Genomic DNA, 50,041 nt, shown 5'->3' with positions numbered 1-50,041 from the left:
TTCTTCGTCGCGTTCCACCGCGTCCTTAAGGAAGTCAGTGCCCGGTTTCATTCCAGCAAGGTAGAGGAAAACGCCATCAATATCCCATGTTTCTAGCTCTTTTTGATCGTTTTGGACAACGACTTTTTCCACGCTGTTTTCGCCAAGAATTTCTTTTACACGGTACTTTTTATAAATTTTTACGTTGTCTTTCGCCTCAAGTATGGAAAGGTCAGCCTGTCCTTTCACGGTACCTGTCGGAAGCAGGAAACGGACTTCTTTGCAGAATTTGGAGAGTGCTTCCGCTTCGTGTACGGCTTCTTCATTGTCTCCCGTGACGACAACCGTACGATCCTGGAAGAATGCGGCGTCACATGTAGAGCAGTAGCTCACCCCGCGGCCCGTAAATTCTTCTTCTCCTTTAATTTTGCTGGAAGGCGCTTTGGCTCCAACGGCAATAAATACACTTTTGGCTTTAATGGTTCCTTCAGGAACTTCCAATTTCTTGATTTCTGCGTCGGAAAAGTCTACAGACAATACGTTTGTGCGTACGAACGTAGCTCCGAAATCGTGTGCCTGTGCCTGCATGCGCTGAAGCAGTTCAAGGCCTGTTAGCTCTTCGCGTACGCCCGGATAGTTAGCGATTTTGTGGGTAATTGCCAGCGTGCCGGCGGCTGGTGCCTTGTCAATGACAAGAGTCTTCAGGCGGCCGCGCGCCGCGTATACCGCTGCGGAAGCCCCGGCAGGACCACCGCCGATTGTAACAAAATCATATACTTCATCAAGAATTTTTTGATCAACAGCTTGAAAAATGTCGCCTGTTTTTTCTTGCGGTTTTGCTTCTGCATTGTTTTGTGCAGCTGGTTCGGCTTTTGGTACTTCCGTCTCTTCCGGCAGGTTTAGCAATTTTTTCATTTTTGCTTCCTGGAAACCGAGCACCAGTTTACCATTGATGTAAGTAGCTGGTGTTCCAAAAATCTTTTTTTGCTGCAATTCTTCGAAGTATTTGTAGTTCTCCGATACATTTCTTTCTTCAAAGGGCACGCCCCATGCGGTCAATTGTTCCTTGACTTTTTTGCAATACGGGCACCCTTGACTCGTATATACAATTACGTGATTTTCCATTTTAATCGCCTCCTGAATTCTCTCTGTCTTACTTTACACAAATTACGCAGTCATTAATCAATGGCAGTTATTTATTTCTTTTGATTATTAATTTATAATGGTTTTAAATAATTATTTATCTTTATTATACGAATGGTTTTTGGTGATGTCAACCATTTGATGCGAAATAAAAAATGAGGCTAATGAATCAGCCTCATTTTCTCAGAGTTAAAATTTGTCTTCTTCGGATACCCCTTTTGGAACGCAATTAATAACCGCTTTTTCAAGCTCAGGATCTAAAATGAAGATATGCAAAGGATAAAACGAAAAGGGAACTTTTTCGTACGCGTATAGTTTCTTTACATATTCTCTCGTCTCGTTAAACAGTTTATCTGTATCGATGCCAAGCTTGCCGCTCCATGTTTCTTTTGATTTGGCCAGCGCTGCTTCAAACAGGCGGATAGCTCCCTCGACGTTTCCATTGCGGAAATGATGAAGTCCCACCGCTACTTGCAACAGTGCTTGAAGCAGGCGGTTCCGCCCTTCATTCAGCCATAATTCTTCCATCACTTCATGGCATTCATAATAATCTTGTTCGACATTAAAATAATATAGATATTCAATATATAAACGATGATACACAACGCCCGCTCCTTTTCCTTAGAATCAGAGGGTTCATCGGTAAGCAAACTAAAAGTAATGCCGCTTAATGACCGATAAATAATCGAGACGCGGTCGGAAGCCCTCTGGAATCAAATAACCATGCTTTTGAATATAACTATACGGAATGGATTTGCGGCCACCGCAGGCAGCTTCCTCCCAGAAACGGATAATATGAGCGGCATCCAGCACATATGTCTCATCATGTAAGATGAAACGGATAATCGCAAAGGAAATGCCCTTTTGCTTCAGTACAAGTCGCATGTGATTAATTTGGTGGGCATGGAAGTTGTTGAGCGGAAGCGACGTTTTGTTGCGGGTCTCTTTCGCTTCGAAGTCGAGGTAGCGTCCTTCAAATACTCCGTTATAGTCCGTTGTCGAAGGTTGACGGAAATATGCTTCCCGGATAACGGCTGAAGAACGAGAAGGATAATCGACTTTTACGATTTGAACGGGTGTCGGCTTTTTGTGGACGGAAGCAATTTCATGTGCTACATAGTATGCATTGCTCTCATTAACATCCTCCTCAAGCGACATGCCGCGGCCCGCTGCTGATGTTTGCTTATCTTGGATAAGCGTGAGAAAATCTTCCGCTCTCATGCGGTTAGGAAGTTCGGCATCGGAATGTTGCAGAGCGGGGAATTTTCCGTTTGGATAGCGAATGTTCCGCAATGTGCTCCCTCCTTTTTCATCTATTGTATAATAACAGAAAGAAGAAAAAAGTTATACCTGTGGGCAAGTCAAGAGCTAAAGAAAAGGAGAAGGGATACGCATTTGTTTGCCGAACCGCTTGCAGCGTTTTTGAGAGGAACAGACATATAAACGAAGGAGGATATGATGAACGACCTGTTAGAATTGATCATGACAAGACGGACGATCGGAAAAGTAAAAGATGATCCGGTGCCGCGCGAAGATATTGAGAAAATTCTCGAAGCCGGCAATTGGGCACCCAGTCATTTCAATACACAGCCATGGAAATATTTTGTAATAACTGGAAACGGAAGAAAAAGGCTAGGCGAGGCGTACGCAAAAATCGCTTTATTAGAAAAAGGGGAGGGGCTCACGGATGCAGAAACGAAGGCATTGTATGAAAAAAGCATGAATAAGGCGTTCCGTGCGCCACTTGTCATCGCAGTAGCCTGCTTGCCGCATGAAGAGGAGTACGTGGTGGAAGCGGAAGAGTTCGCGGCGGTTGCGGCCAGCATCCAAAACATGCTTTTGGCTGCTCACGCGCTTGGATACGGTGCGATTTGGCGAACAGGGGCGCCGAGTTACCATCCTGTTATGAAAGAATTATTTGGACTTGGGGCAAAAGATCGGCTAATGGGGCTCGTTTATATTGGCAGACCGGATATGGTGCGCGAATCCCGCCGCATTCCTGTCGAACAAAAGACTGAGTGGTGGAGCTAAGAAAGAGGGATAAGACCATCCCTCTTTTTTTGCTTTTTATGGCAGGCTAAAAGATTTTTTTGTGGTCACGTTCTTCTTTGAGGATTTCGACAGCCTCGCGGAAGCGTTGGGAATGAACGATTTCTCGCTCACGCAGGAAACTGAGCGAGTCTTTCAAATCCGGATCATCTGTCATGTTAATAAGCCATTGGTATGTGGCGCGCGCTTTTTCTTCGGCAGCAATATCTTCATACAAATCGGCAATCGGATCGCCTTTGGCCGCGATATATGTCACGGAAAACGGTACTCCAGCGGCGTTGTTATAAAATAGCGCTTTGTCATGGTTAGCATAGTGTTCACCTAAACCGTGTTTCTCCAACTCTTCCGGTGTTGCGTCCTTTGTCAGTTTATACACCATTGTCGCAATCATTTCTAGATGAGCCAGCTCCTCGGTTCCGATATCATTGAGCACGCCGATCACTTTATCCGGTACGGTGTAGCGTTGGTTCAAATACCGGAGTGCCGCCGCCAGTTCCCCGTCGGAGCCGCCGTATTGCTCGATTAAAAATTTGGCCATGCGAACATCACATTTGCTGACACGTACCGGATATTGCAGCTTCTTTTCATAAAACCACAAAGTAGAAAGCCTCCTTCGCGTATATTTTTAGATTTGCCAGGGCCAAGGAGATTTCCCCCATTTCCAGGGTGTTGGAGAATAGCTGTAACCAAAACTTGTAAGCGGCCCATATATTGATTCAAAATTTTTTTTCAGTTGCATACTTCTTTGTACGTATTCGTTATACTGGACGATAGCTGCCTGGTCATTTGGATGGGTATTAAGATAAAGATTTAGTTCTAAAATAACAAAATCAGTCTGTTGAATTTCAAGAAGAAGGTCATAGTATTTCTCATCCACTTGCTTCATTCATCTGTCCCTCCCCGGCCGTATTTATCTTTGTATGGACTTTGATAAGGCGCGTACAGTGCGGGCCACAGGGTACCAAGACGTAGGGCTTCGGCAGGGGGGACTTGAGGAAGACCATAAGGCTGAAAACCCATATAAAGCTGAGGCGGAGTTTCATATGTCCTTTTTATTATTGGAGGGCAGGGATCAAAGGGACTTACATACGTACGATATCTTTTGCGAAACGTATGCATGCGTGCGCGCTCCTTTCTTTCATATTCAATCTTTTTTATAAATATGGAGGTTGTTTTTCAATTAGTACAAATTGGATAAAAATGGGGCGATTTTCATTGTTCGACAAAATTCGTCTTTATTTATGTACAGAAATTGGTTCTTATATTGATTTTCCCTTGCCTTTTCAAAAAAGTATGGTATATAAAGAAACAGAGTAAAAAAAAGAATACCCCATACGCAAAAAATAATTGAGTTGGAGGAGAGTATGGAATACGCGATTATTGGTTTGCTTTTGTTGGGCATTGGGATTTTGGTTTATTCCTTCTATAAAGAGAAAGATCAGGCTGTGCAATTGGAAGAAAAAATGGAGAATCTCTCTATTCAGATTCTTAAAGAAATCCATCAGATACAAAGTACGCTTGTGCCGCAAGGAAACAACAAATTGGGGGAAAACCGCCGGTCAAAAGAAAGTTTAAAGGAGAAAAAAGAAGGTGCTTAAGCTTCAGGTAAACAAAAATAGTTTGCGCGGCTTCGCTGCGGGCGTTTTATTTTCGACGGCGGTACTGTCGTTTGTATATTATAGCGAATCGCCAGAGAAAGCAGCTTCGGTGCAGGCGGAAAACGTGGAACGAAAAGATCCGGCTACGCAGCCGATCAAGGCGATTGAAATGCCGAAAGCCGCAACTTCTATTCCTAAACAGACACAGCCTGAGCCAAAAGTATATACATACCGGCTGGTTATTGAGAAGGGCATGAGTCCAGAGAAGGTAGCGGAGATTCTTGAGAAGGCACATATTATTCCTGATAGGAAATTGCTGAATAAATATTTAAACGATACTGGTCTGATGGGTTTGGTACGTTATGGAACATATGACCTTAATAGCAACATGAAAATTCCGGAAATCGCAAAAATCATTACGACACCGAAAGCGGAATAAAAAAAGGGCGCGGATTGCACATGATGTTGTGCGATTCGCGCCTTTTTTATCGAACAGAAAAATTTCCTAAATATTTCGCTTATTATTTTGCAGTGTCGCGGCTGTTTTGCTTCGCGGCCGAAAAAGAACGAGAGAAAAAGCTTTGTGCATTTTGTCTAGCGAAAGGTGTAGCCGATTTCAAAGATGCGATGCCACGGAAGCTCAGCCTTTGCGATGCGCGGAGCGGGAGAAATAGCGACATATCGCCCGTTTTTTCGCGTGGCGAGAGAGAGGGTGGCGAGAAATTGATTGGTGCGCTTGGTCACGTTCTCCATTAACATCTTCTCTTCGAGAGGTGGCACTTTTTTGCTAGAGGAGTAGCGCAATGCGTATTCGTAACGTTTAATTGTATTGTAATAGTAATCTTCGGCGTAGCGGAGTGCAAGCCAACGTTCATGAGCTTCATTCCATGTTGGTTCATCGCGGATCATCTCCAGGTGCGCCACCAGCAGCCCGATGGTATTTCCACTTGTATTCCACGCCGCATAACTGTGAATTTTGCTGGAGAGCTTCTGTCGTAAATAATTTTCCATCCAACCTGTTTCAAGAAAGCTTGCGTAAGAGACATCAGCCACACCGCGCAAGTTGTTAGGATGTGCACGAATCCAGTTCTGCAGATTTTCTATTGGCTCTTCGTGCGAATGAACATAGAGAGAAAGAAGGGCGGGCTGTCCGGAAGCAGGGGACTTCGGCTGGACAAACGCGATTTTTTTCCGGATTACTTCTGCAAGCGGTTGTCCATCATACGCTTTGATCGTATTTTGTAATTGTTCGTGTGAAAATGTTACGTCATAACGTGAAGCAGAGCCGGACAATTCGTTTTTGTAACGGGCCAGCAGCAGTGCTGTAATATCATCTGCTCCAGGCATGATGTACACGTTTCGTATGTTTTGCTCTTTGCAGTACTGGAGAAGACGCATTTCATTAAATTTTGGAAGACCCATATCGCTTGTGTCATCCAGACCGATCACGACGCCGTCGACCAACCCTGCTTTCGCCCAATCCGCCATAGTATAAAGAACACGGGTGTTTTCGTTAAACAGTTTCAAATAATCTCTAACATATGAAAACGGGATGGTATTCTGCATTTGACGCAGAAAGTAGAGCATATAATTCCTGCCTTTGACCGTGTTAGCCATCATGTACTGTGCATACTTACGGCCGTATTGCGTAAGCTCCGTCGAATATTTGAAAGCGGGAGTGATGTACGAAGGCTTCTCCCTGGGAATAAGCCCAATAAGGTATATGGTTTTATATTTATATGCACTTAGAATGCTTTGTAACTCAGCCAGACGGTATGCATTTCGCACATAGCTTTCCGCATGCCGTCCTTCAATTAGACTCCCGTTTAGCCACTGCGGAACGCAGATAAAAACGGCATCAGCTGTGGGCAACTGCTGTATTAAAAACGACTTTATTTTTGCGTAATCGGACGGGCGTTCATAATGATCGAGGCCATCTTCAGGGTAAACGACAGACGCGCCGCCGATTTCGCTGAGCATTTTTATGTATTCAGTATTGACCGGACGGCTGTCAAGCGGGATAAGCACAATCTTTTTTCCGGCGAACGATCCACTTGCCGATACGGATGATGCGGAGCATGCGAGCAAAAAAAAGAACATCATTATCCAAACCCCAAAAAACTTCACTTCATCTCTCCTTGGTTTACAGAATTGACCATGCATACGTTTTAGTTATATTCATCACGCTATAAAAGGATTCACATGAATCCGACACAAGCATACGGGAGGGAAAAGCACATGTCGCAACGTTTGCAGGATATTATGACAAGGCAAGTTGCTACCGTTCAGCCGAACCAGACATTGGAAGAGGCGGCACGAATCATGAATGAATATAACGTTGGCGCTGTTCCTGTCGTTGAAAACGGTCAGTGTGTCGGTATGATCACCGACCGCGATATCGCCACTCGCGCATCCGCACACAATCGTGATAGTCAGACGAAAGTGCGCGACGTTATGACGCACAACATCATCACCGCACCCGCTGATATGGACGTTCATGAAGCGGCTGATTTGATGGCGAAAAATCAAATTCGCCGTCTCCCGGTTGTGGATCACAATCAACTGGTCGGCATCGTTTCCCTTGGCGACCTTGCCGTGCAAGACATTTATCAGAACGAAGCGGGCATGGCTCTCTCTGATATTTCCCAAAACTATCCTAACAGAGGATAACATGGGAAGGAAGGGCCGGGGAAAATTTTCTCGGCTCTTTTGCCATTTATTTTAGTAATCATGAAACTTTCTTCTACGCAAACTAAGCGTGGAGGTGAAACGCATGCACAAAGCATTCAAGCAAGTGATTATCATGTCTTTAGCACTTATGATGGCTGGATCGCTTGCGGCGTGCGGTCCGAGAAAAGATGGCACGACCAAAACGCAATCCGAAACGTACCGCCTCAATCAGTATCGTACCAACGGCACGGTCATGGATGATAATTTCGGCATTCGCCCGTACGGTACACAACAGTACAGTCTGCGTCCAGATATGGCGTATATGTACCCGAATGCCAGAGCAGGGCAATATAACATTTATGGGGCCCGTCCCCATAGTACCGTCGAACAAGATCAAAAAGCCGCCGAAAGAATGGCACAGCTTGCGGCCAATGTCCACGGTGTGACTCGCGCTACAGCGATTGTGTACGATCGCGATGCAGTGATCGGCGTTGAAGGAGCGACTGCATCCAATATGAAAATGTTGGAGCGCAGCGTTCATGAAGCGCTAAGGCGAGCTGAACCGGGATATACGATCCATGTTACCGCGGATAAAACGCTCACCCAGCGCATCCGCACGCTAAGCGCTAATATGGGAAACAAGGGGACGAATGCGATGCGTACGTTTGGACGGGACATTACTCAGTTAATCCGTGATATCGGCCGTTCTGTTACCGCGCCGTTTCGTTAAGTTAAATGGAAGAGAAAGGGAATGTCCGGATGGGTATTCTCTTTTTCTTTTGCGATGGGAGGAAACATGGTATCATAGTTAAATGTGGACAATGAGAAGAAAAACAGGCGCCAGAACTGCCGCCTGTTTTTCCTTTTGCATAAACATTACAAAACGGAGGCGTTTTCACATACATGGCAACAGCAAGACCAAGAAAAACGTTTGCAATTATTTCTCACCCGGACGCCGGGAAGACGACATTGACTGAAAAACTGCTTTATTTTGGTGGAGCCATTCATACGGCAGGCATGGTAAAAAGTCGTAAATCCAAACTACAAGCGACATCCGACTGGATGGAAATCGAAAAGCAGCGCGGAATTTCGGTAACCTCCAGCGTAATGCAGTTCTCCTATAATGGATATGCGGTTAACATTCTGGACACTCCAGGGCATCAGGACTTTAGCGAAGATACATACCGTACGTTGACGGCAGCTGATAGTGCGGTAATGTTAATTGATGCCGCCAAAGGAGTAGAACCACAGACCATTAAGTTGTTTGAAGTATGTCGGATGCGAAAAATTCCGATTTTTACTTTTATCAACAAAATGGATCGTGAATCGAAAGATCCGCTAGCTTTATTAGAGGAACTGGAAGAAGTGCTTGGCATCCGCTCCTGTCCGATGAACTGGCCAATTGGTTCTGGCATTGATTTTAAAGGAGTATATGATCGGGAGAGGCAGCAGGTGGAACTTTTTAAACATGGAGAAAAAGGACGCCATATTTTCCCCGTATTCCAGGAGGGAAAAAGTAATGAGAAAGTGAAGGAACTGTTGGGCGAAGAAAGATATATGAAGCTGAAAGAAGATATTGAGCTACTTGATATCGCGGGTGATCCGTTTGATCGTGAAAAAATTGACAATGGATTATTGACGCCTGTCTTTTTTGGGAGCGCGCTGACAAACTTCGGTGTAGAGTCGTTCCTTGAGTATTTCCTCAGGCTGGCTCCGGGACCGGCTCCCCGTATGAGCGATAAGGGCCTCATTTCTCCAGAGCACAACAAGTTTTCCGGATTCGTGTTTAAAATTCAGGCAAATATGAATCCTGCGCACCGTGATCGAATCGCTTTTTTGCGCATTGTTTCGGGCAAATTTATTCGAGGGATGACCGTACAACACGTGCGCACTGGAAAACGTATCAAGCTTTCTCAGCCTCAGCAATTTCTGGCACAGGAACGCAACATTGTGGAAGAAGCGTATCCAGGAGACATTATTGGCTTATTTGATCCAGGAACGTTTGGCATCGGCGATACGCTGGTAGAAGGAAATCAGACGTTTAGCTTTGCGGATATTCCACATTTTTCGCCTGAGATTTTTGCGAAGGTACGCGCCAAAGACACGATGAAATATAAGCAATTTCATAAAGGAATGCAGCAGCTTACGGAAGAAGGGGCTGTCCAATATTTCACGACGGCCGCTCCCGGCGCCGAAACGTTGATTCTCGGCGTGGTGGGCCAATTGCAGCTTGAAGTTTTTGAATACCGTATGCGCAACGAATATGGGGTAGATGTAGAGCTTCAGCCGCTAGGTTTTACACTTGCCCGCTGGGTGAAAGGGAACAAAAAAGAACATGAATTAAATCTCATCCAGTATGGAGGCAGTCTTGTTGTACGCGACCGGGAAGGAAGGCTGGTCGTGCTGTTGGAAAACGAATTCGCTGAACGCTGGGCGAAGGAGAAAAATCCGGATGTGGAGTTCGTCAGCACATCGTACGAATGATAAGGTAAGGAATCTAAAGGAATTTTCGGATAAACGGCTTGATGCTATCGATGCCGATGGCGAACCCAAGCCCATGGTTGTCCCGGATAATAAAGGCGTTCATGCCGATTGCTTCACCGTTCATATTAATGAGCGGGCCTCCGCTGTTTCCAGGATTGATCGCGGCGTCTGTTTGAATGATGTCTTCATACTTCCGGTCGGCGATTTGAACCGGCCGGTTTTTTGCGCTGATAATGCCGGTTGTAACTGTATTTTCCAGACCGAGTGGATTGCCGATGGAGATGACAAGTTCCCCGACCTGTGCTTCTGTGGAGGAACCAAGAGGAAGTACAGGTAGCGGATTGCGGGTTTGTATGTGAAGTAGCGCGAGATCGCGTTTCGGATTACTCCAAACGACGTTCGCCTTTTTCACTTCTCCTGAATAGAGCTTAACGTAAATTACGCGGGCGTTATGAATCACGTGCTCGCTCGTTAAAATATAACCGCGCGGATGAATGATAAAGCCGGTGCCGAAGCTGCGGCGCACTTCTTTTTCGTGAGGCTGTGAATTCGGAAATAAAAAATTATGAAGAATTTGTGTCATTTTTTTGTTGACCGCGTAGTCTTCCGTTGTAATGGAAATAATGGCAGGTTTTACTTTTTCAACGATTGGAACGAAAAAATTGGCGGGATGCATGTAGGAAGGTTTGCGGAATGTACGCGTTATATGCGTTACTTTTCTTTTCAATCTCTTTCCTCCTTCCTGCACTGGGGCGAAGAATCGGCCTCTAGGCAAGGATAGCTTCTTCTGCCAAGTATATGATTTGCCTTTGACCATTTGGGATAAGAGCGAATCTTTTTTCTCCATATAGTTTATGTTGCTTGTTGGACAGTGTGAAAGTATTTATTTTCTTATAATTCGTATAAAGCAGACGTTTCTGGTACATGCTAGAAAATACATACAGTGGAATACCAAGGAGGTCTGTAATGATGAATGAAATGCCTTTATCTATTTATACGGGACAAATTTTTAAACCTTTCGCCTGGAAAGCGAATTTTGACATGGAATTTTCTTCAGAATGTATGTACTGTGATTCCAATAAGAATCTTAAAGGGTATGTGGTAGAAGATGAAACAGGTGGTTCAGTACGGGTAGCGATTTGCCCGGTGTGTCAGAAAATAAATGCCAGATATTAAAGTGGGTTAAAAGTCGCCTTTCCTGAATACATATAAGGCAAACTGATAGTGTGTGTCGGGAAAGGGGAACGACAATGGAAAAGCAGTGTAACCGTTGCGGCCATGTAATGCATTTGTATTTGCGAAAGCTTGTCTATATGAACCATACGCAAATCGAACATGTGCCTATGTACTGGTGCTGCTATTGCGGGCACCACGAATTAGTTGAACAAATTAAAGAAGAGTTGAAGCAATGCTTACAGCGGCTGCACACCGAAAAAGGAACAAAGGCGATTTCGTTTGCTGAACATTCCATATTTACGCGCATGATGCTAAAGACCTGCGCGCAAAAACCTTGCTTTACCGTTGATGAATGGCTCGACCTATATCTTCTGGCCAAATCGCTGGGGGATAAGCAATGGCTCAGGCAGGTGCTTGTTTCTTTACGGGAAGTAGCGCGCTCGAAATGTGAATAAAGTTTTACAATTTATTAAAAAAACGGGTAGATAGAAGGATATTTATCCGTTTTTTTGGTAGACATTTCCCTAATCTTTTTATTACAATAGAAGTAAATAAATGTGGGAGGTACGCTTAAGATGGGTGGGCAACAAATTGCCATGTTCGGTTTGATTGCATCGATGGCCATTCCGCTCATTTTGTTATCCATGATGTTTATTGCCGCAAAGAGAAAGAAAAGCTCTTAAAGGCGTGAACATAGAGGAGCCCCCTGACGTTCGGCTGTCAGGGGGTTTTGATATCCGGGAACGTAAGCGTAGGAACGGGGTGTTTTTGCATCCATTTTTCTTTTTTCGTGATAAGATACTGCAACGCATCGCTCGGTTTTCCATAGAGCAATACAAGCAGTTTTTGCGAATGCAACAAATCATCGTGCGTTAATTTATAATAATCTTCCGCCGGGTAAGGCATGAGACCCGGGGTTAAGGCATAGTAAAAGTTGGAGTCGGGACGTACCCATTTTTCCTTGGTTGCCTTAATAGCGGCGAACAGCTTGGAGGCCGCCTGTTTTTTGGCCGGGTTTTGATCATATAAATATGCTTCCAGCAGATAATTCATGTTGGCAGCCAGATGGTTGAGCGACGTGTGCGTCCGCCTGCTGTTTTGAGCACCTACATAATCAGGAATAAAGCTGATCGTTTTATCGCCAGCTTTCTGACTATATTTGTCGATATAGCGCAGCATATAATGGTCCCACTTGCGCAAAGTTTCCCTAATATCCGGATCGGGTTTTTGCTGCACGTAGCGCAATAAAAACAGCGCATTGTCGGCGTTTCGACGGTTATCCATATAGGCGTAATCAATGTTATATTCGCGGCGGAGCCATTGTGAACGCGGATACGTGGGCCAGTAGCCCTCTTCGTTCTGTGATTGCACTGCCGTATAGGCTAGATGAGTGGCGATATCCATAAACAGGCTGCCCATCGCTGGATAAGATACGAAATCATTAGCGTGCAACCCTTCGCCATTAGCAGGGTTCCGGTAGAAGGCCATTTTCGAACTTGGTTCGTAGTTTTCCGGAATAATGGAGTATGCACCGTCTGCCCGCAGTTTTTTGTCATGTTCGAATTCGATTTCTAACGCTTTTTTGTACGCTTTTGGCTCATTCCAGTTAATTAGAGGATGGCCGGCGAGTATGCCCCAGGCAGTGCTCATGGAAGTGCTGTCTGCGGGTAAGGTGACTTTGTATTGCGTGTATCCGTTTTGCACCACCTGCACATCGGATGCATAATATGGGAGCTCTTCGTAGACAGTATAGCCGAGAGGACGGTATACTTCCGCTTTACCAATCCGGTAGAACAATTTTTGGCCGTCCACGTACGCGGCTTTAGATAATGAGTTGGGAAGTTCATCCCATCTTTGCCAGGCCGGGGGTTTACCGGGTGCGAACATATGCACGTATCTTGGTTCGTTTTCTTTGACAGTAATTTGAAGGAACGCTTTGTTCGCCTTAGGAGTAGCATGGTTTTCGGCGAAGTATAAAATATCTCCGTTTTTTATCTTGGCTATGGTCAACCGGAAGAAGCGTCCGTCTTTTTTGTAATCGTAACGCGTATAGATAGCATGTTCGTAACGTTTCTCGGTTGTTACTGGTTTAACGTCCTCCATCCAGCCACCTAAATTGATTTTATAATCGCTGAGCACGAAACTTTTAATCCGGTAGGAAAAATCAGCCGATATATTATTTGCGACAAGAACAAAGGAGCATAGGAGTACCGTTATAGTGCTGATCACCAATATACGCTTTGCATATCTCAAGCTGTATCCCTCCTTTCCAGACCACAGAGCGCATGGCAGCGATGAAGTATAAGAGGCCCATATCCTCACAGAGGAATGGACCTCTTATTTTTATTATACCTATAAAAGGATACAGATTAGAAATTTTGCATGGTAGCCCATACGTCTAGTTTTGTTTTTACACGTTTGATTACTTCATCCGTAAATTCGGTTGTTGTTGCACTTCCGCCTAGATCGGCCGTACGCACGCCTTGGCTTACGGCTTCAATGGTCGCTTCGTAAATTGCGCGGGAAGCTGCATATGCGTTTTGTTCATGGAAATATGTGAGCAGGGATGCGGAAGCAAGAATCATCGCCATCGGGTTCGCGATGTTTTTGCCTTGGAGAGCCGGAGCGGTACCGTGCGGTGCCTCTACCATTACGGCTTGTGTGTTGAAATTTTCGTCGAAACCGAGCAGGACGGATTCAGCGCCCGCGATAGAACCAAACATTTGCAACACCATATCGCTTAGGCAGTCGCCGTCGCGGTTCAAAGCCGGAATGACCATCGCGTCACCAGCGGAAGAAAGCAGCAACGCATATGTAGCGTCAATGAGTTGTGGTTCGTATTTTACATTTGGGTAGCGTTTGCTTACGGCATCCATTTCTTCTTTCAGCATGCCTTCATAGATCGGGCTTACCGTGTATTTTGGACCGCCGAATACTTTAGCGTTTGTTTTTTGTGCATGGCGGAACGCGAATTCAGCAACGGCACGGCACGTTTTGCGATCAATTTTTTCGGTGCGGTATGCGATTTCATCTAAGCCTTCACCTTCGCGCCATTCCTTTGCACCGTAAGCATCACCGACAGCCATGCGAACAACGGAAATTGGAGCGTAAGCGCCCGCTACCGGACGGATGCCAGGAATTCTGCGGCCTGTCCGCAGGATGACTTTCCCATCGATTTCGCGGCGGAGAATTGCGTTCGGGCTGCCTACAGAGCCCTTTTCTTCCGGCGTGATTGTGGCCGCCTTTAAGCCAAATCCTGTTCTTTTCATTGCGCGCGCTGCTTCGTGTACGACTTCGTTATTTGTTTTTATGCGATTTTCGAGGCTTAAATCGTATGTCTCAAAATCAATTTCAAAGCCGATAACATCAGGCTGAAGTACGCGCAACGCTTCTTCAAGCAGTTCTTGGCCAGTCTGGTCGCCTTGCATAACAACAACTGTTTTTTTCATGTCTGTACCACCTCTTCTGAAATCTTTCTCTTCCTCTTTTATTTAACAAACAACCTTACTTATTATGCATGATTTCATAAAATATCTCAATTATTATTGACAGGATTTGTATGAGGAATACAAAGAAATTTTGGAGAAACTAACGAATGCATAAAGTCTGACTTTTTGCCGGAGGTTAAGAAAATGGTACAGAAGATACGCATGGAACCGTTGACCGCCAACGAACTTGTACAACTCGAAGCGCGGATGAGCCAGGAAGAAATGATTTGTCAAACATATATGAATGCGGCTTCCAATGTGGTAAGCACGGACTTGAAAGAATTATGCGGCCAAATGGCCGCACGTCATCAAAAAAATTATCAGCTGCTGTGTCAAATGCTGAATCAGCATCAGCATCCGCCGCACGGGGTACAGTAGAAAGGGGGCTGGAATGATGCCAGTATCAGATAAACAAATTGCCAGTGAATTGTTGGCATACGAGAAAATGATGGTTACCGCGTATGCGCAGACAATGACGGAGACGAACTGCCCGGAGCTTCGACAGGGGATTCAACAATTGTTGAATCATTCACTGCAAAACATCGTAGAAATTGGACAGATTATGGCAGCAAGCGGATGGGTGGCTCCGCGTTATGCATTGCCGGATGAAATTGCAGAAGCAGCAATTCGTGCCAGACAGACAAATCAGAATTTGCAACAAGCCGTATCTGCTTGGCAGGCAGCGGAAGCATCAGCCGGACAGCAGCAAGGGGCACGGAAGCAGCAGAATGGAACATAAAGCGGGTACCCGCTTGTATGTAGAACATACAGGCGGCTTTTTGTATTTATACCAGAGAAAAAAACAGGTAATATAAAATAGGAAGATGAACAGAATGAAAGGAGAGGAACAACGATGCAAGAATTGACTTCCATCGAAGAATTAAACCAATTTTTAGAGAAGAATCCTGAGGCCATTTTGTTGAAGCACAGTACAACTTGTCCGATTAGCAGCCAAGCTTACGACGAGTTTATGAAGTATGTCAAAAGTGTGGAGACAAAGCCGTGGGCGCTCATAATTGTGCAAACCGCCCGCCCGGTATCCAACGAAATTGCAGATCGTTTTGGCGTTAAGCACGAATCGCCGCAAGTATTGTATATAAAAGACGGCAGCGTGGCATGGCATACTTCCCATTGGAATATTACGGAGAAGAATCTGCGAGAAAATATAGTATAGGAAATTTTTGTAACATTTTAGCTATAAGTCAGATTGAAGACAAACTCCCTTGTCTCGCAAGAAACAAGGGAGTAATTAAAAAAAACTTTCATTAAACATAGAGATAAAAATTTGCAATTATTCCCACCTGCACTCCAATACGTCTCCTGTTTTGATGACATCCTGGAATGAAGCTGGATTTCCGTTAATTGTAATTACAAGATTTTTTCCTGAATCCATCGTTTGCAAGCTTTCATCTACATAGCGAAATACATCGCTGAAGATCGGATCGCCCGTGAAGCGAACCCGCACCGCGATGGACGCGTGCGCCCGGATCGGTTCCGTTAATGCAACGCGTTCCCCGTCCAAGTAAATTTCCATTTCACTTGCAGGGATTTGAACTGTTTTTCCATTGAATGTTATGATTGTGTTCACTTCTGTTCGTTCTTCAGGTGGAAGCACATCCTCGATCGTAGGAAGTGCAGTTGTATGTCTGCGATATAAAATCTGATCGTTTTTCTTAATTTTGTTATCCAGACTGGCTTCTTTTCCGTTGATAGTAAAAACGTATGTGGAATACGTATAATGCATTGCTTTTCCGTTGACGGTAAACGGCAGTTGCTGGGTTTCCATTTCCGGTCTGTATGCTCCTGCGGCGATGAGTACTTCGCGCAGTGTAGACGGCAGTGAGATTTCTATCTCATCCCTGTCCTTGAGAGGCGTATCCCATGACGCTTCCTGACCGTTAATAAAAATGAACGGAGAAAGGGATAACGGAGTATCATTTAGCATGATGTCCAGCGTGTCGGTGTCTCCTGCCAGTTCAATTGGTTTAGCTGAAGCGGGAACGCCATCTTTTCCCGGCTTAAATATGATCCGATCCTCCGCTTGAACAGGCGTATCCAGTTGTGCTGGCTCGTTGTTAAGGAGCAGAACGGGTGCTGTGCCATGCCCGCCAGGAATGATTTTCATTTTGCCGTTTACGTGTACGGTCATCGCCAGACCGGGACGTCCGTGCAGACGCTTGATGTCTATCCCCGCGTACAGCAGCACATCGCCGACAGTCATTTGTTTTAAATCAAAGATACGCAGCGTTTCCCCGTTAAGATGAATGGATAAATATTTAATCGGGTGTTTCACTGCCGCTACCGCAATTCCCAGCGGCGTTACGAATTCCGGCCCCGTTAGGTTCGCTTTGCCGATAAAGGCTTGGATAGCATCCGCGCCTCGTACAGCAACGCGCGCGGGAGGAAGATTCAAGCGTTCGGCAATTTTGGAGGGCAAGGTTGGTGTCAGGCTACCGCCGCCGATTAGTATCACTGCTTGCGGGGGATTTCCGTTTAACTCCAGAATGCGTTCGCTGATTAAATTGGCAAGGTTATGAATATCGGTTTCAATATTACGAATGACTTCCTCGCGGCTATAGGTGTATTCTATGCCGAGGATGTCGGAAAATGTGACCGTGTCCTGTGTCGACAGTTTCCGCTTGATTTCTTCAGCTATTGGAAAGTCAAGCAGATACGCCTGACTGAGCGCTTCCGTAATTTCGTCTCCAGCGATCGGCACCATGCCGTATGCTGTCACTGTTCCCGCTCCGGTAATGGCAATATCCGATGTACCTGCTCCGATATCAACCAGCGCCACATTAAGGCGGCGCATGGTGGGCGGAACAAGCACATTAATGGCTGCAATCGGTTCAAGTGTAAGCGCGCACATCCTGAGATCCGCTCGTTTTAGTGCAGCAATTAGGGAGTCGACAACTACACGAGGGAGAAACGTAGCGATAATTTCCACTTTTGCCTCGTTGCCGCGTTGGTCGATCAGGCTACCGATGATTTCCCCATCAAGAAAATAGTTGACCACGCTATAGCCAACACAATAATACTGGGTAAAGTCATTCGCTTTATGTTGTTTGGCCAGAATGCGCTGGGCTTTCTGGATGGCGGCAAGTTCAAGTGCGATACTATCGTTGTGTGATATTGGGCCTGCCCCGGAAATATCTTTGCTTACTTCGATGCGTTGTGTATGGAGTGAACGTCCCGCAGCCGCTACGGCCACGTCCGTGAGCTTTACATTTACTTTCGTTTCCAGACGTTGCTTGACACGAGAGATGACTTCAGCTACTGCCACTACGTCGTGGATTTGTCCGTCCAGCATTGAGCGCTCCGTATGCTCTTCGCATTCATACCCGATAACCTCAAATTTGCCTTCCGGGCTAGGGACCACCAGCAGTCCAACTACACTGCGCGTTCCGATATCAAGAGCGAAAATATGTTGTGAATGTCCTTCGCCCATACTTTACAACTCCTCCAATTATAAAGCGTGTCCTTCATGGTTTATTTGAAGGAATATGTAAGATATTCGCTGCGGGATAGAAAATTCCTTTTTTCTTTTATATAAAGGCTGACAAAGAACAAAGAATAAGATATAATACACTTCAAATATTTTTTTGAAAATTGTCTGAAAAAAATACAAGAGGTGGAGAGAAGATGAGCAACGAAAAGTTGGAGCAGCTTCGCAGTGATCTGGATGCGGTAAATCTTCAGATTCTGGAGCTGATTAACAGGCGAGCGGAGCTGGTGCAGGAAATCGGGAGGGTCAAGCTCAAGCAGGGGATTAATCGTTTTGACCCTGAGCGCGAACGTCAAATGCTGAACTTGATTCTGGAGCATAATAAAGGGCCGTTTGAAGACAGCACCATTCAGCATCTTTTTAAACAAATCTTTAGCGCCTCTCTTGAATTGCAAAAAGACGATCATCGCAAAGCATTGCTTGTAAGCCGCAAGAAGAAGCAGGAGGATACTGTGGTGGAAATTGGGTCTGTGCGGGTAGGCGATGGAGATCCGGTGCTTGTGGCTGGCCCGTGTTCGGTCGAATCGTATAATCAAGTTCGTCAGGTTGGGGAAGCGCTAAAAGCGAACGGCATTACCCTTTTACGTGGGGGTGCATTCAAGCCGAGGACGTCGCCGTATGACTTCCAAGGACTTGGCGTGGAAGGTTTGAAGATTTTGCGGCGTGTGGCAGACGAACTTGGCTTAAAAGTAGTGAGCGAAATCGTGAATCCAGCTGATATTGAAATGGCGACCGAATACGTGGATGTCATTCAAATCGGGGCGCGTAACATGCAAAACTTTGAGTTGCTGAAGGCGGCGGGCCGTGTGAAAACGCCGGTGCTTTTAAAGCGCGGTTTATCTGCTACCATTGAAGAGTTTATTCACGCTGCTGAATATATCGTGTCCGGTGGAAACGATCAAGTCATGCTTTGTGAACGCGGTATCCGCACATACGAAAAAGCGACACGCAATACGCTCGATATCTCCGCCGTTCCGATTTTGAAACAAGAGACGCACTTGCCAGTGCTCGTCGATGTGACGCATGCAACAGGACGCCGTGACATTCTGCTGCCGACAGCGAAAGCTGCGCTGGCTGTGGGAGCGGATGGTGTCATGATCGAAGTGCACCCGGATCCGGATGTGGCGCTTTCCGACGCAAAACAGCAAATCAATATCCCGCAATTCAACGAATTCGTCACTAAATTGCGCGAATCCGGCTTGTACAAAGAGAGCGCATCTGTTTTATAAGTGTGAACGGGCAAAAACCGCTGAGATGATTTCAGCGGTTTTTCTTATATACATAAAAAGAATAAGAGAGGTGCACCCTACAAGTATCATATTTCTAAGGAGAAACAGGGTGACGCATATGCCGCGACAGTATACACGAGCACTTGTCCTTATGACGATTCTTGTAACTGCATCGCTTGCTACAGGATGCGGCGGGCAAAAAATCCAGAGCGAGCATGGGAAGACACCGATTGAAGGACCGATGTCATTTGATCATCAGCTTCCAAAGCTAAGAAAAGCAGAGCGGCAGGAGCTGATCAATGCCATTCGCGAGGCGGAAGAAAAAGTGTGGCGTGCTACGGAGCATACAAAAGTTGCGTATGTAAAGGGGCAGCCAGTTCGTGTGTATAGCGATTTCACAAGCAAAAAACAATTATATAATTATTATAGACAAAGCTGGAGCGAGCAACTGGCAACGCAGCTCACGCATGAAACAATTGATTTGAATTATTCGATTCCTAACAAAGCGTTGGCCGTGCATCCTGCATTTCGCCATGTTAGCCTGCTTTCCATGAAAATGCCGGAAATCCGCGTAACTTCTTATTATAAAAACACAGCGGTTGTGGAATGTATAGGAACGCTTATGACAGGTGAGCGGCACCGCATCCAGTACACATTAATGAAAAGCAACGATAATAGTCGCTGGATTGTCGCTCACAAGGCTATTAGCGACGGCGGAATCGGGCCTTATATTGGAAACAAGAGAGGAACATAAGCGCTTATGGACAAATCTCATGTGAGAGTATGGATTTGTCTTTTTCCTTTTCATGAGGTTTACATGAATACGATTGCATGCAAGAGTGATTTATAATATGATAAATGAAAAATTATGAAAATGGGTGAAAACTGATATACAATAATTATGCATAAAGAATATAGGAGGAGTTACGATTGCCGGTTACAATTTATGATGTAGCAAGAGAAGCAGGTGTATCGATGGCGACGGTTTCTCGTGTTGTGAACGGAAACCCGAATGTAAAACCATCGACGAGAAAGAAAGTACTTGCGGCGATTGAGCAATTGGGCTATCGTCCAAACGCGGTGGCACGCGGTCTTGCCAGCAAGCGGACGACAACGGTTGGTGTTATCATTCCTGATATTTCCAGTCCGTTTTTTGCGGAGCTTGCGCGCGGTATTGACGATATTGCTAGCATGTACAAGTATAACATTATTTTGTGTGATTCGGATGAGCGTGTTGAGCGAGAAGTGCATTTAACGAATACGCTGCTGGAAAAACAGGTGGATGGCATTGTTTTCATGGGCCGTGAAATTACGGAAAGCCATATGCAGGTCTTTACAACCGCTTCTGTGCCGATTGTTCTCGCCGGAACAAAAGATCCAACCGGAAAGCTTCCATCGGTTGATATTAGCCATTACGACGCCGGTTACGATGCAACCAAGTATTTGATTGACAAAGGGCACAGGCGGATTGCGATGGTGACTGGACCGCTGATTGATCCGCTCGCGGGTATGCGCCGATTTGAAGGATATAAGCAAGCGCTGACAGAAGCCGGTTTGCCCTTGAAGGATAGCTATGTATACAATGGCAATTTCCGTTACGAATCCGGTCTGGCCGCTGTTGAACAATTTTTGTCTTTGGTGGAACAGCCGACGGCGATTTTTGCAGTTAGCGACGAAATGGCGGTCGGGGTTATCCATGGCTTGCAGGACCGCGGCCTGCGCGTTCCGGATGATATAGATGTTATCGGTTTTGATAACATTCGCCTGGCAGAAATGGTGCGGCCGCGTCTGACGACAGTAGTACAGCCGATGTATGATATTGGCGCGGTAGCGATGCGTTTATTGACTAAGTATATGAATAATGAAAAAGTTGACCATCATATCGTGATTTTGCCGCATCGGATTGAAGAGCGTCAGTCTACCAAAGGACGTATGACAGAAGAACAGCAAGATGAATTGGAGTAAGGAGAAGCGGAGATGAAAATCGGAATCATTGGAGCAATGGACGAAGAAATTGAGCTATATAAAGAAGGCATGGAACTTACGCGTGAGACGCATAAAGCCGGCATTGCATATTATGAAGGGAAATGGGAAGGCAAAGAAGTCGTTCTCTGTAAATGTGGGGTCGGCAAAGTAAACGCAAGCGTATGCACACAGATTTTAATTGATACGTACGAAGCAGAGGCGGTTATTTTTACCGGTGTGGCGGGCGCATTGCACCCAGAGTTAGAAATCGGAGACATCGTCGTGTCATCGGATTGCCAGCACCATGATATGGATGTAACGGCGCTTGGTTTTGCGCGCGGTCAGATTCCTTTCGCTGATGTATCGGTATTCGAGGCGGACGGGAAACTGGTGGAAGCTGCGGTAAAAGCGAGCAAAAAGGTAACGGAAGGTAGAACGATTATTGGACGCATTTTATCGGGGGACCAGTTTATTGCGAGTCGTGAGACGGTACGGGAATTGTACGAGACAATGAACGGTGTCTGCACGGAAATGGAAGGGGCAGCTGTGGCCCAAGTGTGTGCAATGAACGGAGTGCCATTTGTTGTGATTCGTTCCATGTCTGATAAGGCAGATGGTTCGGCGCATGTGAATTTCCCGGAATTTACAAAGTTAGCGTCCAAGCGCTCTTATGAAATTGTAAAAAATATGCTGGAGCATTTATAAAGCGAAAGCGGAAGGACAACCCTTCCGCTTTTTTATCCACGCGGGCAATATAAAAGTGCTTTTTCGATTGTATTTTTGTTCTTGGCGGTAATCTCGGCCCGGCGCGGAATTGGCGGAAACAGCCCTTCAGGATCAAGAATTGTAGGCGCGAGTTGTACCGGGCTTTCTTCTTGATATTTAGCAATCCACGCCTGTGGGATGGGCACATTATTAACGATTCGCTGACCAGATAATTCAGCCCACAATAAAGTCCAGGCGCGCGGCACCACGCGCCAGATGTCATATCCTCCCCCTCCGGTTGCGATTAATCTGCCATCGCATAATTCTTCTGCAAGTTCCCTTGCCAGCTTGGGAATCTCCTGATAAATCCGCATTGATGTTGACAGATGTGTCAGCGGATCGAACATATGGGAATCACATCCATTTTGCGTCACGATAACATCCGGTTTAAATCCGCGAGCTACGGTCGGAAGCACGGTATCGTATGCTTCCAGCCATGAGTCATCTTCTGTAAACGCATCCAGCGGGACGTTGACCGAAAAGCCGTACCCTTGCCCATCCCCGCGTTCAGTAATATTTCCGGTACCAGGGAAAAGATATTTCCCTGTTTCATGAAAGGAAAGGGTCAGCACGTTCGGATCATCGTAAAATGCCCATTGTACGCCGTCGCCGTGATGTGCGTCCGTATCAATATAAAGCACGCGGGCGTCATATTTTTGGCGCAAATACGCAATCGCAACCGAGCAATCGTTATAAATGCAGAATCCGGAAGCTCGTCCACGAAAGCCGTGGTGAAGCCCCCCAGCCAGGTTGACAGCGTGGCGGTATTCGCCGGACATGACCAATTCAACGGCGCGAAGGGTTCCGCCGACCGCCAATGCCGATGCTTCATGCATATTAGGAAAGATAGGACAGTCCTCTGTTCCTAATCCGAAGCTTGCGGCAATGGGGATTTCCTGCTTCGAATGGCCGCATTCTTTCACTGCTTCGATATATTGCCGATCGTGTATAAGCGCCAGTTCGTCATCAGTCGCCATCCGCGGCGGCACAATATCGTTTTCGGAAAGCAAATTCATCATTTGCAGCAAATCCAGCGTCAATACGAGACGCTTTTGGTTAAACGGATGCTCTTCATTAAAAAAATAATGTAAATATTCGTCGCTGTAAATAAAAGCTGACTTTATTTTCATAGTAATCCCTCTGATTCTCTGGGCCAAATCATACGATAGCCGGCCTTCTCGATTTTGGAAACGATGTTGCGTGGATCGATTGTTTGTACGCGGAACACAAGATTTTTCTTGCCCGGTTGTTTTCCGGGGAATACAAGTACGCTGGTTACATTGCAGTTTACTTCTTTGAAAATTTGGGCAACATCAGCGAGAAGCCCAGCTTTATCTTCCACTTCCAATTCAATATGGGAACTTGGATGATGAACGCCCATTAATTCAATAAGTGTATAAAGGATATCTGTTTCCGTAATCATTCCTTTCAGCTCGCCATTTACGACTACAGGAAGGCATCCGATACAGTTATCGTAAAGTGCGAGCGCAGCTTCCTCCACAAAATCGAGCGGGTGTGCGGTAATCACGTTTTTGCGTATAATGGAAGAGACAGGCGTGTCTAAAATTTTTTCGTCCTCATTATGCGGTGTGCTGATAATGGAAGGACATGCATCCCGCACATCGCGGTCGGAGATAATTCCAACCAGCTTGCCTTCTGAAACAACCGGCAAGTGGCGAATCCGGTGCTGATGAATTTTTAGAAGTGCGAGTCGAATTGAATCTTCCGGCTCGATGGTTATTAAACTTCTTCTCATAATATCTTCTACGAGCATCGGATATTCCTCCCTGACTATAGAAATATTCGTGATATATATGCAGCCGGATGCCGAAGAACCTTGTTTCTTAGTATCGGTTTAATACATAAAACGATTTTGAAAGCGGATGCGATCAAAGGCTTGCACCGATTCCATGGGAATGTTCTTTCCGATTCTTGCCATTAAGCAGTTCGCGGGATGGGCACAAATCTCCGGATCGTCGGTGGCGAACCACTCAAGACCGACGGAAGCCATTACTTTTTCCATAATTTTTCTGTATTCCCATACATCGAGTCCTGTGCCTTTTAAATCCCAGTGCCAGTAATACTCGGTCGTAAAAACAATGTAATTTTCCATCGCATCATCACGGAAGGCGAGCATCAGCATGTCTTCCCCCACATGTTGATGACGAAAACACTTGGTCACTTCAATGGCTCCTAGTTCTAGCAGGTCTTCCATTCCAGCCTGTGCCCATCGTTCCATTGGATCGGGGTAGAGGAAAGTGACATAGCCGACGATAGTATCATTATGAACTGCTAGAATAATGCGTCCTTCGGGAAGACCCGCGATTTCTTCCAGCGCTTTTTGCTGATCGCGCGGCTTGCGAAATGCTGTCAACCCTTCATCCATTTTAAGCATTGCGACACGTTCAGGCGAAACGGGTCCTTCGATTAGAAGCCTGCCTGCTGATTTTTCTATTTCTTCTCGATAATACGTTTTTTTGTGCTCCATATTCGTTCACACCTTACTATTCAGATATAAAATCGTTTTGTTATGTTTCACCGTTTGATTCAATCTATCATTTTTTCTTTATAATTAGAAATTATCTAATATTAACTATCATCCTGACAATGCATAAATTTGAAAAACCTGTGAATGATAATAATTGATAAAATAACAGATTATTTGGTATAATCGAAATAACGAAAGGGTTTTCAAAGGAAAAAATAGAGTATATGAATTTAGGTTGGGATCAAGTAAAAATTAGTGGGAGAGGAGCTGCAATATGAAAGAAACGATGCACAGCAAGATACTTCCCGTGGTTGGGAGCGGTTATAATATGCCTGCGTATGAAGAGGCTTATAACAATTTCAGCTGGGAAGATGTAGAAAAGCAATTTACATGGTATGAAACGGGCAAAGTAAACATGGCACACGAAGCAATTGATCGTCATATAGGCACCCTCCGCGAAAACAAGGTAGCGCTTTATTATAGCGATGCAACACGCGATGAGAAATATACATTTGCAGAACTGAAAACTTTATCTGATAAATTTGGAAATGTACTTCGCAAATTGGGAGTTCGGAAAGGGGAGCGCGTGTTTATTTTTATGCCCCGTACACCGGAACTATATGTAAGCGTCCTAGGTACGATTAAAGTCGGCGCCATCGTTGGTCCGTTATTCGAAGCTTTCATGGAAGGCGCGGTGCGCGACCGTCTGGAAGACAGTGAAGCGGTTGCGATCGTCACGACGCCCGCACTGTTGCCACGCGTTCCGGTAAAAGAGCTTCCGGCGTTGAAGCATGTGATTCTGGTTGGTGCAGAAGGAGAACTAGAAGAGGGACAGGTAAGCTATGAGAAGGAAATGGAGCAGGCTTCGGAAGATTTCCAAATCGAATGGGTAGATCGTGAAGACGGTCTTATCTTGCACTATACGTCCGGTTCTACCGGAAAACCGAAAGGTGTGCTTCATGTTCATAATGCCATGATTCAGCACTATCAGACAGCCAAATGGGTGCTGGATCTGAAGGATGACGACATTTACTGGTGTACGGCTGACCCGGGTTGGGTAACCGGGACATCGTATGGTATTTTTGGCCCATGGCTCAATGGGGCAACTAACGTTATTCGTGGCGGCCGCTTCAGTCCGCATGATTGGTATTCCACCATTGAGAAATACAAAGTTACCGTTTGGTATAGCGCTCCGACCGCGTTTCGCATGCTGATGGGAGCGGGTGACGAAGTGGTGAAGCAGTATAATCTGTCCAGCTTACGTCATATTTTGAGCGTAGGGGAGCCGCTGAACCCGGAAGTCGTATATTGGGGCACGAGAGTATTCAATAAGCGTATCCATGACACATGGTGGATGACAGAGACGGGCGCCCAGCTAATCTGTAATTATCCGAGCATGCCAATTAAACCAGGTTCCATGGGTAAACCATTTCCAGGTATTGTCGCGGCAATTGTGGACGATGAAGGCAATGAATTGCCGCCGAACCGCATGGGCAACCTGGCGATTAAAGTCGGTTGGCCGTCAATGATGCGCAAAATTTGGAACAACCCGGCCAAGTATGAGGAATATTTCCGCTTGAAGGGTTGGTACGTATCCGGTGATTCAGCATACATGGATGAAGACGGATATTTCTGGTTCCAAGGCCGTGTGGATGATGTGATTATGACGGCGGGTGAGCGTGTGGGCCCATTTGAAGTCGAAAGCAAGCTGGTTGAGCACCCGGCGGTAGCAGAAGCGGGGGTTATCGGTAAGCCAGACCCGGTACGCGGGGAGATTATCAAAGCGTTCATCTCACTGCGTGACGGATATGAAGCGACCGATGAACTGCTGGAGGAAATCCGCCAGTTTGTCAAAGTGGGGCTGGCTGCGCACGCAGCGCCGCGCGAAATTGAAGTAAAAGATAAATTGCCAAAAACGCGTTCCGGTAAAATCATGCGCCGCGTCCTTAAAGCGTGGGAACTTGGGTTGCCGACCGGAGACCTGTCTACAATGGAAGATTAAACATAAAAAAGGAGGGGAATTAATCCTCTCCTTTTTTTCCTTCTTTTTTACTATCTGTTTTTTTCTCTTCCTTCGGTTTGTCTTCAGACGGCTTGGATTGCTTCTTCGAAGATGTTTTTTCGCCGTCATCATTACTCGTCTTTTTGTCGGAAGGAGTTTTTTGTTCATCCGACTGCTTGTTGTCTTCTTTTGGCTTATCGGCATTATCACCGGGCTGCTCGGATTTTGTTTCGTCTTCTGGCTTCTCTTCTTTCGCTTTGTTTTTATCCACTGTTTCGCCTTCAGTGTTTGGCTTCTGTTCGCTGTCGTTCTTTTTCTCTTCTTCCGTCTTTCCATAGGAAGCAGGATTTTTTGAAGTTGCCAAATCGGCGTTATAAATGGCTGCCATGGACGTTCCTGGCGGACGCTTCATATAATTGCCGGCAGGCGAAAGATTCGGGTCGATTTTCAGAGCGGAGCTGAAAATTTTTCCCCAGACGTATTGAGCGTTATAAAATGAGCTCTTATATAGTTTGTATTTTTTATCATAGCCAATCCATACCCCAAGAGAAATGTCGGGGGTGTAGCCCACAAACCATTTATCTCGATAATCCTGCGATGTTCCTGTTTTTCCTGCGACATCGCGTCCCATTTTGTAGGGACGTACCCTTGTTCCGGTACCACTGTCGATAACATCGCGCAACATATCCGTAATCATCCAGGCGGTCTGTGGTGAGAACACGCGTACCGGTTTTGGTTTGTGTTGGTATATCACTTCATGCTCGCTGTTTTCGATGCGCTCAATTAAATAAGCATCGATGAAGTTCCCTTCATTTGGGAAGGTAGCATACGCATTTGTTAGCTCTTCCACAGAAATCCCATGCGTAAATCCACCGAGTGCAGTAGGCAGGTAGTAGTCGCTGTCCACAATTGAGTTTATGCCCATTTTCTTTACGTAAGAAAGCGATTTTTTAACCCCGGTTTCGAAATACACTTTAACGGCCGGTACGTTACGTGAAAATTTCAGAGCATGGCGTATGGTCATCGGCCCTTTAAAGTTATTGGAGTCATTTTTCGGGGTATATCCACCAGGGAACACAGTCTCCTCATCGACAACGATTGAATCAGGTGAAATAATGCCTTCCTCAATAGCAGGGGCATACACGCCGACAGGTTTGATTGCCGAACCCGGCTGACGGGGCACGGTTGCATGGTTTGTTTTCTCAATTTCGAAGTCACGTCCTTCGATCATGCCGAGAATAGCCCCTGTTTTATTATGGATTAGGATAGCTCCTACCTGTTCCGGCATTCGCTTGCCACCGATTGGTGGACGTTCCGGGCCAAAGTTATCAGAATCAGTGGCGATTTCCTGCATTTTTTCATAAATGCGTTTATCAATGGTGGTATAAATGTGGTAGCCACCCTGACGAACCGCCATTCGTTTTTCTTCCAGAAGTTTTTCATACGGTTGATTTTTTAGTTCCGGCTTTTTCTCAAAATCTTGTTGTAACAGGATTTCCGCTGCGCGTTTTTCGATTTCCATCATAAGGAATGGATATTTCTCAAACGCTTTAGGTGTTGGTTTAGCCAAGTGCGCTTCAATATCATAAGCCAATGCTTCATCGTATTGCTGTTTCGTGATCTTGCCGTTTTCCAGCATGCGGTTCAGCACGATTTTTTGGCGCTCTTTTCCCAGTTGAAGACCCCTCTTTTTAAATGGAATATAAGAAGAAGGTGCCTGCAACATTCCAGCCAGATAAGCCGATTGGGCGATATTCAAATCTTTGGCATTCACGCCAAAAATCCCTTTAGCTGCCGCTTGAACGCCATATACATTCGAACCATTGGCGTTTTTTCCGAAGTACATTTTATTAATGTACGCGTCGAGAATTTGTTCCTTACTGAACATGCGCTCTATTCGCAATGCAAGGAAGATTTCTTTAAATTTTCGCTCCATTGTTTGTTCGGGCGAAAGGATCGTTTGTTTTACAAGTTGCTGGGTTAGGGTGCTTCCTCCTGTCTGCACCGATGCTCCGGTAATCTGCTGGATTCCGGCCCGGGCGATGGCGGAAGGAACGATCCCGTTGTGCTCAAAGAAATATTTGTCTTCCGTTGAGATGATAGCATCAATTAAATGAGGTGAGACCTCTTTATGCGATACAAGCCGACGGTCTTCTGCTGTGATCAATTGGCCGATCATTGTTTTGTCTTTGAAATATGCGAATCCGGTTAAGTTATTGGTAGAGATTTTTTGGTAAATTTCATTATAACTGCGAACCGGGTCGTCTTTGACAAGCGAAGCGACATAACCAGCGGCGGTACCGCATGCGAAAAGCACGCCCATAAAGAATAGAATGGCAGAAACTTGAAAAATAATGAGAAGAGTATGCCAAATGCTTTTTTTGCGCCTTGGCCTATCCGGCGTACTTGCGGAACCGTTTTGTTTTTCCATACAATTCCCCCTTACCTGTAACAGAGACATTATATCATAAAGACGATTCCTGAGGTTAAATGTTGCATTCTCTTATTACTTTTAGTTATTATGGTAATAACAAAGGCATAATATCATTTTATTCACGATGAAGGCGTATCAGTAGTGGCTTTGGAACCGGAAGCAGCAGAGAGTCGGTGGAAGGTGAGAACCGGCCCGGCCAGGCAGCGAAATACAGCGTTGGAGTGAATTCCGCTCCGTATAGATGTGTGGGCGGACGGTATATTCGTTTGGAATAGGCCGTTATCCGTATGAGTGAAGGGCTTTTTTGCCCTTAAGTAAGGGTGGTACCGCGAGCAAACTCGTCCCTTTTTGGGACGAGTTTTTTATTTTGTTTTAAGAAATTAGGAATTGGAGGAAGCAGACATGATTGAAGAAAGCATTGCTTTGACCGAAGAGCAGGCGCGTGAAGTAGAGCGTCAGATGAGCATTATCCGCCGTGGTGTGGCAGAAATTATACTGGAAGAAGAAATGAGAAAAAAGGTGGAGCGTTCTGTCGTAACTGGAAAGCCGCTAAAAATAAAGCTTGGGCTAGATCCATCCGCACCGGATATTCATATTGGCCATACTGTGGTGCTTCACAAGTTGCGTCAATTCCAGGAGTTAGGACATAGAGTGCAATTGGTTATTGGCGATTTCACAGGACGAATCGGTGACCCGACCGGGAAATCCGAGGCGAGAAAGCAACTTACAGAAGAGGAAGTCAAAAAGAATGCAGCGACATATGTAGAACAGTTTGCGAAAATCCTCGATACAGGCAAGATTGAGGTCAATTATAATAGCAAGTGGCTAGCGCCTATGAATTTTGCAGATGTAGTAAACTTAGCTGCGAAAATAACAGTAGCTCGAATGCTTGAACGGGATGATTTTGAAAAACGTTATTCAAATAATCAACCGATTAGCGTCCATGAGTTTTTCTATCCGTTGATGCAAGGATATGATTCGGTAGTATTGGAAAGCGATGTGGAACTGGGAGGGACGGATCAGAAGTTTAACTTGTTGATGGGCCGTCAGTTGCAGAAGGAATTCGGACAGGAACAGCAATGCGCGCTGATGATGCCGATCATCGAAGGATTGGATGGCGTACAGAAGATGAGCAAAAGCTTGGGCAACTATATCGGTATTAGCGAGCCACCGAAAGAAATTTACGGCAAAGCCATGTCAATTCCAGACGAACTGATGGTAAAATATTACGAACTAGCGACCGATATTTCTATGGAAGAATTGGAGAGGCTCAAGAGAGGGTTAGCTGACGGTTCCGTGCATCCGCGCGACGCTAAAATGCGCCTTGCGTATACGTTTGTAAGAATGTATTGGGGTGAAGAAGCGGCAAAACAAGCGGAAGAACATTTCAAAACCGTGTTCCAGCAGCGCGCGCTACCTGCGGATATTCCGGAAAAAGAAGTAGCCGTAAGCGAATTGGAAGACGGCAAGATGTGGGTTATCAAGCTTTTGTCTGTGCTGGAACTCGTGCCGTCAAATGGCGAAGCGCGCCGCATGGTGCAACAAGGTGCCGTAAAAATCAACGAAGAAAAAGTGACTTCCGTGGATGAGCATATCGCCGTGGAAGACGGTATGATCGTTCAGGTCGGGAAACGCAAATTCGTGAAAGTAGTGATTAAATAATAATAAAACTCCCGTCGGAGACGACGGGAGTTTTGCTTGAATTTAAGATTAACGAGAGTAGAACTCGACGATCAACTTTTCGTTGATTTCAGCCGGCAGTTCTTCACGGTCTGGCAGGCGAGTGTACGTACCTTCCATTTTTGTTTCATCATAGCTCAGATAGTTTGGCAGGTATGCACGAGCTTCCAGCGATTCTTTTACTATGCTTAAGTTGCGGCTCTTTTCGCGCAGGCCAATTACATCGCCAGGTTTCACACGGTAAGAAGGAATGTTTACTTTCTTGCCGTTTACTGTAATGTGGCCGTGAGTTGTCAACTGACGTGCAGCCGGACGAGTTGGTGCGAAACCAAGACGATATACCAAGTTGTCGAGACGAGACTCAAGCAGCTTCATGAAGTTTTCACCGACAACCCCAGGCATTTTTGTTGCTTCGTTAAATGTTTTGCGGAATTGCTTTTCCATCAAGCCGTACATATGACGAAGCTTTTGCTTTTCAGTAAGCTGAATCGCGTATTCGCTCATTTTACGACGGGAATGTCCATGTTGTCCCGGTGGAAAATTACGTTTGATGTCTTTGCCAGTTCCGTCTAGGGAAATGCCCAGACGACGAGCCAATTTGTGGCGTGGTCCAGTATAACGTGCCATAAAATTCCGTTCTCCTTTACATTTAGATTTAATAGGTGTTTACTTCCGCCTGGCTAGTTCCTAACTTTACTGCATGCTCTTCGGACGGTAGCGTTTCCGCCGCATGCTCCATTAAGGGATAAAACAGCCGCTGCCCTTAAGGGAGGAAGCTAATGAATTGACCAGACGTTTTTACCTAAAATCATTGCTACCCTAGGATGAAGCACATAAATAATATTATATTCCCTTATAATAGAAAGTCAATATTTTTCCCGGTTGACAATAATAATTCCGGTCGCAACGAACAGCAGAGTCAAAAATACTACGAAATGAAGCGTTTCATTGAGGAAAATGGCAGAAAACGATGCGCCGAACATCGCTGTAAAAGTGATGTCTATCCGGTTTGCAACAAATTTCTCCGTATTCAATCGTATGTAATCTTTTTTACTAAGAAAAAATAGATTGAGAAAATACAGAAAAATTATGTAAATCACAAAGAAAAAGATGAAAAGGGAACATAAATATAGTACAATATCAACCAAGATAAGTTTGCTGTAGAAAGTAATAGAAGAGAATCGTTGAGAGGAGTTAGAAAAGATGAGTAAAGTGGAAACAAAAAAGGGATACTTCGGGGAGTTTGGGGGGAGCTTTGTACCAGAGCCGTTGCAGGCTGCGCTCGATCATTTGGAGCAGGAGTTTGAACGGTATAAGGATGAGCCTGACTTTAATGCAGAACTGGAACATTATTTGAAGGAATATGTTGGGCGCCCGAACCCGCTTTATTATGCGCAGCGCTTAACTGAGAAGCTTGGAGGCGCGAAAATTTATTTAAAACGTGAAGACTTAAACCATACGGGAGCGCATAAAATCAATAATGTGATGGGCCAAGTTCTGCTTGCCAAGCGCATGGGCGCAAAGCGTGTGATCGCGGAAACAGGGGCAGGTCAGCATGGAGTGGCGACAGCGACTGCATGCGCGATGTTTGGAATGGAATGCGTCATTTATATGGGGGAAGAAGATACTCGCCGTCAGGCATTGAACGTATTTCGTATGGAACTTTTGGGGGCGAAAGTAGTAGCGGTAAAAGACGGCGCCCGCACGCTGAAGGAAGCGGTAGACGCTGCGCTCAAGGACTATGCGGAGAATTACGAAAGTACGTTTTATTTGCTCGGGTCGGCTGTCGGACCGCACCCATACCCCACTATTGTACGCCATTTCCAATCCGTTATTGGCAGAGAAGCACGTGCGCAACATCTTGAAAAAGAAGGAAAGCTGCCGGACTATATTATCGCGTGTGTGGGTGGCGGAAGCAACGCCATTGGTTTGTTCGCTCCGTTCTTTGATGACAAAGAAGTACGCATTGTCGGCGTTGAACCAGGCGGAAAAGGGCTTGCACCGGGGCAGCATGCCGCGCCGCTTGTAGCTGGGGAGCCAGGGATCATTCACGGTTTCAAGTGTTACATGATAAAAGATGAAAATGGTGAGCCTGCCGCTACACATTCGATTGCTGCTGGTCTCGACTATCCAGGCGTCGGACCTGAACATAGCTATTATAAAGCGATTGGTCGTGCGAAGTATGTAACGATCGACGATGCTGAGGCGCTTGAGGCGTTTCACGCTTTGTCGCGAACAGAAGGCATTATTCCCGCGATTGAAAGTTCTCACGCGGTGGCATATGCAATGAAACTTGCCCCAACATTATCGCCGAACCAAACGATTATCGTTAACCTTTCCGGCCGTGGAGACAAGGATGTGCAACAAGTTTTCAACATGATGCATAATAAAGGACAATAATGATGAAAAGAGGCCCGAACCCCCGGGCCTTCTTTCATTATATAATAGATCAAAAGGTTCAAAAGTTTTGAAGCGGTGAGCCGCTTAAACTTTCTTGGTATTTTACGTAAAACATATGCTATCATCTGGAAATGTATAGAAATAATGAGTGAAACCTTATTTGATATTTCGTATAATTATTATATGATAAGTAATATTAAGAAGGGACTGAATTTTCTATTACCACTGTAAAGCACATTTATCTTGTTCGTCACGGGGAAACCGAATGGAATGCCAAACGTTTAATTCAGGGACATAGCGATATTCCACTGAACAGGCGAGGCAAAGAGCAGGTGCGACGATTAGCGGCGCGCTTAAAACAATCGCCTATTTCCCAGATTTGCTCCAGCGACTTGCAGCGGGCTTATGATACGGCGCAGGCGGTGGCCGATATGCTTGGTTTATTTGTTTGCCGCCATGTGGAACTTCGCGAGCGGAATTACGGGGACTGGGAAGGAAAAGATTACCGCATGATCCAATCGCAGTTTCCCGACTTTAACCCGTGGATGGATACAGAAAGCAAGTATAATGTTGAGACGTTTTCCGCGATGCAGCAGCGGGGAATGTGTTGTTTGCAGGAAATTTTGCGGGAGAGCGAAGCAGAGCATATTTTGGTGGTTAGCCACGGGGGCTTGATTAATGCGCTGTTGCATCATATAAGCGGGGGAGTGCATGGAACCGGAAAAACAAAGTTGGTAAATACAGGAATTAGTTACGTTCGATACGAAAAAGGCAACTGGACAGTGCATACAGTGAATGACGGAACGCATCTAGCCGACCAGTAAGAGAGTGGGAGAGAAGGGAGAAGGCGGGACTGTGAAGAAGCACACGGTGGATCAAAATTGTGGAGAGATTGAGTCTTCTTATTTTTACAGGGAACGACTTGCGCATATTTTTCGAGATAGTTTCCAGTTTATATTCTCCCCTTTCTTTTTGGCAGATAGGGGATGGGTGTTTGTAGCAGACCGTCATGGCTATGTAGTTGCTTGTGAAAAAGCAGGTCAGCCGGAGTTTGATGTGAAGCCGTTTTATCCGTTGCATCCAGAAAAAATGTATATTCAGAACAATGTGGAGGAAGATAGCCGGACGGTGTGTGTTCCGGTGCTCCAGGATGTTTGGTTTCCTGGCTATATAGGAGTTGTGCTGCCTGCGTGTATAGAAGAAAGGTGTGCGTTTTCGTTTTTGCAGGGAATGACGGCTGTTTTCCGCCTCATACAGGAGCAATACATCAGCAAGACCATTTCTTCATGTATTAAAGCCGTAAGCCAGAATATGGGCCTGAATAGTGCTATGCAGACGATTGTCCGGCGGTTTGCCGAAAGCTTGTACCAAGTCGAATGCATTGCAGTCGTATTTGATGAAGAACAGGATGGAATGGTGCCGCATTGGTCTTCGAGTGAGCAGAATTGGCTGTGTCGGGAGACCATGAAGATGCGCAATCTTAGAAAAATATATGAGCAGATCGTTTCGCAGTTCTCCGTGGAGCGTAATGTTTTGCGTAGGGAAGATATTGATATACAAGGACTATTGGAGTTAGAAGAGCTGTCTGAGGCGGATTGGTTAATTTCTCCTTTTGACTATAATGACAAAATTATCGGATTTTTAGTCGTATTGCGTGATAAGAACTTTCCATTTACAGACGAGGAGCAAAAATTTATCTTTCGTTTCACGAAAGCCCTTGGCCCTTCCGTTCACAACTCTGCCCTTTATATGCGTGTTCAACGCGACGAACAAAAACGGAGCATGATGTTTGAAATTACAAAAAAACTCCATTCATCTATCAATGTGAATGATGTGTTGCATGCCGTGATAGAAAATACAAAAAAACTGTATCCGGAAATGCAGGTTGATTTATGGCTGTCCCATGATTCATTTTCCACGAAGCTGCCCGTCAAGCCATTTTCTTTTTCGACCGGAGAAAGCAAAAGCAATGTAAGTGCCCGAGCGTTTATGGAAGCACGAACGATCATCGTGAAATCCTGGGGGAAGCGCAGTGTGACGTTAGCCGCTCCGCTCAGGGGCAAACAAGGGGTTTATGGTGTGTTGGAACTTTACAGCGACAAGCCGATATCTCTTCCAGCGCGAGAGATAGAGTATATTACGATGCTGGCAGATACGGCAGGTAATGCATTCGAAAATGCTCAGCTTTATCAACAATCCTGCCATTTAATCAAAGAATTGTTGCTCATTGATGAAATGACGCGGCAACTCAATAAGAATATTAAGCTTAACGATTTACTTACATTTATCACGCGTAAGCTGACGGAGACGTTTCGTACGGAACATTGCTGCATTTTTTCTTGGTCAGAAGAAGAAAAAGCATATGTCGCGTGTGCGTCCACTGGACAGGAAAACGTTCCGCTTGTTTTGCGGATTCCGGAAGCAGGCAAACTTCATGATTTGTTTGTCAAAAAGGAGTCGATTTTAATTGCGGATACGAAAGAAATAGATTCACTTCTCCCGTCTTTTTCTTGTCGGTCGTTAATGGCTGTGCCGCTTATGGGTAAAGGTCAAGTAGAAGGAGCCATTTTTCTGATAGATTCTCAGCCAAATCGTTACACATTCGATGATTTTAAGCGCCTGGAGATGTTGGCCCGTCATGTGAAAGTCGCGGTGACGAATGCTTCCCTGCATGCCGAAGTCGAGCGAATGGTGATAACGGATAATTTGACGGGCCTGTATAATCGAAAGTATTTATATGACTGTATCCGTCATTCCCAGCAGCGTGACATCTGTGGCTCACTTATTTTAATTGATGTGGATTACTTTAAGAATATTAATGATACGTATGGTCATCAGATTGGCGATGAAATTTTGATCCAAGTGGCAGAAGTGCTTGTTGCTTCAATTCGCACATCTGATGTTGCCGCTCGTTGGGGCGGAGAAGAGATGGCTGTATACTTGCCAGCGGTACAGGAAGATATTGCCCACCAAGTAGCGGAGCGGTTACGCATGAATACAATGAGCAGCACGAGACCGGCTGTTACGATTTCCTGCGGGGTGGCTACCTGGTTGAAAGAAAACGGCATTCCGAGCGTCGAACGATTGTTCCAGCAAGCGGATGAGGCTTTATATCGCGCGAAGCATAGCGGGCGTAACCAGGTTTGTTTGGCAGGAAAAGTATGAAACATGCACGGAAAGAGCTTCTGGCAGGGAAGTTTCTTTCTTCCCTCATTTTATGAATGAACATTCAATCAGTAGGAGGAAGAGACATGCAAAAAGCAGTGAATACGCAGGTTTTTCGGCTTGAGATCCCGACTCCGTTTAGCGTTGGAGCGGTCAATATATTTTTAATAAAAGGGGAAAGTTGCACGCTTGTTGATGTCGGGCCAAAAACGAGGGAAGCGCGTGAGGCGCTACGAGTCTTCTTAAAAGAGAATGGGCTTACATGGCGGAATATTGACCAGATCTTTCTTACACATCAACATGTAGACCATTCTGGTTTGGTAGCGGAAGTAGCAGAACGTACGGATGCGCAGGTGATCGCCCATCCGAATGCAGTGCCGTATATTGAAGGGGAAGAAACATTTATGCGGCATCACGATGCATTTTTTCGCGAACTATATGAAGAAAATGGCGTTCCGGAACAATTGCTGGGGCATGTAGAGCGGTTTCAGAAAATGTTGAACATGTATAGCGATCCCGCACCGGTTCATCGAATTGTGCGAGGCGGCGAGCTGTTGGGAAGTTGCGGGGAGTGGCGTATTATTTTTACGCCGGGACATACACAAACCCATTTGGCTTTATACCGAGAGGCAGACGGTTTGATGCTGTCAGGCGATTTTTTAATTAAAGAGATCTCATCCAATGCTTTCGTAGAGCCTCCGGCGCGAGCTGGTGAAGAAAGGGAAAAGCCGCTGGTTGTATACAGGCGAGCAATGCAGGAAGTAAAGATGATGCCAGTGCGGCGCATGCTCCCGGCACACGGCGAAGAAATTGAAAAGCCGTCTGAACTTATCGTTTATCGCTTGCGTAGACAGGAAGAGAGAGCGGAAAAAATTTATGGTTTACTTGCGGATGGTGCCAAACATGTTTTTGAGTTGTCAGCATTATTATTTCCTAGCATTTATATTAAAGAGTTACCACTTACGTTTTCGGAAACGCTTGGACACCTCGATTTGTTAATTGAACAGGGAAAAGTAGAGCGAGTATGGTCAGAAGAGAAAAATGTGTATCTTTATCGAACGAAAGAATGGGCTAGATAAATATAATTTGATATACCGACTTACCATCATACAAATGATTTGTAAACTCTCTTGAGGAAGGAGAGTTTTTTGCTTTTTTGGTGATATAATAAAAAATACGAAATGATAAGGGAGACGGTGAATTGAAGCGTTTACTACTTTCTGCCTTTTTCCTGATTGTCACGATCTATTTGGTTATGCAGACTGAATTCGGTCATTTGATTCGTACCGGAAACTTGGAGCAAATTGCCGCGTATATTCAATCGTATGGTTGGGTTGCGTTTTTTATATCAATTATCGCCATTGTCTTGCAAACGTTTTTTCCGATTGTTCCTTTCGTATTGCTGGCGGGTGCGAATGTGGTTGCCTTTGGTCTCTGGCCCGGATTTGCAATCAGTTGGGTTGGTGCGGTGTTGGCCGCGCTGGCCAATTTTCTTTTGGCCCGCTATGTTGGGAGGGAGTGGGCGGACAGAAAATGGGGCCATCATTCGTTTGCAAAAAATTTAAACAAGTATGCAGAAACAAAAGGGTTTATTGTTATTTTGTTTGCGCGGTGGGTCCCCGTATTGCCTTCCAGTGCGGTAAATACGGCAGCTGGCATTTCAAAAGTGTGTTTTCGCACATTTTTACTGGCGACAACGCTAGGCAAAGGCCCGGCTGTTCTGTTTGAATCGGTTGTTGGACATTATTTGGTTCATTGGGAACAGCACAAAGGCAAGCTTCTTTTTATTGCGTTTGGTCTTTGCTTATTTATGCTAGGGATCAGCTATGTGAAGAGGAAGAAAAAATTAACCTTGCTTTCATAAGAGAAAGGCAAGGTTTTTGGGAGGGACAGGCTGTGAAACGTTCACCGAAGCTTACCAAACAAAAGATTGTTGAAGCTGCTGTCGAACTGTTTGATTCACAGGGATTCGACGGTACGACAGTACGGCAGATCGCTTGTAAGGCAGGGGTGAACGTTGCGCTTATTGCCTATTATTTTAAAAATAAAAAAGGATTGCTCGAATATGTTATGGTAGAGTATTATGAGGCTTTATTTCGAAAGCTGGACGGTTGCCGCCATGACACGGAATGGGAATCTCTTTATGATTTGCTGCGCCACATGTTAGAAAGCCTCGTCCGTTTCCAAAGTGAATTTTATCAGGTAACACGATTGATTCATCGGGAATTATCCGTAGAATCAATGCTCGGGCGGGAGATTATGAGCACTTACCTGGCCAAGCTTAAACATTATTTTGCTGCGGTGATTGAAGAGGGAGTTGAGGAAGGGGAATTTCCGCCGTTACAGGTAGAAGGCGTGGTCATTCAACTGATGGCGATTACAAGTTTTCCTTATACATACCCGCAAATTATTCGTGAAGTATTTTATTTGGAGCCATTGGATGAACAATTCGTGGAACAGATGGTGCATTATACATATGACTTTTTACACCATATGATGACACCGCTCAACACATTTCGCTAGGTTTTTTCATAAAAAGCTTGCTTTCAAGCAGGAACTTTCTCGTTTTATACCTAATTATTATTATAATAAGATAGGTTGACTTTTCCAAAAGGAGTACGGCACAATGTCATATGCAATACAACGAATGTTTCGTTTTTTTATAGCGCTTGTCGCGTCAGTTGCGATTCTGGCAGGCCCTTGTTATGCACAGGCCGCCCCAATGCCAGCCTCGCTTGATAAGCCGGTAATAGATATAAACAATGTAATGAAAAGCGAAGAAGAAAAAAAATTCATTAATCTGACGTCTGGCATGAAGCAGACGTACAAGCTGGTCGTCATCGCCGATGCCAAACCACTGACGCTTCAGCAGTACGCACAGAAACTGCTTGAAACTTTTACGATCGAAGATAAAACTATGGTCATGGTTTTGTCAGCCAGTGAGAGAAACATGGTTATTTTAAGTGGGAAATATTTCAAGGAAAATGGGATTAACCAGGAAGTGTTACAGCATAAGATGGAGCATTATTTTGAACCGTATGCGAAGCAAGGCACGCTAATGACCGGCGTTATATCGTTCGTAGAAGCGGTTGATGAAGAATTAAAAGCGTTCGCGCAGAAACAGGGAAGCGGAGAACAGGTTAAAATGGCGGGAATTTCAGCGTCTGCGGCTACTAAGGACGTTACGTCTTGGCCTGTCTGGTTGCTTGGCGGATTGATTTTATTGGCAGTCGCTTCCGTAGGAGCTGCCATGGCTTACACGAAACGTGGACGAATTTTGAAAGAAGTCGATGAAGTGGACGAATGGCGAGGGAAAGTCGCTGATCAGCTTAATTCATTTGAAATTGATAGTTCATGGAAAAAAGAACCGGGAAGAATTAAAGAGAAGTATCTGGCGATTTTGACCTCGCTTGATGACTTAAAAAAAGATGCCATTGCCGATGTAGAACTCATCCTGGTGGATGCTGAAGAAAATCTTATGAAATTCCGTTTTAAAAGAGGCCAGGAAATTATTCAGGAAGCAAAAGATAAACTGTTCCGCATTGAAGAAGAATATCGCAATTTACATATCCGGCTGGGTAAACTTCAGGAAACATTACAAGATATCGTTGCTTTAAAGGAGGAAACAAAGCAGCTTCAGCAGAAAAACGAACGCCGGCTGGACGAGCTGCGCATTCAATATAGCGTCTCTTTTCATGTTTTAAAAGAGGAAATGAATCAGTTTGATCGTGAAATGCAGGCGGTGAAGCAGGCGGAAGAAAAAGGGGATTTCGAAGATGCAAGAGCTTGTTTGCAACAAGCGGCAGAGAGTCAGCGAGCGTTGATGGATGTGATGCAAAAAGTTCCGCTTATTCGTCAGACAATCGTCAAAGATCTGGATCAGGAAATTCGACAGCTGGATGAGGATGCAAAAGAAATGGTGGCAGGTGGTTATACAAGCGGGGAAGAATTCTTTAATGCGCGCATTGTAAAAATTCGTGGAAAGTATGAAAAGCTGCCGATTTTATTCGAAGAAGGGAAAATAACGGAAGCCGAGGAATTAATTATAAAAATACGTGAAGATATTGAATCGGTCTATCAGACGATGGAAGAGATCGTGACAAACCGCCACCAGTATCGGCAGTATGTAGTCGAGCTTCCGTACTATCTTAAAGTGCTAAAGCAGGATGAAGAATATTTAGCAGGTGAATTGCACGATCTTTCACAACGGTATTTGGTAGAAGATGGTGAAGCATTTCATTATTATCAGCAAATTCCTGCTGTTATTGCAGATATCGAAAATGCGCTGGAGCAGATTAGCGCAAGCACAGAAAAAGACAATTATGAACGACATGGTGAGACGCTAACTCAGGTGGCCGAACGCGTAAATCAGATGATGGAGCGGCGTGAGCTTGTGATGAAAGAATTAAAAGTGTTTCGTCAGGGGGAAGTAGAGGCGCACGAAGAATTGCAGGATATGCGTGCCAGCGTTACACGGGTGGAGCAGCAGTTGAAACGATTGCATCTGTCGAAAGTGCCGTATAGCGTTACCAGCAATATTCAGATTTGCCGTCAGGCTATTGATACGGTAGAAGAAGCACTTGGAGAAGTTCCGCTGAAAATGCAAAAAGTTGATCATGTGCTGAAAGAAGCAAAAGAACACGTTTCCGAACTGTTGGAACAAGCGGCAGAGATGATTCGTGATATCCGGTTAGCAGAAGACAAAATTCAACGAACGAACCGTTTCCGGCGCTATGATAAGGAAATTGCCAGACTTTTGCAGACAGCAGAGGACGTGTTCCGTGAAGCGGAGTACGGAGAAGCGCACGAACTGGCCGATCAAGCGTTTCGCCTTGCACAAGAACGGTATGGACTGGATGTAGAATAAAAATGTTGCAAAGAGAGGAGACAGTTCCCTCTCTTTTTTGTTGCCTTGTTTTTCCTCGTTTACTCATGGAGTGAAAAGATATGTTGCTTTATTACTATAAAGTAGCATATCCTTTCTTATACAAAAAAAAGACACATCAATGCGATGTGTCCAATATAAGGGAGTAGAGGTGTGAGAGTCAGTTGCAATTTTAAAGGGGAGTAGGTTTACTATTATGTTTCCCCGTCTGTTTTTTATTTAAACAACAAAATGAAAAAATTTTTTATGCCGAATCGCGGATTCCTGTGTTGGCCTTGACTAGGACTTCGTCAAATTTCGCATCGCTTTCGCGGCGGCCAAAGATAATAGCGCCGAGATAAGCAGCAATGAAACCGGCCGGCACGGAAATGAGCGCCGGGTTAGTCAGGCTGATTAGTGGCGTGCCGACGAGGATTGCTTTGCCTGGTGTTGGATCAAGCACATTTGGACTTACTACAACAAGAATAAGCGCTGTGAAGAGACCGACAAGCATGCCGGTAATGGCGCCTGCCGTGTTAAATCTTCGCCAGAAAATCGTGTACATAATAACCGGCAGATTTGCGCTGGCGGCTACGCAGAACGCCAACGATACGAGGAACGCTACGTTCATTTTTTGCGCGAACAGAGCCAAGATAACAGATGCAACTGCAACGCCTACGGAAGCATAGCGGGCAGCCAGCATTTGTTCCCTTTCCGTGGCTTTGCCTTTACGGATAATATGGCTGTAGAAGTCGTGCGCGAACGCGGAGGCCGCCGCCAAAACAAGGCCCGCTACTACCGCTAGAATGGTGGCAAAAGCAACCGCTGCGACGAATGCCATCAAAAAGTCGCCGCCCAATTCACGCGCAAGCAGCGGAGCCGCCATGTTTCCAGCTTTGTTTGCCTCGATAATCGTTTCGTTGCCGACAAACGCGGCAGCACCGAAGCCGAGGAAAATCGTCATAATATAGAATAGGCCGATGAGCCAGGTTGCGTATACAACTGATTTTCGTGCGGTTTGCGCGTCCTTCACTGTAAAGAAACGAATCAAGATATGCGGCAGTCCCGCTGTTCCAAGGACGAGTGCAATGTTAATAGAAATCGTATCAAGTCCGTTTTTATACTTGACGCCTGGATTCAGGAACGCGTCGCCAAGCGGTGTTGCTTTTTTCATGTGATTAAACATTTCCACAAAGTTAAAGTGAAATTTCGCGAATACCATTAGGGAGATGATGAACGTACCAACCATAAGCAGTATTGCTTTTACGATTTGTACCCAACTGGTGGCTGTCATGCCTCCGAAGATGACGTAAATTGTCATGAGCGTGCCGACAATCAATACAGAGGTGGTGTAATCCAGGCCGAGCAAAAGCTTAATTAATGCGCCTGCGCCTACAAGTTGAGCAATCATATAAAAAATGGAAATGGCAATGGTACTTAGCGCCGCCACCCCGCGAACTTTTGCATTGTTGAAGCGGGCGGCAATCATGTCTGCCATCGTGTATTTGCCAAGGTTGCGGAGCGGTTCGGCAACGATGTACAGAACGACCAAATATGCGACGAGATAACCTATGCTGAAGAAGAAGCCGTCAAAGCCGGTCAACGCGATGGCACCAGCGATGCCGAGGAACGAAGCGGCCGACATGTAATCGCCGGCAATCGCTAGACCGTTCTGCCATCCGGTCAGGCCGCCGCCTGCTGTGTAGAATTCGCTCGTCGTATTGGTTTTTTTCGAAGCGTAGTATGTGATAACAAGCGTTGCAGCCACGATGAGAAGAAAGAATGTAAATGCCATTACTGTTGCCCCCTTTTTTGGAGCTCTTCGATAATTTCATCGGCGAGTTTGTCAAAAGAGGAGGCTTTGCGGGTATAAATCATACATAATGCCCATGTCATAATAAATTGGCCGAAAGCATACAGCCACGCCCAAGTGATAGAGCCAATCGCGGGAGTGTTTAATATGTTGCTATATGACGTCAGAATTGGAAGTGTGTAATAAAAAATTATGAAAAAGACGCACATAGGAACGATAAAATTTCTTTTCGCTTGTATCAAACTTTTGAATTTTTTACTTTGAGCTATAGCTGTATAGTCAATGTTTTGCTCTTGGATTCTTCCCGTGCCGGAAGATTTGTTTTGTGCGAGGTTTTCCATACAGTTTCACCCCAATCTTTATTAGTTTTTTCTATCTTTCTTTGTGTAGAAACATTCATCACCCCCCCAGTAATAAAGCGTTTACAAAATTGTTCGTCCGAAAGATATGTTCAGAACTCACCATAATATTAAAATATTTTTAAAAAAATTAAAACTAAATATATTCGACATATTTAGACAAATAATACAAATGATAGAAAAAGAAAGCAAGCAGAGAAAGTTTAGCGTTTTTCTGCTTGCTTGGCGGATAGCAAAGCGTTTATCGTTCTTTGTTTTTTTGCTTTAACGGAACAAAGCTTTCTTCTATTCCGAGAGCCTGTCTGGCAGCAGCCAAGCCTGCTGCGTGGCCGGTTGTAAAAGCGACAGTAATATTGTAGCCGCCTGTATGTGCATGCACATCAAGCACTTCCCCGGCAAAAAAGAGACCGCGCTTTAATTTAGATTGTAAGCTTTTTGGATCGATTTCTTTTACGCTGACTCCGCCGCCTGTCACCGTAGCTTGTTCAAGCGGCAACGTGCCTGTAATCGTAACGGGAAACTGTTTGATAAGCCGCGCCATTTCGTACCATTTCGTCCGGGAAATATGTGGATACGTTATCCCTTCATCAATACCGGACAATTCAAAAATAAGCTGAAGCATTCGTTCCGGGAGATAGGCGCGCAGCACGTTTTTGATCGCTTTTTTTGGTTCACGTTCCATTAGGTTCATCATTTCTTGGACGATATCATCCTGTGTTTTTTCCGGTAAAATGTCAATGGTTAAAAGGAGCGGAACAGGTCCGAATTTCCGTTGTGCAACGGAAACGTAATGACTTACGCGTAGCGTAGCCGGACCGGAGATACCAAAATGGGTAAACAGCATGTCGCCTTCTTCGGTGCAGATTTTTTTGCCTTTTGGGTTCCATAGCGTTAGATAGACGCTGCGCAGCGAGAGACCCTGCAATCTCGTTTCTTTAATATAGTTATCACAAGCCGTCAATGGTACAGCTGTAGGAAACAGATCGGTGATGGTATGGCCGACAGCCCGGGCCCACGGATAAGCATCTCCAGTAGAGCCGGTGCTCGGAACGGAGCATCCGCCTGTCGCGACGATCACATGGTGACAATGAATGATTTCACCGGATGCAAGCTCTACACCTGCCACTTCGGCATCAGTATATAACAGCTGTTTGACCGGCTCATTTGTGCGTATCGTTACGTTGAGCCTGCGCACTTCGCCAATGAGCGCATCCACTACGGTTTTTGCTTTGTCGCTGACCGGAAACATCCGACCGCGATCTTCTTCTTTCAGCCGGATGCCCAATCCGGTAAAAAAGGCGATAATATCTTGGTTTCCGAAGCTGTTTAGCGCGCTGTACAAAAATTTGCCGTTGCCAGGCACGTTTTTTATGAGTTCTTCCAGCGGTTTGGCATTGGTGACATTGCATCGGCCTCCCCCGGAAATCATAAGCTTTCTTCCAAGTTTATTTCCTTTATCGAGAAGCAATACTTTCGCTTTTTGGGAGGCGGCAGCTACGCAGGCCATGAGGCCGGCCGGCCCTCCGCCGATTACGATAACATCCCACTGTGACATAAAACCACCGTCTTTCTTTTGTATATGTTTGTCTTGTGATATCGTATCTTGATTCGCACTTTTATATTTTTGACATGGTTCTTTTAAATTGCAACTATCCTGAATAAAAAAGTTCTGGTTTTTCCGCACACTTTATATCCAGTAAGTGGTATAATATTTAAAGAAGCGCTTCAAACATTAGTGGCATGGGAGGGGTCTGCCATGGAAAGATACTTGAAGCTTTTATCAGAAAATGCGCAAAAGAACGGCAATATCTATCAATTTGTGCTTGAGTTGATTCGTCAGGTTACGTTTGATGCAAGTTTATCATCCAAAGAGCGCATGGATGAAATAAAAAAAATATACTGGGCTTTGGAAGAATATGTTGCTGTGCAGAATTAGACCGTTCTTTTGAACGGTCTTAGATTGAAGGCAAACTCCCTTGTTACGCAAGAAACAGGGGAGTTTGCCTTCAATCTGAGGCGCTTATCAAGCGTTTCCTTCTTCTGCCCAAATTGCAGATTTTCCGAGCAGGAAACCCCATCGCCTTTATATATTGGAGTGTCAAATGCTCCAATATATAAAAGAAAGTGTAATTTTTCACAAAAATATTAGCAGGAATCCTCGTGTGGACAGCGAATAAAATAATTATAGTAAATGGATTAAGAAACAAATGCTGCAGATACATATTTTCACACATCCCACCATAAATACTATTATTATGATAATAAAACTCAGAATATTCAGTTTTCCTCTACTATATCTCTTCTCGGTTGCACAATCCAGTTCTTTATTTCTTGTTAGCATCATAGCTCAACTTGTGTATGTAATTTTTTTCACGATATATTCATTTTGCACAAGGAGGCTTTTTTATGCACATTCTCGTTTGTGTCAAGCAGGTGCCGGATACGAAAATTATCAAGGTAGATCCCAAGACGAACACGCTGGATCGGCGTGGCGTGCCAGCGATTTTAAATCCGTATGATACGCATGCTGTTGAAGAAGCGGTGCGACTGCGCGCCCGATACGGAGGCAAAGTATCTGTACTGTCGATGGGCCCTCCCCAGGCTGTAGTCGCGATTAAAAAATGTGTGGAAATCGGTGCGGATGAAGGGTATTTAATTTCGGATCGTGCATTCGCCGGTGCGGATACGCTGGCGACTAGCTACGCGCTGTCGCGGGCGATTTACCGCATTATGAAAGTAGAGCCGATCGATCTAATCATATGCGGAAAAATGGCGATTGACGGTGACACAGGACAAGTCGGACCCGGTATCGCGCGTCGGCTCGATATTCCGCCTTTAACCGGCATCAAAAAAGTGGTTGAGATAAATAAAGAGAAACGGCGAATTATTGTGCACCGCAAATTGGAAGACGGCTATGAAGTGCTGGAGTCATCCATCCCCTGTTTGCTGACAGTGGAGAAAGAAATTAACGAAGTGTCTTATTCTCCGTTGCCGAACATGATTCGCGCTGCACGCTACAAGCCGGTGGTTTGGACAGTCGATGACTTGGAAGACGTAGATCGTTCCCAGCTTGGATTGAAAGGCTCGCCCACGATTGTGGGCAAGATGTTTACCCCGCCGAAACCGCAGGGTGGAAAACGCCTTGAAGGCACGGCAGATCAGCAAGTAGAGCAGCTTGTGAACGCATTGTTGAAGGAAAAACGCGAATTGTTTGTGCAAGGGGGCAGGTAAGATGGCTGTTACGATTTCCAGCGCCTGTATTTCGTGTGGCACATGTGTTGATACATGCCCGGTTAGCGCCCTGTATTTAGGCCCGGACAAATGTGAAGTAGACCCGGCAAAATGCGAAGAATGCCAGGAATGTATTCCCGTATGTCCAACGGAAGCGATTAGCTTGCCGAATCCGACCAAGAAAGCCGTATCGAAATCTTCTCCGGCAGAAGCGGCTGCCTCAACGGAGACGGTCGCGCTGCCAAAGCAGGATGAAGTGAAGCATGCGGCGCAGGAACCCATCGCCATGATTGAAACAAAGGCACCCACGAAAGCGAAGAAGCCGACAGATAAGTTTGCCGATTATGAAGGGGTGTGGGTGTTTATTGACCAGACGGACGGTAAAATTGCAGGCGTTTCGCTGGAACTGCTAGGTGCAGGGCGCCGGCTTGCTGATAAGTTAAATGTGCCGCTTTCCGGATTTATACTTGGCTATCAGATTGAGCATTTGGCACAGACGTGTTTTGAATATGGCGCGGACGTTATGTACATGATTGATGACCCACTTTTGAAAACATACCGTTCCGAAACGTACATGAAAGGGACGGTAGACCTGTGCAATAAATACAAGCCGGAAATTATTTTGTACGGAGCCACCACGAACGGCAAGGATTTGGCCAGCGCCGTGGCGACAGATCTTGCGACCGGCCTGACCGCCGACTGTACCATCCTTGATGTAAACGTAGAGAAACGGCTTCTGGAAGCGAGCCGTCCCGCTTTTGGCGGTAATATCATGGCGACCATTCTTTGCAAGAATCACCGCCCGCAGATGGCGACAGTCCGTTCCAAAGTGATGAAAGCGCTCGAACCGCAGCCGGGGCGTACCGGTGTTTTGATTCATGAGCCGTTTGGCTTGCGTGAGGACGATGTAAAAACGAAAGTACTAGAAATTGTACGTGAGGCTGGAAATAGGGTAAAACTGGATGAAGCGCACATTATTGTCGCTGGCGGAAAAGGATTGGGCGACGCACGAGGTTTCCGGATTTGCTATGAATTGGCGGAAGTGCTTGGTGCGAGCGTTGGTGCCAGCCGGGACGCGGTGGAAGCCGGATGGATTAGCCATCAGCATCAGGTCGGGCAGACCGGGGTGACTGTTACGCCAAAAATTTATTTTGCGATCGGAATTTCCGGAGCCGTGCAGCATGTGGTGGGTATGCAAAATTCCGAAATTATTATTGCGATCAACAAAGATCCGAATGCACCTATTCATAATGTTGCTACGTACAGCATTGTCGGCGATGCGTTTGAAATTGTGCCGAAACTGATTACAGAGTTCAAAAAAGTGGTCAAAGGTGGTGAAGCGGTCAATGTCTGAGAAGTTTGACGCGATTGTTGTTGGCGCCGGCCCGGCTGGAACGTCTGCCGCGTATACGATGGCGAAAGCCGGATTGAATGTGCTAGTAATTGAAAGAGGTGAGTATCCAGGTGCCAAAAACGTAATGGGTGGAGTGTTGTACCGCCATCAGATGGAAGAAATGATTCCCGGTTTTTATAAGGAAGCGCCGGTCGAGCGTCCGGTTGTGGAGCAGCGTTTTTGGTTTTTGGGCGAAGAGTCTGTATTTACAGGTGGATACAAAGGTCTGGAATGGGCGAAAGAACCGTACAATAATTTCACCGTTCTGCGTGCTAAGTTTGACCAATGGTACGCAAGCAAAGCTGTTGAGCAAGGCGCTTTGCTTATTAATGAAACGGTAGTGACAGAATGTATTGTGGAAGACGGACGGGTAGTTGGTGTGCGCACGGATCGTCCGGACGGCGATGTATATGCAGACGTTGTGGTGCTCGCTGATGGGGTAAATTCGCTTCTCGCTAAATCGCTTGGGTTTCACAAAGAGTTTAAGCCGGATCAGGTGGCGCTGGCGGTGATGGAAGTGCTCAATCTGCCTGCGGAAAAAATTGAGGATCGTTTTAACTTAGAGCCGAATCAGGGTGCGACAATTGAAATTTTTGGCGATGCGACCAAAGGTGTGCTGGGAACAGGCTTTATTTATACGAATAAAGAAAGCATTAATATTGGTGTCGGCGCGACATTATCCGGAATTATTAAGCATAGACTGCGTCCGTACGATTTGTTGGAGTATTTAAAAAAACATCCGATTGTTCGTCCGTTGATTCGCGGTGGAGAACCGATGGAATACGCGGCGCATCTGATTCCGGAAGGAGGTTTCCATGCGATGCCAAAAATCGTAGGCAATGGTGTGATGGTTGTCGGTGATGCCGGACAGATGGTTAACAGCGTTCATCGTGAAGGAAGTAACATGGCGATGACATCAGGGAGACTCGCGGCGGAAACGATCATTCTTGCGAAAGAGGCAAATGATTTTTCAGAGAATATGCTGGACACGTACCGCGTGCGTTTGCTTGATAGCTTCGTCGGTCAGGATCTCAAGAAATACAAAGATGCGACACATACGTTTGAAAACTATCCGCAGTATTTCAAAGAATATATCCCGATGATTAACAAGGCGGCCAGTCAGTTCTTTACAGTGGACGGCGTGCCCAAGAAAGAAAAACAGAAGAAAATACTGAAGAGTTTGATGGAAAGGAAGAGCAAACTGAGCATGGTGCAAGATATTTATCGTGCATGGAAGGTGATGAAATAATGGATATCATACCGCGTACAAATACGATTGAAGAGAAACAATATCTGGTGAGATTCAGGGCGGATACGCAGTCACATTTGCATGTGCTGGATCACGACATTTGCGCGACGAAGTGTCCTGATAAGCTGTGTACAGTGTTCTGTCCAGCGGAAGTATATAAGTGGGAAGGCATGCGAATGGCGGTCGGTTACGAAGGTTGCCACGAGTGCGGCAGCTGTAGAATCGGCTGCCCATATCAGAACATTAAGTGGGAGTATCCGAAGGGTGGTCACGGCATAGTGTTCAGGTTGGCATAGGAGGAATAAGTAAAAGACAAAAGAGGGTTACTGGGTCTATTCATTACACGCACGCCGCTAGGTTTTATGAGCATCATGGGATTAATCGCCTTGGCAGGCATTGTTGTACGCAACGGTATTGTACTGATTGAGTTTATTGAAGATTCGAAGCAGGAAGGAATGGATGTAAAGGAAGCGGTTATCAAGGCCGCATCCGCCCGTTTCCGTCCTAATAAAACAACACCCAAGAACTATCAAAGATCATGAGCCGCCTGTTTAACCTTCTGCGGAAAAACGGGTGGAAATCCCATTGATACGGGAAGAAAATGGTCTTTGATATATTGGGTGTTGTTTATTATTATACCGCTTCTGCTTGTAAGATAATGAATGTTCAGGTTAACGCAATTTGTTTATTTAATGTATTCATTGCTAACCAAAATATTGGAAATCACATCTGTCGGAATCGTAAATTCGACAGTACCCATATAGCCGGGAGCGACATCGTATTTATTAAAAGAAATTACTAATTTCCCATCTTTGTTTATATAAAAATTCTGGTTCTTCGCAATACTTTTAAATTCCATACCGGGTATGACTTCCGGTCCTCCAGGGTAAGAAACCCAATAGACTTTCCCGG

The 50,041-nt window shown here is 45.5% G+C and carries 49 protein-coding genes, 3 pseudogenes and 1 other annotated feature (2 of these 53 only partly in view); of the genes and pseudogenes, 31 read left to right on the top strand and 21 right to left on the bottom strand.

From position 1 onward, the window contains the following. From ACH33_RS13945 to recU, 3 genes are all read right to left on the bottom strand, one after another. Nucleotides 1-1,104: the 5' portion of an FAD-dependent oxidoreductase gene (locus ACH33_RS13945; RefSeq protein ID WP_082706073.1), read on the bottom strand. The gene continues 180 nt to the left of window position 1, outside the view; 1,104 of the gene's 1,284 nt are visible here — the first part of the coding sequence; the start codon lies at nt 1,102-1,104; its stop codon lies off the left edge, out of view. A 207-nt stretch (nt 1,105-1,311) separates the two neighbouring features. Continuing rightward, on the bottom strand, nt 1,312-1,725 hold the full coding sequence (locus ACH33_RS13940) for a DUF309 domain-containing protein (protein ID WP_057899579.1): 414 nt from the start codon (nt 1,723-1,725) through the stop codon (nt 1,312-1,314). A gap of 48 nt (nt 1,726-1,773) precedes the next feature. Further along, nucleotides 1,774-2,415 (bottom strand): Holliday junction resolvase RecU, encoded by a 642-nt coding sequence (recU, locus tag ACH33_RS13935; RefSeq protein ID WP_236781893.1) that lies wholly within the window; start codon nt 2,413-2,415, stop codon nt 1,774-1,776. Nucleotides 2,416-2,577: 162 nt separating this feature from the next. On the opposite strand from recU, the gene ACH33_RS13930 reads away from it, so the two are divergent. Next, nucleotides 2,578-3,153, top strand: coding sequence for a nitroreductase family protein (locus ACH33_RS13930; RefSeq protein ID WP_091260143.1), 576 nt, complete (start codon nt 2,578-2,580; stop codon nt 3,151-3,153). Between the two features lie 46 nt (nt 3,154-3,199). On the opposite strand, the gene ACH33_RS13925 is transcribed toward ACH33_RS13930, so the two are convergent. Genes ACH33_RS13925 through ACH33_RS13915 form a run of 3 tightly spaced genes read right to left on the bottom strand, consistent with a single transcriptional unit; the run spans nt 3,200 to nt 4,290 of the window. After that, entirely contained in the window at nt 3,200-3,769 is a 570-nt protein-coding gene (locus tag ACH33_RS13925) for a manganese catalase family protein (RefSeq protein WP_057899577.1), read from the bottom strand. A 27-nt stretch (nt 3,770-3,796) separates the two neighbouring features. Continuing rightward, nucleotides 3,797-4,057, bottom strand: a complete 261-nt coding sequence (locus ACH33_RS13920; RefSeq protein ID WP_057899576.1) for a spore coat protein CotJB — start codon at nt 4,055-4,057, stop codon at nt 3,797-3,799. Beyond that, nucleotides 4,054-4,290 (bottom strand): spore coat associated protein CotJA, encoded by a 237-nt coding sequence (locus ACH33_RS13915; protein WP_057899575.1) that lies wholly within the window; start codon nt 4,288-4,290, stop codon nt 4,054-4,056. The genes ACH33_RS13920 and ACH33_RS13915 overlap by 4 nt, the downstream gene beginning before the upstream one ends. Nucleotides 4,291-4,535: 245 nt before the next feature. On the opposite strand from ACH33_RS13915, the gene ACH33_RS13910 reads away from it, so the two are divergent. Both ACH33_RS13910 and ACH33_RS13905 read left to right on the top strand, forming a co-directional pair. Beyond that, entirely contained in the window at nt 4,536-4,769 is a 234-nt protein-coding gene (locus ACH33_RS13910; protein WP_057899574.1) for a hypothetical protein, read from the top strand. Further along, nucleotides 4,762-5,208: a hypothetical protein gene (locus tag ACH33_RS13905; RefSeq protein ID WP_057899573.1), complete on the top strand. Its 447-nt coding sequence runs from the start codon at nt 4,762-4,764 to the stop codon at nt 5,206-5,208. Before ACH33_RS13910 ends, ACH33_RS13905 begins: the two co-directional genes overlap by 8 nt. A 155-nt stretch (nt 5,209-5,363) precedes the next feature. On the opposite strand, the gene ACH33_RS13900 is transcribed toward ACH33_RS13905, so the two are convergent. Next, on the bottom strand, nt 5,364-6,872 hold the full coding sequence (locus tag ACH33_RS13900; RefSeq protein ID WP_162265040.1) for a DUF4127 family protein: 1,509 nt from the start codon (nt 6,870-6,872) through the stop codon (nt 5,364-5,366). A 135-nt stretch (nt 6,873-7,007) separates the two neighbouring features. Here ACH33_RS13900 and ACH33_RS13895 point away from each other — a divergent pair, with 135 nt between their 5' ends. The 3 genes from ACH33_RS13895 (at nt 7,008) to ACH33_RS13885 (ending at nt 9,923) form a co-directional block, all read left to right on the top strand. Further along, nucleotides 7,008-7,439 carry a CBS domain-containing protein gene (locus ACH33_RS13895; protein ID WP_057899571.1) on the top strand — a complete coding sequence of 144 codons (432 nt, stop codon included), beginning with the start codon at nt 7,008-7,010 and terminating at the stop codon, nt 7,437-7,439. Between the two features lie 103 nt (nt 7,440-7,542). Continuing rightward, nucleotides 7,543-8,169: a YhcN/YlaJ family sporulation lipoprotein gene (locus ACH33_RS13890; RefSeq protein WP_057899570.1), complete on the top strand. Its 627-nt coding sequence runs from the start codon at nt 7,543-7,545 to the stop codon at nt 8,167-8,169. Between the two features lie 173 nt (nt 8,170-8,342). Then, nucleotides 8,343-9,923: a peptide chain release factor 3 gene (locus tag ACH33_RS13885; RefSeq protein ID WP_057899569.1), complete on the top strand. Its 1,581-nt coding sequence runs from the start codon at nt 8,343-8,345 to the stop codon at nt 9,921-9,923. Nucleotides 9,924-9,936: 13 nt separating this feature from the next. Here ACH33_RS13885 and ACH33_RS13880 read toward each other — a convergent pair whose 3' ends face one another. Next, nucleotides 9,937-10,650, bottom strand: coding sequence for a S1C family serine protease (locus ACH33_RS13880; RefSeq protein ID WP_236781892.1), 714 nt, complete (start codon nt 10,648-10,650; stop codon nt 9,937-9,939). Between the two features lie 239 nt (nt 10,651-10,889). Here ACH33_RS13880 and ACH33_RS13875 point away from each other — a divergent pair, with 239 nt between their 5' ends. Both ACH33_RS13875 and ACH33_RS13870 read left to right on the top strand, forming a co-directional pair. After that, nucleotides 10,890-11,099: a hypothetical protein gene (locus ACH33_RS13875; protein ID WP_057899568.1), complete on the top strand. Its 210-nt coding sequence runs from the start codon at nt 10,890-10,892 to the stop codon at nt 11,097-11,099. Nucleotides 11,100-11,173: 74 nt separating this feature from the next. Next, nucleotides 11,174-11,554: a hypothetical protein gene (locus ACH33_RS13870; RefSeq protein WP_057899567.1), complete on the top strand. Its 381-nt coding sequence runs from the start codon at nt 11,174-11,176 to the stop codon at nt 11,552-11,554. Nucleotides 11,555-11,819: 265 nt separating this feature from the next. On the opposite strand, the gene ACH33_RS13865 is transcribed toward ACH33_RS13870, so the two are convergent. Both ACH33_RS13865 and ACH33_RS13860 read right to left on the bottom strand, forming a co-directional pair. Further along, the gene (locus ACH33_RS13865) at nt 11,820-13,352 is read right to left on the bottom strand and encodes a hypothetical protein (protein ID WP_057899566.1); all 1,533 of its coding nucleotides are present in this window, start codon (nt 13,350-13,352) and stop codon (nt 11,820-11,822) included. A gap of 116 nt (nt 13,353-13,468) precedes the next feature. Beyond that, nucleotides 13,469-14,548 carry an isocitrate/isopropylmalate family dehydrogenase gene (locus tag ACH33_RS13860; RefSeq protein WP_057899565.1) on the bottom strand — a complete coding sequence of 360 codons (1,080 nt, stop codon included), beginning with the start codon at nt 14,546-14,548 and terminating at the stop codon, nt 13,469-13,471. A gap of 183 nt (nt 14,549-14,731) precedes the next feature. On the opposite strand from ACH33_RS13860, the gene ACH33_RS13855 reads away from it, so the two are divergent. From ACH33_RS13855 to ytxJ, 3 genes are all read left to right on the top strand, one after another. Beyond that, the gene (locus tag ACH33_RS13855; protein WP_057899564.1) at nt 14,732-14,965 is read left to right on the top strand and encodes a hypothetical protein; all 234 of its coding nucleotides are present in this window, start codon (nt 14,732-14,734) and stop codon (nt 14,963-14,965) included. A gap of 13 nt (nt 14,966-14,978) precedes the next feature. After that, nucleotides 14,979-15,326: a spore coat protein gene (locus tag ACH33_RS13850; protein WP_082706069.1), complete on the top strand. Its 348-nt coding sequence runs from the start codon at nt 14,979-14,981 to the stop codon at nt 15,324-15,326. A gap of 114 nt (nt 15,327-15,440) precedes the next feature. Continuing rightward, nucleotides 15,441-15,761, top strand: a complete 321-nt coding sequence (gene ytxJ / locus ACH33_RS13845; protein WP_057899562.1) for a bacillithiol system redox-active protein YtxJ — start codon at nt 15,441-15,443, stop codon at nt 15,759-15,761. A gap of 117 nt (nt 15,762-15,878) precedes the next feature. Here the strand turns inward: ytxJ and ACH33_RS13840 are convergent, their stop codons facing one another. Continuing rightward, nucleotides 15,879-18,035, bottom strand: a complete 2,157-nt coding sequence (locus tag ACH33_RS13840; RefSeq protein ID WP_057899561.1) for a cell division protein FtsA — start codon at nt 18,033-18,035, stop codon at nt 15,879-15,881. Nucleotides 18,036-18,229: 194 nt separating this feature from the next. On the opposite strand from ACH33_RS13840, the gene ACH33_RS13835 reads away from it, so the two are divergent. From ACH33_RS13835 to ACH33_RS13820, 4 genes and pseudogenes are all read left to right on the top strand, one after another. Further along, the gene (locus ACH33_RS13835; protein ID WP_057899560.1) at nt 18,230-19,321 is read left to right on the top strand and encodes a bifunctional 3-deoxy-7-phosphoheptulonate synthase/chorismate mutase; all 1,092 of its coding nucleotides are present in this window, start codon (nt 18,230-18,232) and stop codon (nt 19,319-19,321) included. A 118-nt stretch (nt 19,322-19,439) separates the two neighbouring features. Further along, nucleotides 19,440-20,075: a hypothetical protein gene (locus ACH33_RS13830; protein WP_139184920.1), complete on the top strand. Its 636-nt coding sequence runs from the start codon at nt 19,440-19,442 to the stop codon at nt 20,073-20,075. 176 nt (nt 20,076-20,251) lie between these two features. After that, nucleotides 20,252-21,286: a catabolite control protein A gene (gene ccpA / locus ACH33_RS13825; protein ID WP_057899558.1), complete on the top strand. Its 1,035-nt coding sequence runs from the start codon at nt 20,252-20,254 to the stop codon at nt 21,284-21,286. A 12-nt stretch (nt 21,287-21,298) separates the two neighbouring features. Next, nucleotides 21,299-21,979, top strand: a pseudogene (locus ACH33_RS13820) (5'-methylthioadenosine/adenosylhomocysteine nucleosidase); the annotation flags it as partial. 44 nt (nt 21,980-22,023) lie between these two features. Here the strand turns inward: ACH33_RS13820 and ACH33_RS13815 are convergent. From ACH33_RS13815 to ACH33_RS13805, 3 genes are all read right to left on the bottom strand, one after another. Further along, nucleotides 22,024-23,181 carry an acetoin utilization protein AcuC gene (locus ACH33_RS13815; RefSeq protein ID WP_057899556.1) on the bottom strand — a complete coding sequence of 386 codons (1,158 nt, stop codon included), beginning with the start codon at nt 23,179-23,181 and terminating at the stop codon, nt 22,024-22,026. Then, a complete protein-coding gene (locus tag ACH33_RS13810) occupies nt 23,178-23,825 on the bottom strand; it encodes an acetoin utilization AcuB family protein (protein WP_057899555.1) in 648 nt (215 codons plus the stop codon). The genes ACH33_RS13815 and ACH33_RS13810 overlap by 4 nt, the downstream gene beginning before the upstream one ends. Before the next feature lie 81 nt (nt 23,826-23,906). After that, nucleotides 23,907-24,539, bottom strand: a complete 633-nt coding sequence (locus ACH33_RS13805; RefSeq protein ID WP_057899554.1) for a hypothetical protein — start codon at nt 24,537-24,539, stop codon at nt 23,907-23,909. Nucleotides 24,540-24,825: 286 nt separating this feature from the next. Between ACH33_RS13805 and acsA the strand changes: the two genes are divergently transcribed. Further along, nucleotides 24,826-26,541 carry an acetate--CoA ligase gene (acsA, locus tag ACH33_RS13800; RefSeq protein ID WP_057900392.1) on the top strand — a complete coding sequence of 572 codons (1,716 nt, stop codon included), beginning with the start codon at nt 24,826-24,828 and terminating at the stop codon, nt 26,539-26,541. 19 nt (nt 26,542-26,560) lie between these two features. Here acsA and ACH33_RS13795 read toward each other — a convergent pair whose 3' ends face one another. After that, nucleotides 26,561-28,972, bottom strand: a complete 2,412-nt coding sequence (locus tag ACH33_RS13795) for a transglycosylase domain-containing protein (RefSeq protein ID WP_057899553.1) — start codon at nt 28,970-28,972, stop codon at nt 26,561-26,563. A 118-nt stretch (nt 28,973-29,090) separates the two neighbouring features. After that, nucleotides 29,091-29,324 (top strand) — a binding site (T-box leader). A 53-nt stretch (nt 29,325-29,377) separates the two neighbouring features. Between ACH33_RS13795 and tyrS the strand changes: the two genes are divergently transcribed. Beyond that, complete coding sequence (gene tyrS / locus ACH33_RS13790) at nt 29,378-30,637, top strand: tyrosine--tRNA ligase (protein WP_057899552.1); 1,260 nt, start codon at nt 29,378-29,380, stop codon at nt 30,635-30,637. A gap of 48 nt (nt 30,638-30,685) precedes the next feature. Here tyrS and rpsD read toward each other — a convergent pair whose 3' ends face one another. Both rpsD and ACH33_RS19445 read right to left on the bottom strand, forming a co-directional pair. Continuing rightward, nucleotides 30,686-31,282: a 30S ribosomal protein S4 gene (gene rpsD / locus ACH33_RS13785; RefSeq protein WP_057899551.1), complete on the bottom strand. Its 597-nt coding sequence runs from the start codon at nt 31,280-31,282 to the stop codon at nt 30,686-30,688. A gap of 239 nt (nt 31,283-31,521) precedes the next feature. Next, nucleotides 31,522-31,689, bottom strand: coding sequence for a hypothetical protein (locus ACH33_RS19445; RefSeq protein WP_156424081.1), 168 nt, complete (start codon nt 31,687-31,689; stop codon nt 31,522-31,524). Between the two features lie 169 nt (nt 31,690-31,858). Here ACH33_RS19445 and trpB point away from each other — a divergent pair, with 169 nt between their 5' ends. The 7 genes from trpB to ACH33_RS13745 all read left to right on the top strand — a co-directional run bounded on the left by trpB (nt 31,859) and on the right by ACH33_RS13745 (nt 41,087). Continuing rightward, nucleotides 31,859-33,055: a tryptophan synthase subunit beta gene (gene trpB, locus ACH33_RS13775; protein ID WP_057899549.1), complete on the top strand. Its 1,197-nt coding sequence runs from the start codon at nt 31,859-31,861 to the stop codon at nt 33,053-33,055. Between the two features lie 218 nt (nt 33,056-33,273). Continuing rightward, entirely contained in the window at nt 33,274-33,879 is a 606-nt protein-coding gene (locus tag ACH33_RS13770; protein ID WP_057899548.1) for a histidine phosphatase family protein, read from the top strand. A gap of 31 nt (nt 33,880-33,910) precedes the next feature. Next, nucleotides 33,911-36,220, top strand: coding sequence for a sensor domain-containing diguanylate cyclase (locus ACH33_RS13765; RefSeq protein WP_057899547.1), 2,310 nt, complete (start codon nt 33,911-33,913; stop codon nt 36,218-36,220). An 86-nt stretch (nt 36,221-36,306) separates the two neighbouring features. Next, the gene (locus ACH33_RS13760) at nt 36,307-37,299 is read left to right on the top strand and encodes an MBL fold metallo-hydrolase (RefSeq protein ID WP_057899546.1); all 993 of its coding nucleotides are present in this window, start codon (nt 36,307-36,309) and stop codon (nt 37,297-37,299) included. A gap of 122 nt (nt 37,300-37,421) precedes the next feature. Next, on the top strand, nt 37,422-38,084 hold the full coding sequence (locus tag ACH33_RS13755) for a TVP38/TMEM64 family protein (protein WP_057899545.1): 663 nt from the start codon (nt 37,422-37,424) through the stop codon (nt 38,082-38,084). Nucleotides 38,085-38,116: 32 nt separating this feature from the next. Next, nucleotides 38,117-38,743 carry a forespore capture DNA-binding protein RefZ gene (gene refZ, locus ACH33_RS13750; protein ID WP_057899544.1) on the top strand — a complete coding sequence of 209 codons (627 nt, stop codon included), beginning with the start codon at nt 38,117-38,119 and terminating at the stop codon, nt 38,741-38,743. 103 nt (nt 38,744-38,846) lie between these two features. Then, the gene (locus tag ACH33_RS13745; protein WP_057899543.1) at nt 38,847-41,087 is read left to right on the top strand and encodes a septation ring formation regulator EzrA; all 2,241 of its coding nucleotides are present in this window, start codon (nt 38,847-38,849) and stop codon (nt 41,085-41,087) included. 262 nt (nt 41,088-41,349) lie between these two features. Here the strand turns inward: ACH33_RS13745 and ACH33_RS13740 are convergent, their stop codons facing one another. The 3 genes from ACH33_RS13740 to ACH33_RS13730 all read right to left on the bottom strand — a co-directional run bounded on the left by ACH33_RS13740 (nt 41,350) and on the right by ACH33_RS13730 (nt 44,811). After that, nucleotides 41,350-42,879: a solute symporter family protein gene (locus ACH33_RS13740; RefSeq protein WP_057899542.1), complete on the bottom strand. Its 1,530-nt coding sequence runs from the start codon at nt 42,877-42,879 to the stop codon at nt 41,350-41,352. After that, entirely contained in the window at nt 42,879-43,238 is a 360-nt protein-coding gene (locus ACH33_RS13735; protein ID WP_057899541.1) for a DUF485 domain-containing protein, read from the bottom strand. The genes ACH33_RS13740 and ACH33_RS13735 overlap by 1 nt, the downstream gene beginning before the upstream one ends. A gap of 259 nt (nt 43,239-43,497) precedes the next feature. Then, nucleotides 43,498-44,811 (bottom strand): BaiN/RdsA family NAD(P)/FAD-dependent oxidoreductase, encoded by a 1,314-nt coding sequence (locus ACH33_RS13730; protein ID WP_057900391.1) that lies wholly within the window; start codon nt 44,809-44,811, stop codon nt 43,498-43,500. 201 nt (nt 44,812-45,012) lie between these two features. Here ACH33_RS13730 and ACH33_RS13725 point away from each other — a divergent pair, with 201 nt between their 5' ends. From ACH33_RS13725 to ACH33_RS18805, 7 genes and pseudogenes are all read left to right on the top strand, one after another. Continuing rightward, nucleotides 45,013-45,192 (top strand): hypothetical protein, encoded by a 180-nt coding sequence (locus ACH33_RS13725; RefSeq protein ID WP_057899540.1) that lies wholly within the window; start codon nt 45,013-45,015, stop codon nt 45,190-45,192. 470 nt (nt 45,193-45,662) lie between these two features. After that, entirely contained in the window at nt 45,663-46,487 is an 825-nt protein-coding gene (locus ACH33_RS13715) for an electron transfer flavoprotein subunit beta/FixA family protein (protein ID WP_057899538.1), read from the top strand. Nucleotide 46,488: 1 nt separating this feature from the next. Continuing rightward, a pseudogene (locus ACH33_RS20155) lies at nt 46,489-46,632 on the top strand (DUF362 domain-containing protein); the annotation flags it as partial. A 141-nt stretch (nt 46,633-46,773) separates the two neighbouring features. Next, complete coding sequence (locus ACH33_RS13710; protein WP_236782033.1) at nt 46,774-47,841, top strand: electron transfer flavoprotein subunit alpha/FixB family protein; 1,068 nt, start codon at nt 46,774-46,776, stop codon at nt 47,839-47,841. After that, complete coding sequence (locus ACH33_RS13705) at nt 47,834-49,129, top strand: FAD-dependent oxidoreductase (protein WP_057899536.1); 1,296 nt, start codon at nt 47,834-47,836, stop codon at nt 49,127-49,129. The genes ACH33_RS13710 and ACH33_RS13705 overlap by 8 nt, the downstream gene beginning before the upstream one ends. Further along, nucleotides 49,111-49,425: a ferredoxin family protein gene (locus tag ACH33_RS13700; protein ID WP_082706066.1), complete on the top strand. Its 315-nt coding sequence runs from the start codon at nt 49,111-49,113 to the stop codon at nt 49,423-49,425. The genes ACH33_RS13705 and ACH33_RS13700 overlap by 19 nt, the downstream gene beginning before the upstream one ends. 24 nt (nt 49,426-49,449) lie before the next feature. Next, nucleotides 49,450-49,635: pseudogene (locus tag ACH33_RS18805) on the top strand (efflux RND transporter permease subunit); the annotation flags it as partial. Nucleotides 49,636-49,814: 179 nt separating this feature from the next. On the opposite strand, the gene ACH33_RS13695 reads toward ACH33_RS18805, so the two are convergent. Then, nucleotides 49,815-50,041, bottom strand: partial view of an anti-sigma-V factor RsiV gene (locus tag ACH33_RS13695; RefSeq protein ID WP_204244839.1) — the 3' portion only. It continues 655 nt past the right edge of the window; the window shows 227 of its 882 coding nt (coding positions 656-882); the start codon falls outside the window, past its right edge; the stop codon is at nt 49,815-49,817.

The organism is Aneurinibacillus sp. XH2 (genome assembly GCF_001439585.2).
Lineage (GTDB): Bacteria > Bacillota > Bacilli > Aneurinibacillales > Aneurinibacillaceae > Aneurinibacillus > Aneurinibacillus thermoaerophilus.
Note: the sequence above shows the minus strand (reverse complement) of the source record. Positions and strands in the feature narration are given on the sequence as shown.

What these genes read in the sequence shown, in the direction of transcription:
- ACH33_RS13930 (WP_091260143.1), top strand. Translation starts at nt 2,578, where the DNA reads ATGATGAACGACCTGTTAGAATTGATCATGACAAGACGGACGATCGGA.
- ACH33_RS13920 (WP_057899576.1), bottom strand. Translation starts at nt 4,057, where the DNA reads ATGAAGCAAGTGGATGAGAAATACTATGACCTTCTTCTTGAAATTCAA.
- ACH33_RS13915 (WP_057899575.1), bottom strand. Translation starts at nt 4,290, where the DNA reads ATGCATACGTTTCGCAAAAGATATCGTACGTATGTAAGTCCCTTTGAT.
- ACH33_RS13910 (WP_057899574.1), top strand. Translation starts at nt 4,536, where the DNA reads ATGGAATACGCGATTATTGGTTTGCTTTTGTTGGGCATTGGGATTTTG.
- ACH33_RS13900 (WP_162265040.1), bottom strand. Translation starts at nt 6,872, where the DNA reads ATGATGTTCTTTTTTTTGCTCGCATGCTCCGCATCATCCGTATCGGCA.
- ACH33_RS13895 (WP_057899571.1), top strand. Translation starts at nt 7,008, where the DNA reads ATGTCGCAACGTTTGCAGGATATTATGACAAGGCAAGTTGCTACCGTT.
- ACH33_RS13890 (WP_057899570.1), top strand. Translation starts at nt 7,543, where the DNA reads ATGCACAAAGCATTCAAGCAAGTGATTATCATGTCTTTAGCACTTATG.
- ACH33_RS13885 (WP_057899569.1), top strand. Translation starts at nt 8,343, where the DNA reads ATGGCAACAGCAAGACCAAGAAAAACGTTTGCAATTATTTCTCACCCG.
- ACH33_RS13875 (WP_057899568.1), top strand. Translation starts at nt 10,890, where the DNA reads ATGATGAATGAAATGCCTTTATCTATTTATACGGGACAAATTTTTAAA.
- ACH33_RS13870 (WP_057899567.1), top strand. Translation starts at nt 11,174, where the DNA reads ATGGAAAAGCAGTGTAACCGTTGCGGCCATGTAATGCATTTGTATTTG.
- ACH33_RS13860 (WP_057899565.1), bottom strand. Translation starts at nt 14,548, where the DNA reads ATGAAAAAAACAGTTGTTGTTATGCAAGGCGACCAGACTGGCCAAGAA.
- ACH33_RS13855 (WP_057899564.1), top strand. Translation starts at nt 14,732, where the DNA reads ATGGTACAGAAGATACGCATGGAACCGTTGACCGCCAACGAACTTGTA.
- ACH33_RS13850 (WP_082706069.1), top strand. Translation starts at nt 14,979, where the DNA reads ATGATGCCAGTATCAGATAAACAAATTGCCAGTGAATTGTTGGCATAC.
- ytxJ (WP_057899562.1), top strand. Translation starts at nt 15,441, where the DNA reads ATGCAAGAATTGACTTCCATCGAAGAATTAAACCAATTTTTAGAGAAG.
- ACH33_RS13840 (WP_057899561.1), bottom strand. Translation starts at nt 18,035, where the DNA reads ATGGGCGAAGGACATTCACAACATATTTTCGCTCTTGATATCGGAACG.
- ACH33_RS13835 (WP_057899560.1), top strand. Translation starts at nt 18,230, where the DNA reads ATGAGCAACGAAAAGTTGGAGCAGCTTCGCAGTGATCTGGATGCGGTA.
- ACH33_RS13830 (WP_139184920.1), top strand. Translation starts at nt 19,440, where the DNA reads ATGCCGCGACAGTATACACGAGCACTTGTCCTTATGACGATTCTTGTA.
- ACH33_RS13815 (WP_057899556.1), bottom strand. Translation starts at nt 23,181, where the DNA reads ATGAAAATAAAGTCAGCTTTTATTTACAGCGACGAATATTTACATTAT.
- ACH33_RS13810 (WP_057899555.1), bottom strand. Translation starts at nt 23,825, where the DNA reads ATGCTCGTAGAAGATATTATGAGAAGAAGTTTAATAACCATCGAGCCG.
- ACH33_RS13805 (WP_057899554.1), bottom strand. Translation starts at nt 24,539, where the DNA reads ATGGAGCACAAAAAAACGTATTATCGAGAAGAAATAGAAAAATCAGCA.
- acsA (WP_057900392.1), top strand. Translation starts at nt 24,826, where the DNA reads ATGCACAGCAAGATACTTCCCGTGGTTGGGAGCGGTTATAATATGCCT.
- ACH33_RS13795 (WP_057899553.1), bottom strand. Translation starts at nt 28,972, where the DNA reads ATGGAAAAACAAAACGGTTCCGCAAGTACGCCGGATAGGCCAAGGCGC.
- tyrS (WP_057899552.1), top strand. Translation starts at nt 29,378, where the DNA reads ATGATTGAAGAAAGCATTGCTTTGACCGAAGAGCAGGCGCGTGAAGTA.
- rpsD (WP_057899551.1), bottom strand. Translation starts at nt 31,282, where the DNA reads ATGGCACGTTATACTGGACCACGCCACAAATTGGCTCGTCGTCTGGGC.
- trpB (WP_057899549.1), top strand. Translation starts at nt 31,859, where the DNA reads ATGAGTAAAGTGGAAACAAAAAAGGGATACTTCGGGGAGTTTGGGGGG.
- ACH33_RS13760 (WP_057899546.1), top strand. Translation starts at nt 36,307, where the DNA reads ATGCAAAAAGCAGTGAATACGCAGGTTTTTCGGCTTGAGATCCCGACT.
- ACH33_RS13745 (WP_057899543.1), top strand. Translation starts at nt 38,847, where the DNA reads ATGTCATATGCAATACAACGAATGTTTCGTTTTTTTATAGCGCTTGTC.
- ACH33_RS13740 (WP_057899542.1), bottom strand. Translation starts at nt 42,879, where the DNA reads ATGGCATTTACATTCTTTCTTCTCATCGTGGCTGCAACGCTTGTTATC.
- ACH33_RS13735 (WP_057899541.1), bottom strand. Translation starts at nt 43,238, where the DNA reads ATGGAAAACCTCGCACAAAACAAATCTTCCGGCACGGGAAGAATCCAA.
- ACH33_RS13730 (WP_057900391.1), bottom strand. Translation starts at nt 44,811, where the DNA reads ATGTCACAGTGGGATGTTATCGTAATCGGCGGAGGGCCGGCCGGCCTC.
- ACH33_RS13725 (WP_057899540.1), top strand. Translation starts at nt 45,013, where the DNA reads ATGGAAAGATACTTGAAGCTTTTATCAGAAAATGCGCAAAAGAACGGC.
- ACH33_RS13715 (WP_057899538.1), top strand. Translation starts at nt 45,663, where the DNA reads ATGCACATTCTCGTTTGTGTCAAGCAGGTGCCGGATACGAAAATTATC.
- ACH33_RS13710 (WP_236782033.1), top strand. Translation starts at nt 46,774, where the DNA reads ATGATTGAAACAAAGGCACCCACGAAAGCGAAGAAGCCGACAGATAAG.
- ACH33_RS13705 (WP_057899536.1), top strand. Translation starts at nt 47,834, where the DNA reads ATGTCTGAGAAGTTTGACGCGATTGTTGTTGGCGCCGGCCCGGCTGGA.
- ACH33_RS13700 (WP_082706066.1), top strand. Translation starts at nt 49,111, where the DNA reads ATGGAAGGTGATGAAATAATGGATATCATACCGCGTACAAATACGATT.